The sequence below is a fragment of the Bradyrhizobium sp. 190 genome (genome assembly GCF_023073415.1).
Lineage (GTDB): Bacteria > Pseudomonadota > Alphaproteobacteria > Rhizobiales > Xanthobacteraceae > Bradyrhizobium.
In genome coordinates, this window is the sequence record NZ_JADPJL010000030.1 from 1 (window position 1) to 46,630 (window position 46,630).

Below are 46,630 nucleotides of genomic sequence, written 5' to 3' on the forward strand. Positions count from 1 at the left end.
CATCTTGCCAGGGGCAAGCTCTTCTGAAATTGGATGGATTACATCGCTGTGCGGGTGGTGCCGGGGTCAGAGACACTGGCTGGCTTCAGGGGGATGCGCTGGGCTCAACGCGGATACCCTCCCGCGGAGTGGGTTCGTCCAAAGCTGTTTATGCCGACTGCCGAACTATGCCGAAGGGTTTTGGGAAGAGCCCGTTGTCTGCGCGTAATTGCGGGTAGTCGAGCGGTCGTGGTTCCGGTTCCATTCGGCATAGTCTGGCGTCTTACAGCGCCTCAAGGAAGGTGAGCGGCGGTCACTCGGCTGGAAGCGGGTCGCATGTGGTGCTCGTAGACGCCAGATCTTTTAATCCAGCTGAAGAGACCGCAGACCAAGTTCAGGCATCGCCATGTGCCGTGGCCAGCGAGTTCGTCTTCACGAGAAGCGCCGCGTAGAGTTCGACGAGCTGTCCGTGGGGTCCACTCTTCAGGCGCCGAAATAGTGGCTGCCGCGCAAATACTCTTCTGCAATCATATGCTGGCCTCCGCAGTTGAAAGCGGAGGCACAAGACAAACTATGCCGAGCCAATTACACGCCGCTCACAGTGAATCTCGGGGAAAACAAGCTCGTTCAGCATAGTTCGGCAGTCGGCATAAACCTCGAAGATGAAGGACGTAGACCCTCAAGCCTGGCTCGCCGACGTCCTGGCGCGCATCGCCGCACATCCAGCCCAAAAGCTCGACGAACTGCTTCCGTGGAATTGGCGTGACCGAAACAAGCGAGCCGAAAAAGCTGCCTGAGTGACCGCTACGCGGTCTTCACCGGCTTCACCGGACGCTTGAGAGTGGCGAGGCACATGGATTAACTCCTGTCCAGTTTTTCGAGCGAAGATCAGGTCCCCGGAACGTACCCGGGGCAGGTCAGTACCACCCAAGTCACTCTTGTCGATCCCCAGCACTTTTGCCTGGGTTATTTGTAGATGGTCGTAATTGTGAACCTCGATGCGAGATCGTAGTGCTTGCTCATCTTAATCAGAGTTCGATGTTGATTTAAATGTGGGGCTTCGACCTCTCTATGCAGGTCACAGATGGATACGCATCGATGTCGCGAACCTGACAAAATGTTGCGACCATTCCAGCGGACATGTTGGCGCGCATGCGTGTTTCAGTCTCGCTATGCGGGCGAGCACGGTATTCGACGTGGCACGCCGATTGCTGGGATGATGAGCAAAGAACCTAGCGGCAAAAGCGGCTGTAGCAACTGCATCCTCATTTCGTGGATGACACCGCGATCGATGGAACGAAGAAAGAAAAGCAAAATGTCAAATCCGCATCAGATAGCATTCTATGGGAAGGGGCCTCGGCGAAACCGCCCCCTACCAAACAGGCTCGCCGCCCTTGTCGACCCTTGCGCAGGAAATCTTGATGGCCGGCTGCGACTCAAAGGCCCACCACACTCGCCTTATCCTGAACTCGAAGGCGCAGGATAAAGTTCTGCATCTCGCCGCGCGGTATGCCTAGACAGTTACACGTTGGCCGATCTTGATAATCGAGTCGGGCTACGCCGCGGAGGACGTCGTCTACATGCCGTCTTACGTCATTCGCTGCCCGCAGCGCCTGCCGGTCACCTTCCGCCCTTCCATCGCTTAGAGAGTGAAGTGCCACGATGTCCGAACAACCCTTGCCGACGCTGCCGATGTGGCGCGTCGATCACATCGAGCCCTCGCCCGAGATGTTGGCGCTACGCGCCAACGGTCCGATCCACCGCGTGCGCTTCCCGTCCGGGCACGAAGGCTGGTGGGTGACAGGCTACGACGAGGCCAAGGCGGCGCTGTCCGACGCGGCGTTCCGGCCCGCGGGAATGCCGCCGACGGCATTCACCCCGGATTCGGTGATTCTCGGTTCGCCGGGGTGGCTGGTCTCGCACGAGGGGGGCGAGCATGCCCGGTTACGCACGATCGTGGCGCCGGCCTTCAGCAACCGCAGGATGAAGCTGCTCGCGCAGCAGGTCGAGGCGATCGCCGCGCAGTTGTTCGAGACGCTGGCGGCCCAGCCCCAGCCCGCCGACCTGCGGCGCCACCTCTCCTTTCCGCTTCCGGCCATGGTCATCAGCGCGCTGCTGGGCGTGCTCTACGAAGATCACGCCTTTTTCGCCGGGCTGTCCGACGAGGTGATGACGCACCAGCATGAAAGCGGCCCGCGCAGCGCGTCGCGCCTGGCCTGGGAAGAACTGCGCGCCTACATTCGCGGCAAGATGCGGGACAAGCGCCAGGATCCGGGCGACAACCTGCTGACGGATCTGCTCGCGGCGGTCGACCAGGGCAAGGCGACCGAGGAAGAGGCGATCGGCCTGGCGGCGGGCATGCTGGTGGCGGGGCACGAGAGCACCGTCGCGCAGATCGAATTCGGCCTGCTGGCCATGTTCCGCCATCCGCAACAGCGCGAACGCCTGGTCGGCGATCCATCCCTGGTGGACAAGGCGGTGGAGGAAATCCTGCGCATGTACTCGCCGGGCGCGGGCTGGGACGGCATCATGCGCTATCCGAGGACCGACGTGACCATCGCGGGAGTGCATATTCCCGCGGAGAGCAAGGTGCTGGTCGGCCTGCCGGCGACGTCGTTCGATCCGCGCCATTTCGACGACCCGGAAATCTTCGACATCGGACGCGACGAAAATCCGCACCTGGCGTTCTCCTACGGGCCGCACTACTGCATCGGCGTGGCGCTGGCCAGGCTGGAACTCAAGGTGGTGTTCGGTTCGATCTTCCAGCGCTTTCCCGCGCTGCGCCTGGCCGTGGCGCCCGAAGAACTGAAGTTGCGCAAGGAGATCATCACTGGCGGGTTCGAGGAGTTCCCGGTGCTCTGGTGATGCTCGGACGCCGCCGGGAATCGCGATGTTCTCCGCAATTTGCCGGCGCGCCTGGCGCGCGCCGGTCAGATCAGCCAGCCAACAGGTAACCAAGATGGACGTGCAAGAAACCACGGCAGCATGCCGGGACGCCTTCGCCGAACTGGCGTCGCCAGCGTGCATCCACGACCCCTATCCGTTCATGCGGTGGTTGCGCGAGCACGATCCGGTGCATCGCGCGGCGTCGGGCCTCTTTCTGTTGAGCCGCCATGCCGACATCTACTGGGCGCTCAAGGCCACGGGCGATGCGTTTCGGGGACCGGCGCCGGGCGAACTGGCGCGCTATTTCCCGCGTGCGGCGACCAGCCTGTCACTCAATCTGCTGGCGTCCACGCTAGCGATGAAGGAACCACCGACGCATACGCGTCTGCGCCGGCTGATCTCGCGCGATTTCACCATGCGCCAGATCGACAACCTGCGGCCGAGCATCGCGCGCATCGTCGCAGCGCGCCTGGACGGCATGGCGCCCGCGCTGGAGCGCGGGGATCCGGTGGACCTGCATCGGGAATTCGCGCTGGCCTTGCCCATGCTGGTCTTCGCCGAACTGTTCGGCATGCCCCAGGACGACATGTTCGGGCTCGCCGCCGGCATCGGCGCCATTCTGGAAGGCCTGAGCCCGCACGCCAACGATCCCCAGCTCGCCGCGGCGGACGCGGCCAGCGCCAGGGTGCAGGCCTACTTCGGCGACCTCATTCAGCGCAAGCGCACCGATCCCCGCCACGACATCGTGTCGATGCTGGTCGGCGCACACGACGACGATGCCGACACGCTGTCGGATGCGGAGTTGATCAGCATGCTGTGGGGCATGCTGCTGGGCGGCTTCGCAACCACTGCTGCGACCATCGACCATGCGGTCGTGGCGATGCTGGCGTATCCCGAACAGCGGCACTGGCTGCAGGGAGACGCCGTGGGGGTGGAGGCATTCGTCGAAGAAGTCCTGCGCTGCGACGCGCCCGCCATGTTCAGCTCCATTCCGCGTATCGCCCAGCGCGACATCGAACTGGGCGGCGTGGTGATCCCGAAGAACGCGGACGTGCGCGTGCTGATCGCGGCCGGCAATCGCGACCCGGACGCCTTCGCCGATCCCGACCGCTTCGATCCCGCGCGGTTCTACGGCACCAGTCCTGGCATGTCGACCGACGGGAAGATCATGCTGAGCTTCGGCCACGGCATCCACTTCTGCCTCGGTGCGCAACTGGCCCGGGTGCAGTTGGCCGAGAGCCTGCCGCGGATCCAGGTGCGCTTCCCCACGCTGGCATTGGCCGAGCCGCCGACCCGGGAGCCCTCCGCGTTCCTTAGGACGTTCCGCGCGCTGCCGGTGCGGCTGCATGCGCAGGGGGGCTGAGATGCGCGTCGTGGTCGACCAGGATCTGTGCGGAACCACCGGGCAGTGCGTGCTGACGCTGCCGGGCACCTTTCGCCAGCGCGAACCGGACGGCGTGGCCGAAGTGTGCGTGGCGACGGTCCCGCAGGCGCTGCACGCCGCCGTGCGGCTCGCGGCAAGCCAGTGTCCAGTCGCCGCCATTCGGGTCATCGAAAGCGACGCTGGCGATGACGAGCGCGCCAGCGCCGACCCTGCGCCTTCTCCGCGGAGGCCGAGCAACGCAATCCAGGAGGACACGATGGCACGGTTTGAAGGCAAGGTGGCCGTGGTGACCGGCGCCGGCGCCGGCATCGGCAAGGCATGCGCCCTCGCCATCGCACGCGAGGGCGGCAGAGTGGTGGTGGCCGACATTGATGGCTCGGCGGCCATCGCCTGCACCGCGCAGATCGCGGCCGAAGCGGGCCACGCGCTGGCCCTGGCCATGGACATCGCCGATGCGCAGGCGGTGGCAGCGCTGTTCGAGACGGCGGAGCGGCACTTCGGTGGGGTCGACCTGCTGGTGAACAACGCGAGCGCCATGCATCTGACCCCGCGCGACCGCGCGCTCCTCGACCTGGACCTGGCGGTCTGGGATCAGACCATGGCGACCAATCTGCGCGGCACGCTGCTCTGCTGCCGGCAGGCCATCCCACGGATGATCGCCCGCGGCGGTGGCGCGATCGTCAACATGTCGTCGTGCCAGGGGCTCAGCGGTGACACCGCGCAGACGTCCTACGCCGCGTCGAAGGCGGCGATGAACATGCTGTCGGCCTCGCTCGCCACCCAGTACGGTCATGCGCAGATCCGCTGCAACGCCGTTGCGCCGGGTCTCGTCATGACCGAGCGTCTCCTCGCCAAGCTGGACGAGTGCATGCAACGGCATCTGCGCCGGCACCAGCTCCTGCCGCGCGTCGGCCGCCCCGAGGACGTGGCCGCGCTGGTGGCGTTCCTGCTCTCCGACGATGCTGCGTTCATCACCGGCCAGGTCGTGTGCATCGACGGCGGCATGCTGGCGCATGTGCCGACGTACGCCGACGGTGGCAACAGCCGCGCCGCGCGGCCTGCCGGCGACACCGCCGAAGCGGCCGCGGCGCCGCGCTGCTGATGGACATGCTGCTCAACCCGCTGGACCGTCGGCACCGGCTGCGGTACGACATCCCGGTCGTGCCCGGCGCTTTCCCCCTGGTCGGGCATCTTCCCGCCATCGTCTGCGACCTGCCGCGCCTGCTGCGGCGCGCGGAACGGACGCTGGGCAGCCACTTCTGGCTGGATTTCGGCCCTGCCGGACACCTGATGACCTGCGTGGATCCGGATGCGTTCGCACTGCTCCGGCACAAGGACGTGTCCTCGGCGCTGATCGAAGAGATCGCGCCCGAATTGCTTGGCGGAACGTTGGTTGCCCGGGACGGCGGCGCGCACCGGCAGGCGCGCGATGCGATCAAGGCGGCGTTCCTGCCCAAGGGGCTGACCCAGGCCGGCATCGGCGACCTGTTCGTGCCCGTCATCCGGGCGCGGGTGCAGGCGTGGCGCGACCGCGGCGAGGTAACCATCCTGCGCGAAACCGGCGACCTGATGCTCAAGCTCATCTTCAGCCTCCTGGGAATCCCCGCGCAGGACCTGCCGGGATGGCATCGCAAGTACCGGCAACTGCTGCAGTTGATCGTCGCGCCCCCGGTCGACCTGCCCGGACTGCCCTTGCGGCGCGGCCGCGCCGCCCGCGACTGGATCGACGCGCAGTTGCGCCAGTTCGTCCGCGACGCGCGCGCGCATGCCGCGCGCACCGGGTTGATCAACGACATGGTGAGCGCCTTCGATCGCAGCGACGATGCGCTCTCCGATGACGTCCTGGTCGCCAATATCCGCTTGCTGCTGCTTGCCGGTCACGACACCACTGCCTCGACGATGGCCTGGATGGTGATCGAGCTGGCGCGGCAGCCTGTGCTGTGGGACGCCCTGGTCGAGGAGGCGCAACGCGTGGGCGCGGTGCCGACCCGGCACGCGGACCTTGCGCAGTGTCCGGTCGCCGAGGCGCTGTTCCGCGAGACGCTGCGCGTGCATCCGGCGACCACGCTCCTGCCGCGTCGCGCGCTGCAGGAATTGCAACTCGGCCAACGGCGCATTCCCGCGGGCACCCATCTGTGCATTCCGCTGCTGCATTTCTCGACCTCGGCGCTGCTGCACGAGGCGCCTGATCAGTTCCGCCTGGCGCGGTGGCTGCAACGCACGGAGCCGATCCGGCCGGTGGACATGCTGCAGTTCGGTACCGGCCCACACGTCTGCATCGGCTACCACTTGGTATGGCTGGAACTGGTGCAGTTCTGCATCGCCTTGGCGCTGACCATGCACAAGGCCGGGGTGCGGCCGCGGTTGCTGAGCGGCGTCGAAAAAGGCCGGCGCTATTACCCGACCGCACATCCGTCCATGACAATCCGCATCGGATTCTCATGAGCTGGCTCGCGTGCCCCGTGTGGCGAGGCAGCGGCGCCGGTGACGCGCGGCATTGCTGCACTCGGCGCGCGCGCTCGGTGCGACGCCGGCAACACCGCGGCGGCTCGGCGCTCGCCGTGGCCGTGTCAGGCACAAGGACATGAACAACATGCAGACCGGTTCCACGCTACACGACGACCGAACTGGCGTTTCCGCGCTCGGCGGATTGGGCGCGCAGGCGCGCGGCGCATCCGGCAGGCTGCTGCCGGAGATCTGGATGCAGGACGGCGCAAAGCGGGTCGAACAGGCGCTGGCGCGTCTTCTCTGCGCCGAAGACGACGGTGAGACCGAGCTGATGGCGGCTATGCGCTACGCCACCTTGCACGGCGGGAAGCGCACCCGCGCCTTGCTCTGTCTGGCTGCCGGCGCACTGGCCGACACGCCGGCGCACATGCTCGACAACGTCGGCGCCGCCATCGAGATGATGCACGCCTGTACCCTGGTCCACGACGACCTGCCCGCGATGGACGACGACGTGCTTCGCCGCGGCCTTCCGACCGTGCACGTCAAGTTCGGCGAAGCCACTGCGATCCTGGTCGGCGATGCGCTGCAGGCGCACGCCTTCCTGACCCTGGCGAGCCTGGATATGCCGGGCGACAACCGTATCGCGCTCGTGCGCGAACTGGCGCAGGCGGTGTCCGCCGAGGGTGCCGCAGGCGGGCAGGCCATGGATCTGTCGCTGGTCGGAAAGCACGTCGAGCTGGACAGGATCGTGGCGATGCACCGGATGAAGAGCGGAGCGCTAGTGCGCGCATCCGTTCGCATGGGCGCGCTATGCGCCATCGCGGAGGATGCCGCGCACGCTGCGCTGTACTGTGCGCTCGATCGCTACACCGCCTGTTTCGGCCTGGCGTTGCAGGTGGTCGACGACATTATCGACGCGACAGCGGATACCGCGACGCTGGGCAAGACCCCCGGCAAGGACGCGGCGGCGCAGAAGCCGACCTGCGCGTCGATCATGGGGCTGCAGGCAGCGCGCCAGTTCGCGCTGGATTTGTTGCGCGACGCCGGGGAGGCCATCGCCCCGCTGGGGCCACGTGCGGAACGGTTGGCGCAGATGCTGCAGCGGGCCAACGCGTATCTGTTCAAGCACGCGCCATGCGCATGAGCGCGCCCGTCCGCATGGAGTCGCCCTGTGCCGCTGCGATCGGCCGGCGGCAGCGGTGCATGCTTACTGTGTCCGAGTCCGCGGCGCCGATCGCAGCGGTTGCCCAGCACGGCCGCGGCGCACACGGCGCGCTGCGCGCAAGCCTATGCGGCGGACCGGCGCCAGCATCGGGGCGCGTCGCCGCGCCGGAGCAGGGCGGCCGTCCGGCGCTGCCCATGCGCCGGGCCGCGACGGGCCTGCGGCGACGTGCGCGGCGTCTGCCCGATCCTGGTTCTCGTCAACCGTCTGCAGAAGGAACATCCCGCGTGAACGCGCTGTCCGAACAGATCCTTTCCGAATTGCGCCACCTGCTGAGCGAGATGAGCGACGGCGGCAGCGTCGGTCCCTCCATCTACGACACGGCGCGAGCTCTGCAGTTCCACGGCAACGTCACCGGTCGGCAGGACGCATACGCGTGGCTCATCGCGCAGCAACAGGCCGACGGCGGATGGGGAAGCGCCGACTTCCCGCTGTTCCGCCATGCGCCCACGTGGGCGGCGTTGCTGGCATTGCAGCGTGCCGATCCTCTTCCCGGCGCTGCCGATGCAGTCCAGGCTGCAACCCGGTTCCTCGAGCGCCAGCCCGATCCCTACGCGCATGCGGTGCCGGAAGACGCGCCGATCGGCGCGGAGCTGATCCTGCCGCAGTTGTGCGGCGAGGCCGCATCCTTGCTGGGCGGCGTGGCGTTTCCGCGCCACCCGGCGCTGTTGCCGTTGCGGCAAGCGTGCCTGGTCAAGCTGGGGGCGGCGGCGACGTTGCCGAGCGGCCATCCATTGCTGCACTCCTGGGAAGCCTGGGGGACGTCGCCGACCACCGCATGCCCGGATGACGACGGCAGCATCGGCATCAGTCCGGCGGCCACCGCCGCGTGTCGTGCGCACGCCGTGACACAGGGGAGCACGCCGCAGGTCGGGCGCGCCGACGCGTATCTGCAGGCGGCATCGCGAGCGACGCGCAGCGGCATCGAAGGTGTCGTTCCCAACGTCTGGCCGATCAATGTGTTCGAGCCATGCTGGTCGCTGTACACCCTGCATCTGGCCGGGCTGTTCGCGCATCCCGCGCTCGCCGAGGCGGTGCGCGTGATCGTCGCGCAGCTCGACGCCCGCCTGGGCGTGCGCGGTCTGGGCCCGGCCTTGCACTTCGCGGCCGATGCGGACGACACCGCCGTTGCGTTGTGCGTCCTGCGCCTTGCAGGCCGCGACCCGGCGGTCGATGCGTTGCGCCATTTCGAAATCGGCGAGCTGTTCGTCACCTTCCCCGGCGAGCGCAATGCCTCGGTGTCGACCAACATCCATGCCCTGCATGCGTTGCGACTGTTGGGAAAGCCCGCCGCCGGCACCAGCGCCTACGTCGAGGCCAATCGCAACCCGCACGGTCTATGGGACAACGAAAAATGGCACGTTTCGTGGCTGTATCCCACCGCGCATGCGGTCGCTGCGCTGGCGCAAGGCAAGCCCCAGTGGCGCGACGAGCGCGCGCTGGCGGCGCTGCTGCAGGCGCAGCGCGACGACGGCGGCTGGGGCGCCGGTCGCGCGTCCACATTCGAGGAAACCGCCTATGCGCTATTCGCGTTGTACGTGATGGACGGGAGCGAAGAGCCGACAGGGCGCCGGCGCATCGCGCAGGCGGTGGCGCGTGCGCTGGAGTGGATGCTCGCCCGCCATGCGGCGCGTGCATTGCCGCAGACGCCGCTGTGGATCGGCAAGGAACTGTATTGCCCCACCCGGGTCGTGCGCGTGGCCGAACTCGCCGGGTTGTGGCTGGCGCTTCATTGGGGGCGGCGCGTCCTGGCCGAGGGAGCAGGAGCGGCGCCATGATCCAGACCGAACGCGCGCTGCAGAAGGTGCTGGAGTGGGGGCGTTCCCTGACCGCGTTCGCCGACGAGCATGCCGTGGAAGCGGTCAGGGGCGGCCAGTACATCCTGCAGCGCATCCACCCGAGCCTACGCGACACCAGCGCCCGCACCGGCCGCGATCCGCAGGACGAAACGCTGATCGTGGCGTTCTATCGCGAACTGGCGCTGCTGTTCTGGCTCGACGATTGCAACGACCTTGGCCTGATCGCGCCGGAGCAGCTCGCCGCGGTGGAGCAGGCGCTGGGGCAGGGCGTGCCGTGCGCGCTCCCCGGATTCGAGGGCTGCGCTGTGCTGCGCGCTTCGCTGGCCGCGCTCGCCTACGATCGTCGCGACTATGCTCAGCTTCTCGACGATACCTGGTGCTACTGCGCGGCGCTGCGCGCCGGACACGCGCAGGCGGCAGGGGCGGAACGCTGGTCCTACGCCGAGTACCTGCACAACGGCATCGATTCGATCGCCTACACGAACGTGTTCTGTTGCCTGTCGTTGCTGTGGGGGCTGGACATGGCGACCTTGCGCGCGCGTCCGGCGTTTCGCCAGGTCCTGCGGCTCATCTCCGCGATAGGGCGCCTGCAGAACGATCTGCATGGACGCGACAAGGACAGGTCGGCCGGCGAGGCCGACAACGCGGCGATCCTGCTGCTGCAGCGCTATCCGGCTATGCCTGTGGTGGAGTTCCTCAACGACGAGCTGGCCGGCCATACGCGCATGCTGCACCGGGTGATGGCGGAAGAACGCTTTCCCGCGCCGTGGGGACCGTTGATCGAGGCCATGGCGGCCATCCGCGCGCAGTACTACCAGACCTCGACCAGCCGCTACCGCAGCGACGCTGCGGGGGGAGGCCAGCGTGCGCCGGCCTGAATGCGCGGGAGGCGGCGGCGTGCGCGCGCTGCCGTCGGTCCGATCCGACGCAACGCCGTCGCCCGATGCGACGGATGGAGCGAGCATGAGCGACACCGCCCTGAGCCGGCGCAAGGACGACCATCTGGACATCGTGCTGGATCGGCGAACGGCGCCGGCCACGGTCGCCGCCGGCTGGGAGTCCATCCGTTTCGAACACTGCGCATTGCCCGAGTTGGACCTGACGCAGATCGACCTGCGCGCCTCGCTGCTGGGCAAGACCATGCGCGCGCCGCTGCTGATCAGCTCCATGACCGGCGGCATGCCACGCGCCGAGGCCATCAACCGGCATCTGGGCGAGGCAGCGCAAGCCTTGGGGACCGCCGTGTGCGTCGGTTCGCAGCGCGTGAGCCTGCAATCCCGCAACTCCCAGGGGCTGACGCGCGCGCTGCGCCGCCTGGCCCCAGACATTCCCTTGCTGGCCAATATCGGCGCCGCGCAACTGCGCGAGGCCGACGGCCTGGACCTGGCGCGCCGGGCGGTGGATGCGGCTGGAGGCCGATGGACTCATCGTCCATCTCAATCCGCTGCAGGAAGCGGTACAGCCGGAGGGCGACCGCGACTGGCGCGGCGTCCTGGCGCAGATCGCTCGCGCCGCGCGTAGCGTGGGCGTGCCGATCGTGGCCAAGGAAGTGGGGTCGGGCCTGTCCGCCTCGGTGGCCTGTGCGCTCGTCGAGGCGGGCGTGGCGGTGATCGATGTCGCCGGCGCCGGCGGCACCAGTTGGGCCGCGGTGGAGGGCGAGCGCGCCCGCGATGCCGCCGACCGTGCAGTGGCGATGGCGTTCGCCGATTGGGGGATTCGACCCCGGCCAGCGTGCAGGCGGTACGTCGGGCGCTGCCAACGGTGAAGCTGATCGCGTCGAGCGGGATCCGCGACGGCGTCGACGTGGCCAAGGCCATCCGCCTGGGCGCGGACATCGCCGGGCAGGCGGCCGGCGTGCTGCGTGCGGCTACGGTGTCCACCGAGGCGGTTGTCGCGCATTTCGAGATCGTCATCCGCCAGTTGGCCGTCGCCTGCTTCTGCACCGGCTCGGCTGATCTAGCGGCGTTGCGTCAGGCGCGCTTGTTGCCCTCGGCGCATCTGCCCGCCGGTTGATGCCGGCGGCGGCGGGCGCCTAGTCTTACTGAGTCAGAAAGTCGCGGATGCGGGGGGATTCGCGCTGGTCGCGGATTTGTTAGGGTGCTGCTTCGTGATCAGGGAAGCGCCCCGCCATGCCCGACTGGACAGCCGAGAGTGAAGCCGCATTCGACGCCTATGTCGATGCTTTGATCGGGGTGATCGGCCACGCCGAACGAGCTGAGCCCCTGAAGGGGTCGGAACAAGGTGCGCCGGGAGACCGGCAAGGAGTAGATGGTGCAAGTCCATTGCAATGAAGGAGTAGCGATCCACATTGACCCCGAGTCATGCGCGGTCGGTCGTGAGGAGACCGGTAACTTCTCTGGGGTCAAACACGGGTTGTTAGGCTCGAGCAGTCCATCAGCATCGTTTTGAGACAAAGCGATGGCGGTGGAATGGACGGTTACGATCGAGGGCCGGAACGAATTTGGCGACACATGCCGGAAGGAGGTCCGCATAGACAAGAGCTGGGAGAGCCTGTTCGACGGCGACATCGGCTTGTCGATCGGCGATAGCAAGAAGATCATGGCAGCGCTGCAGAACGCGGTCGTGAATCATGAGGCGGAGACGTATGCCCTTCTTCGCCGGGTTTGCCCGGATTGCCATACGTTCCGACCGGTCAAGGACTACACGACACGCCGGATCCGAACCGTCTTCGGCACCGTTGAGGTTCGCAATCCCCGATGGATGCTGTGCCGGGAATGCCATCCAGGGATGGTCGGTGCCTTCGCGCCGCTGAAGGAAATTTGTCCCGATCGAGCGGGAGCTGATGGAACTGACGGCGCGGCTAGGAAGCATGCTGCCCTACCGCCGGGCGGCGAAGGTGCTGGCCGATTTCCTGCCCACTGAACCGACTGAGACGCATGCGACCGTGCGCAAGCGTACCATCAGGATCGACAAGCGGCTCGACGACCAGGTCATGCAGGAAACTTGGCGCGCGAGGTCCCAAACGGATGACCGATGCCAGCTTGAGATGCAGCTTCCCGGAGATCGGCGCAAAGAGTTCGCCATCAGTATTGATACGGCGCACGTTCGTAGCGCTGATCAACATTCGGCGCGAAATTTCGAGCTCGTCGTGGCCAGATGCGGCCGCGGGGGACGGGGAGAAAGGGGCGGTCGCTATTTCGTCACCGGCAGCACCGACCAGCAGGCAATCCGCGATCGTGCTCTTCACTCTCGCCAGGAAGTCGGATATCGCGGCTTTGGGGATGTGACGGTGATCTCGGACGGGGCCGAAATCCTAAAGCGGCTGCCCCGCGCCATGCCGAAACCAACGACCCACATCATCGACTGGTTTCATATTGCCATGAAGATCCAGCCCATGCAGCAGATCGCCGATCACATCGTACGATCCCGATCAGGCCCCTTTGAAGCGCTTCCAACCATCGACAGGGACATCAGAGCCGTGAAGTGGCGTCTGTGGCATGGGCGGGTCGGCCGCGCGATCCTAGGGTCCAGATTCAATTGAGCCAATATGCGACGAGAGCGGCGAGATGAACAGCGGCCAAGAAATTCCGGGCGAGCTTGTCGTATCGGGTGGCGATACGGCGGAAGTCTTTGAGCCTGCAAAAGCAGCGCTCGATGACATTTCGGCCTTTGTAGGCGCGTTTGTTGAAGCGATGGATGACGACGCGGTTAGATTTGTTGGGAATGGGCGGCGCGAGCGCCAGAACATCGGGCGCCGCCGCGATATCGGCATCCTGGCCTCGGGTCTCAGATGCAGGACGACTCTATGGCTTGCTTGTGCGCCAGGTAAGCTGGCGTTTTCCTGCCGGTGAGAGACCGGTCCGGGTAGGCCGTAGCGGGCGCCCGGTAGCGAGTGTTGCGTGGTCGCCGGCGACGGCGGGTGCGAAGCGTACACAGCGATTGTGTGGGGTGAGCTATTGAGCCGCGAAAGCCATAAAACCGCAGAGGCCGAGCCGGTAAGCAACGTCGAAGGCAACATGTGCGGTCCCGCGATGCGAGGGACTGACGCTCTGCCGTGGTCGAAGAACCCATCACGCACAAAAGGAAGACGTCGGAACCTGGGAGGTCTCACGTTCGGCCGATGGACAGGTCGTCCCCCAAGGCCCGCATCGGGAAGGTGAGGAGCCGTAGCCGATGACGCACGAACGTGAGAAGTCAGACCCCGCCGTAGTAGCTGTGAAGCCGGTGAACAACGCGGAGCGATCCGCCGCGGAGTCGGTTGAGCCAAGGGCAGGGGCCAAGGGGAATGCGAGCCAGCACAGCACGGGCCGGGCACAGAAACGGGTGACCGTGTCACAGGGGCTGGAGCGCATACGGCAAGTAGCAAGGCAAAGGACAAAGGAGAAGTTCACCACGCTGCTCCATCACATCAGCACAGATCACCTCGAACAGGCGTTCCTCGAACTCAAAGAGGACGCGGCAGCGGGAGTGGATGGGCTGAGGTGGCAGGACTATGCGGCAGATCTTGAGCGCAATCTCGAGGATCTGCATGCACGGGTCCATCGGGGAGCGTATCGGGCGCAACCAAGCCGACGGGTTTATATACCCAAGCCGGATGGCCGACAGCGCCCGTTGGCGGTTGCTGCGTTAGAGGACAAGATCGTCCAACGGGCGACGACCGCACTGCTGAACGCGATCTACGAGGAAGACTTCCTCGGGTTCAGTTACGGGTTCCGGCCGGGGCGCGGCACGCACGATGCGCTTGACGCGCTCTGTGTCGGAATCGACAGCAGGAAGGTGAACTTCATACTGGACGCCGACATCCGGTCGTTCTTCGACGAGGTGAGCAAAGACTGGCTCATCCGATTCGTGGAGCATCGGATCGGCGACAAGCGCATCATCCGCCTGATCCAGAAGTGGCTGAGGGCGGGCATCCTGGAAGACGGGATCGTGGCGGTCAGCGACAAGGGGACAGGACAGGGCGCGGTGATCTCACCGCTCCTGGCCAACGTCTACCTGCACTACGCCTTCGATCTTTGGGCCGAGCGCTGGCGAAAGCGCGAGGCCGCGGGCGACATGATCATCGTGCGCTACGCCGATGACATTATCGTCGGCTTCGAACACGAGGCCGACGCCCGGCGCTTTCTGGAGGCCATGCGCGAGCGGTTAGGAGAGTTCGCACTGTCGCTAAACCCGGACAAGACCCGCCTGATCGAGTTCGGCCGCCATGCGGCGGCGAACCGCGAGAGGCGCGGGTTGGGCAAGCCGGAGACCTTCAACTTCCTGGGCTTCAGCTTTATCTGCGGCAAGTCGCGTCGCGGCAAGTTCCTCCTCAAGAGGAAAACCCGGCGAGACCGCATGCGGGCGAAGCTGCAAGCCATCAAGCAGGAGCTGCGGCAGCGCAGGCACCAGCCGATCTCGGTCCAGGGGAAATGGCTGAGACAGGTCGTCAAGGGCTACTTCAACTATCATGCCGTGCCGACCAACAGTCAGGCGCTGGCTGCATTCCGCTTCTTCGTCACCGAACTCTGGCAACGATCGCTCAGGCGACGCAGCCAGAAAGACAGCACGACCTGGGAGCAGATCACGCAGTTGGCCAAAGATTGGCTCCCGAAACCGACTACCCTTCATCCATGGCCTGAAATACGCTTCGCCGTCACCCACCCAAGGTGGGAGCCGTATGCGGGAAAGCCGCACGTACGGTTCTGTGCGGGGGGCGCTCAGCAATGAGCGTCCCTACCGCGATCCATGTTGAAGGGGCTGACGTGCGCGTCGAAAATCGGGTTTGTCACACGGATAAAGATCCAGAGGACAGAGGACAAATTCGCGTGTAGTTCCAGTTCTTATCTCGAAGAGAAAAATCCGCTTGAATAGTTGTCGATGACCATTGATATGGTAATGGGAAGCAGTTGCGTCTTCGCCAAAAACAAGACGCTACAGGCAGATGTGCAAAGCGAAATCGGAGAACACGTGGCAAAAAGCACCAAGCGCAAAGAGTATAGTAAGGATGACGTCAAGCTGCTCAAAGCGCACTCAAAGGCCCGCACCCCTGTAGCTAGGGTTTCAAAGCTTATGAAGCGATCCGAGGGCTCTCTAAGACAGAAAGCACGTACCTTGGGGATTGGCTTGGGTCACCAGCGCTGAGATACGCGTCAATGTTCGGAAATCGACCGGCGTGATGATCGAGACGGCCAGGCGGCTTACGACCGCCGGGCCACCTGATCGTTTCAGGTCCCTGCGCCCGAGGGACAGCTCGCGCGATGAACGAGCTGACCGATTTCCCGATAGACCGGCTCACTTGGCCTAAACCTCGTCGAGTGTCATGGTTTCAATCAGGGGCTGATAAACCCGACTCGTTCGTCTCAAGTGCGGCTTACATCGGTGAATATAGATTTACCGAGCCCGGAAATACGGTCCGCGAGCGTGCCGGCGGATCATCATCTCGGCCGGTAGACGTCATTCGGCGCTGAGCCATCTCCCTCTGCCTCCACCCTTCTCGAGGCGCGGCGACTGGAATCTAGTTGCCCCGAAGAGGGAGCTTGGCACCATTTTTTCCGAGTCCGTGGGCGCCGGCATCGTCGGCCTACAGCATTAGCGGCCTGCGGCTGACGCAGATCGCTCTGATGATGCTGCCGGCCGGCAAGGCGGAAGGGAATAGCCGCGGTCCGGCCTACGGCGACAATATAAAGGTACTCCGGCAGGAGATGTGCGTCCAGCAGGCGCAGAAGCGTACAAGTATTTTGTATGTTCATGCGGAGCCGCGCCGGCATCCTCTTGTATGCGGGATTTGTTGTGAGGTGAGCAAAGCGGTACTGAACATTGTTCATCGTCATCATCGAGGCCGTCGATTTCGCCGCCGCGACTGCCGCGCGCGGACAGCGCGGCGGCCGCGGCAGACTCCATGGCGGCAATGAGAATTGAATTGCGGGCCGCACTCGCTAGCAGCAGGCCGCATTTGCGGTAAGATCGTCTCATCTGGTATCCGACAAACGATTGAATCTGACGTCCTTCGAATGCGGGAGCTGCTCCTTGCTGCACTTTCGATATGTTGCCTCAGGCAATTTTAAGCGTGTCGCCGCCGATTTCGCGGTTGCAAGGGCAGAGCTCATCAGTCTGTATCGCATCCAGAACGCGTAACGTGTCCGTCGGGCTGCGGCCGACATTGAGGCTTGTCGCATAGACATGCTGGATCGTGTTCTCAGGATCGACGATGAAGGTGTAGCGATGCGCGATGCCATCACGCGATCGCACTCCAAGGCCATCGACCAGTGCGCCCTTGGTGTCGGCAAACTGCCAGATCGATAGACGGTGCAGATCCTTGTGCTCACGCCGCCAGGCGAGCTTGCAGAACTCGTTATCGGTCAAGCCACCAAGCACGATTGCATCGCGATCGGCGAAATGCTTGGACAGGCGAGCAAACTCAGCGATTTCGGTCGGGCAGACGAATGTGAAATCCTTCGGGTAAAAGAAGATGACTTTCCATTTTCCGGGGAAACTCCTCTCAGTCAGCGTCTCGAAGGCGCTCTGCCCGTTCTCCTCTTGCAGGTGAAAGCCGGGCTTCACGCCTGTGATGTCGAAGGGCGGCAACTTACTTCCAATTCCAGGCATATTGTCCTCACAACATCGCGTCACACGGAAACAGCGTTCCGCGACTGGCAAAGCAAGCGATATGCCACCCGATCTGACGGCAAGTACCCATCATGCCGGTCGTGGAACATTCGCCTTTGATGATGGCGGTGTCCTCGAACCCCATCTGCACCGTGTGGTCTCCTCAATTGTCTCGGGCGTACGGCCCGGCATTCCCCGTTCCGCGCTCTTTCGCCCGACACTCGTAGTGGAATCCACGCGCCGGGCTTTGTCGGGTTTCTCTCAGAACCCTTGCCGCTGTCGGGTCCGCCACAGCATCCGGTCTCGGACGCTGCGCTATTAGTCGAGCCTAGTCAGATGCTTAACGCGCGTGCGAACGAATGGCACGCCAGTTGCTAACTGGATGCAGCAACAACGAGTAAGGGCTGAGGGCACGCCGACGCCGATGGCGAGCGATGGCCTCCTTCCCGAAACCCGTGTGCCCACGTTTCTGAGAGAGAAACAGCCTCGCGCGTTCGGCGCGAAAAATTGGCAATCGGTTGATGGAGAGCAACATGTCTTCGCTGAGACAAATCGCGTTTTATGGCAAGGGTGGCATCGGTAAATCGACAACGTCGCAAAATACGCTGGCGGCTCTTGCTGAGCTGGGCCAAAGGATTCTCATCGTCGGCTGCGATCCCAAAGCGGACTCGACTCGCCTCATCCTGCACGCCAAAGCGCAGGACACCATTCTGAGTCTGGCGGCAAATGCCGGCAGCGTTGAGGACCTCGAAATCGAGGACGTCATCAAGCTCGGCTACAAGGACATTCGATGCGTCGAGTCCGGCGGTCCAGAGCCGGGGGTCGGGTGCGCCGGAAGAGGCGTGATCACTTCGATCAACTTTCTGGAGGAGAATGGCGCCTATGAGGACATCGACTACGTCTCTTACGACGTGCTCGGCGACGTCGTCTGCGGCGGTTTCGCTATGCCTATCCGCGAGAATAAGGCACAGGAAATCTACATCGTGATGTCCGGCGAGATGATGGCGATGTATGCCGCCAACAACATCTCCAAGGGTATTCTGAAGTATGCGAATTCCGGCGGCGTGCGCCTCGGCGGCCTGATCTGCAACGAGCGGCAGACCGACAAGGAGCTGGAGCTTGCAGATGCTCTTGCCAAGAAGCTCGGCAGCCGGCTGATCTACTTCGTGCCGCGCGACAATGTCGTGCAGCACGCGGAGCTGCGCCGCATGACTGTGCTGGAATACGCGCCAGAGTCCAAGCAGGCGGATCACTATCGCAATCTCGCGACCAAGATCCACAATAATGCTGGACAAGGCGCCATCCCGACGCCAATCAGCATGGACGAGCTCGAGGATATGCTCATGGAGCACGGCATCATCAAGCCCGTCGACGAGAGCCTGGTCGGCAAGACTGCCGCCGAGCTCGCCGCTGTTTCGGCATAGTTCATGTTGTCGGCCTTCTCGACCGGGGAAGGCCGACGTCGTCCACTCAGAAGCTGGGGGACCTTCATGATTGGCACACAAAGCAAATTGGCCGATACGATGTCATCTCCTGTATCAGCAGCTCACATCGCCGAGCAGCGCGATGCAAGTGAGCTCTACGGGCTTCTGACCGGGCGCCATCCAACAGAAGTCGACATCAGCGACGATGACGATTTCGATCGCCATGTGCTCGCTTGCGTTCTCGCCGCATCCGCTATGGATGGCGGCCAACTTCCCGAACGGGCTGGCTTGACTAACCAGGAGCTCGATGCGCTCTTGGTGCAATACTTCCCATCCACCCCGGTCAGGAGTTGTACCTGGCGCGAACAGCCCGCGTTACCGGCTCCTGACGAGACGATTATGGTGCGCGACCTCCTGCTTGCGCAACGTTCCACCCATGGCGAGGTCGGCGGCTGGCTCGCGACGATGATCGCGCGGCGCGCCATGGAGCCTAATCACTTGTGGGAAGATCTCGGTCTGCGGAAGCGGGACGAATTGTCCCGCCTCCTAATGCGCCATTTCGGGCCGCTGGCGGCTCGCAACACCAAGAACATGCGCTGGAAGCGCTTCTTCTATCGCACGCTATGCGAAGATGACGGTCTGGTGATGTGTACCACGCCGGTCTGCACGGAATGCAATGATTTTGATCTTTGCTTCGGCGAGGAGAGCGGGGAGAGCCGGATGGCCGGACGCCGGCGGGATCATCTGCGTCGTGTCGATGACTCCGTCCAAGCCATCCCAAGTTCGCAAGACTGAGCTCATAATGGATGCCCCCTCCTCGGCGCGAGTCCCGGTGTATCGGACGAGCTTTCGGCCAGCTGTCACATGAGGAGAATGAGGATTTGAAAAGACACCGGGGTAAACAACTGCGCGCAGCCGACCTAAGCCGGATGCGGCGGCGCCTGATGATCGCGGCTTGATAATTGGCGGAGGCGACCGTCACATTTACCGCCGAGATGTTCTATGTTGACGCGCGATCGACGCCAACATCTGGCCTCTCGATCGCGCCCGCTGAACTTGTTTACGAACGCCGACCCTGGGGGTTGGACCGAACCCGATGGCTCAAAATTCTTCTTCGATAAGCATGCCTGAATGCACGCGCCTTCCCCGAAGTGCTGCAGCTTGAGGTGAGGTCCGAACCGTTGCCCGGCTAGCAAGCTTCCAAGCCCGGCTTCCTGCCTTCAGCTCGGTCGCAAGCGCACCGAACCTGGCGCTCCGCCGTTTCCACCCTGTCGGATTTGCGACACACCCGGCTAATCTGAAATTCGACGTCATTCACAGGTTCTTGGGAATTCGAGCGGGTTGGCACAGCAGTTGCTGAACAGCTTCTGGAATAAACATACGGAGCCGCTGATGGCGTTCGCTGCCGCAATCATCGGGCCCGACAAAGATCGGTCGAGGTCCATAGTCCTTAATGACACCACGTTGCGCGACGGCGAACAGACACCCGGCGTGGCCTTCACGACACCGGAAAACGTCTCGATCGCGCGTGCGCTGGCCGCGGCCGGAGTAGAGGCCGGCACGCCGGCGATGGGTCAGGAAGAGATTGCCGCGATCCGAGCGGTCGCCGAAGCGGGCCTTGCGGCCACGATCATCGGCTGGTGCCGGATGAAACCCGCGGACGTCGATGCGGCGATCGAGGCCGGTGTTTCGATGGTCAAGCTATCGATTCCGTCGTCCGACGTGCAGATTGCGGCGAAACTCGGTGGCGGCCGTTTGGCCGCGCTGGAGCGGGTGAAGCGCGTCGTGGCCTATGCTCGCGACAGGGGACTGGATGTCGCGGTGGGTGGCGAAGACTCCTCGCGTGCCGATGTCAACTTCCTGATCGACCTGATCGCAACCGCCAAGGCGGCCGGCGCGCGGCGCTTTCGTGTCGCAGATACGCTGAGCGTGCTCAATCCTGACGCGTCCTTCGCGCTCATGGCCGCACTGCGCGCCAGCACCGATCTCGAGTTCGAATTCCACGGCGATGACGATCTTGGGCTGGCGACGGCTAATACCGCTGGCGGCGATCAAGGCCGGTGCGACGCACGCCTCTGTGACGGTCATTGGACTTGGCGAGCGAGCCGGCAATGCGTCGCTGGAGGAAGTTGCCGTCGCACTCAGGCAGCTCTACGGCCGTGATACCGGCGTGCTGCTATCCGAACTGGAAAAAGTCGCGGCCGCCGCTGCAGCCGCAGCGTGCCCCACCATTCCGCTCAATAAGGCGATTGTCGGCGAGCATGTCTTGACCCATGAATCCGGCATCCACGTCGATGGGCTCTTAAAAGACCGGCCCACCTACCAAGCGCTGGACCCGGTGTTGCTCGGCCGCTCCCACCGCATTGTGACCGGCAAGCATTCAGGGCTTGCCGCTATCACTTCGCTCTTATCCGAGTTGCAGCTTTCGGTCAGCGCCGAGCAAACCGAAACCATTCTCGCGCGCGTTCGCAAGCATGCCATCGAGCACAAAGGCCCGGTTTCCCAGGAAACGGTGGTGGCGATCTGGCGCGACATTCACGAGAGATCGGTCAACCGAGGGCGATCGGGCGGTCAGCCATGCGCGTCGCGCGATCAGGTTGGAACATTCGAGCCAGGACGGTTTCTGGGCGGATCTAGATGGAGGTTGAGAATGACGACGGATGGGATCCTTTCGCAATTGAACAAGGCCTCCGCGGCAGAGGAGTTGTTTGCACTGCTCGGCGTCGAGTACGATGCGAAAATCATCGACGTGGCGCGGCTTCATATCCTGCGTCGCATGGGTCAATATCTCGCGGGCGAGGAGTTTACCGGTGCATCCGATCCTGACATCGCCTCGCGTTGCAAGGCCACGCTTGAGCGCGCCTATGCCGACTTCGTCACGTCCTCCCCGATCGAACAGCGAGTGTTCAAGGTCCTGAAGGATGCGGCCGCACCACAACCGAACAAGCATCCAGCATTGGTGCAGCTCGGTTCCTTGGAGTGAATTGAGTTTATATCTCGTGCTCTGGAGCGTGAAGGTTCAGAGAACCTGCCAACGACCCAGGGCGTCGAATTCAAACGGAAGTTGCAGTTAGGGCCTCGCGGTCCGCAGCTTGGACACTCGGCTCCTTAAGGGCCAATCACGGCTCAGCCCTGATATTTCCGTCGTTTCAAGCTGGTGCCCATGGTGCGCCTATCTCCTGCAATGGTACGCCGGCAGCGGGGTGCGCATATTTGGCGAGGAAAGCGCACCAAGATTCGGATGACTGTCCTCTGTCGCATTCCGGACACGGGTCCAGCACGGTTATCGAATGTTCCGATCCTCGTGAGAGGCTGCCAATCCGATTTCCTTCAGTAAGATTCGGTATTGGCGGTCAATTTTCATCGTCTGCGCAATTGGTACGACGATTGCTGACACATGGTCAGCTAGTCTGGAGAAGCGAATGCACATCTTGGTCCGCATCGAGTTTGTTTTTGACGCCGCGCAGTTCGCGCGCGCTGCCTGTCGGCATCATGATTCGTCGCGACGCCAAAGCGATGGTTGCATATTCCGGCCTGGCTGAGCTGAAAGCTGCGCTTGATCCGCGCCAAAGATTCGTCGACGAAATCACTCCGGTTGGCCGATCTATGGCCGAGTTTTCCCGGGGGGAGCCCTTGCTCTCCAGCGCCGGTCGCGCGGCGCCGTTGACGGCGGCTTCACCGCCGGCCCTCGTGCCCTCGCCAAGAGTTGCGCGCGTGTCGCTGCAATCGGCAAGATTGCGAGGGCATTCAGAGTAATGGATCGCGTTGTTCACCGGCAAGCTCGCTGCCGACAATGGCACCAGCCGAGCCTCTGGCAGGTCCTCGATCTGTTCCAACTCGGTTGCATCTCGAAGATGAGGGAGGACCAATCGATCGGCTCGCGTGACCGGCGCGGTTGGGTGCCTCACTAGTTCCATTGCCAAATGGTGCCCCCAGAATGCCAAACCCGGAAAGAACCCGAAGCTCGTGCTTCCGGCTCGTCGACAAAGGTCCAGCAATGGGTGTCTCGGCCCCGCGCTGCTGCCAGGCGGTGTTGAAAAAATGGCGGCGGGCACGCGGCCGAACTTTTAACTGAAGCAATCTTCACGCGCGAATTCAAAGCTGTAGGCGGAGCACGCTTCGCTGGCGAGCCGCTACTGAACACGGATGGGAGTACAGATGATGAGCACCGCACCCAAAAGCGCAGCTCCGGCAGCGGGTAGTGGTCGCGCGGCGACCAAGAGGGAGCTGCCCGAACGATTCAAGGCGTATAAGCACGTCTGGGTCTTCATCGAGCAGGAACGCGGGATAGTGCACCCCGTCTCCTGGGAGCTGATGGGTGCCGGCCGCCGGCTCGCCGACAAGCTCAACGTTGACCTCGCCGCGGTTGTCATCGGCCCGGTCGGGGAGACAACGCAGCAGGCGGTCGCCGAATCCTTCTGCTACGGCGCCGACCTCGCCTATATCGTCGCGGATGATCTGTTGGCCGATTATCGCAATGAATCCTACACCAAGGCCCTGTCAGAGCTGGTCAATACGTACAAGCCGGAAATCCTACTCCTAGGGGCAACTACACTGGGCCGCGATCTCGCCGGCTCAGTGGCCACCACACTGCTCACCGGCCTAAGTGCCGACTGCACCGAGCTCGATGTCGATGCCGACGGCTCGCTTGCAGCGACCCGGCCGACGTTTGGCGGCTCACTATTGTGCACGATCTACACACTGAACTATCGTCCACAGATGGCAACCGTCCGTCCGCGCGTGATGCCGATGCCCGAGCGCGTGACCGGCGCCGTCTGGCGCGTCATCTCGCATCCGCTCGGGCTTGTAGAAGAAGATATCGTCACAAAAGTGCTGTCGTTCCTGCCGGACCGCGATTCTACAAAGTCCAACCTTGCCTATGCCGACGTGGTCGTCGCCGGAGGGCTCGGTCTGGGATCGCCTGAGAACTTCCAACTGGTACAGCAGCTCGCGGACGTGCTTGGCGCCGAATATGGCTGCTCGCGGCCGCTGGTCCAGAAGGGCTGGGCTGGGTCACCTCGGACCGACAAATCGGCCAGACCGGGAGAACCATTCGGCCAAAGCTCTATATCGCGGCCGGTATTTCCGGCGCGATCCAGCATCGCGTTGGCGTGGAGGGGGGCGACCTCATCGTTGCCATCAACACCGACAAGAACGCTCCGATCTTCGACTTCGCCCATATCGGCATCGTCACCGATGCCATTCGACTGTTGCCCGCATTGACCTCCGCATTCCGCGCGCAGCTGTCGCCGCACTCGCACGACCGCATCGCTGGCTAGGGGAGCTTGTTATGATCGAGGAAAGATTCGACGCGATCGTCGTCGGTGCTGGCATGGGCGGGAATGCGGCAGCGCTTACCATGGCCGAGCGGGGCCTAAAAGTGCTGCAGCTGGAGCGCGGCGAGTATTCGGGGTCGAAGAACGTGCAAGGCGCCATCCTCTATGCCGATATGCTGGAGAAGCTGATCCCGGATTTCCGAGAAGATGCACCGCTTGAGCGGCATCTCGTCGAGCAACGCTTCTGGATCGTGGACGAGCGTTCGCACACGGGGATTCACTATCGCTCCGATGATTTCAACGAGGAGAAGCCGAACCGCTACACCATCATCCGCGCCCAGTTCGATAAATGGTTCTCGCAGAAGGTGCGTGAGGCCGGCGCCACGGTGCTGTGCGAGACCACGGTGACCGAGCTCCTCCAGGATTCCCATGGGAGGGTCGTCGGGGTGCGCACAGACCGAGATGGGGGTGAAATCCATGCAGATGTCGTCGTGCTGGCCGAGGGGGTGAACGGAGTGCTCGGGACGGGTGCGGGCTTAAGAGGGCGGCCGAAACCGGACAAGGTCGCACTCGCGGTCAAGGAGATGCATTTCCTGTCGCGCGAGACAATCGATGCTCGCTTCAATCTCAAAGGCGACGAGGGGCTCGTCATCGAAGCCGCCGGAACCATCTCCCGCGGCATGACCGGTATGGGCTTCATCTATTCCAACAAGGAATGCATCTCGCTCGGTATCGGCTGTCTTGTTGCCGACTTCCAGCGTACCGGCGAGACGCCTTACGGCCTGCTCGAGAGCTTCAAGCGTCACCCGTCCGTCGCGCCGTTAATCGAGGGTTCGGAAGTAAAGGAATATTCCGCGCATTTGATCCCCGAAGGTGGATACAAGGCGATCCCGCAGCTTTGTGGTGAGGGTTGGGTCGTTGTCGGAGACGCCGCCCAGCTCAACAACGCCATCCATCGCGAGGGGTCCAATCTGGCGATGACGTCGGGCCGTATCGCCGCGGAAGCGATCTGCCTTATCAAATCGCGAAATGATCCGATGACGGCCAAAAATCTTTCGCTTTACAAAAACTGCTGAATGATTCCTTCTTGATCAAGGACCTGAAGAAGTACAAGGATATGCCGGCACTGATGCATACCCACTCGCAGAACTTCTTTCTCACATATCCGCAGCTCTTCTCCAAGGCGATGCAGGATTATGTGCGCGTCGACGGCACACCAAAGCTCGAGAAAGAGAGGCTGATGCTGAGCTCGTTCATCAGGCGCGGTCGTGGAGTGGACTGTTCAGCGATGCCCCTGCGCATTGCCCGGGCCTGGCGGTGATCACAAACCAAAGAAAACGACGAACGACGGAGCCAGAAACAATGCCGAGCGAGCCATCCCGACGTGTCGAGGACAAACTATTCTACAACCGCTATCTCGTTGATTCCGGCCGCGCCCATATCAAGGTGCGGCCGCACACCACACCATCTTCGCGGCTCTTATCGATGCTGAAGGCCTGCCCTGCACGGTGCTACGAGCTCAGCGATAAAGGTCATGTTGAGGTGACAGTCGACGGGTGTATCGAGTGCGGCACCTGCCGGGTGATCTGCGAAGAAAGTGGTGATATCGAGTGGAGCTACCCACGTGGCGGTTACGGTGTGCTATTCAAATTTGGTTAAAGCTTCGGGGTAGGGGCTGATTGGCAGGCTGCGGCGTTCTCGCGATACAACGAGATCACGCGCGAAATTGACATTTCACCTGATTCAATCGAGTCCCAACCTTTCCATCTACCGGGCGGGCCCTTGCCAGGTTCCGCTATAATATGCCCGAAGATAGCCAAAGCGAGCGGATCCGAAACAGGGCGCAACGCATTGGCGGGATTAGGTCGTCCATCTCGGACCTGTCGACCGATGCTGGTTCTCTTCCCCAATATCTGGCCGGTTTCGTCCTTTGGAGTTCGCGGCGATCCGCCTGCCGCCACTGCCTCGCGACGCTGCCTATCACGGAACGCTGTAAGCAGGACTTCGCTTCGCCATAGCCGCCGACCCCCCGACGAACGTGCCATCGAGCGCCTTATAGACAGACAAGCACGAGCGGATCACGAGATTAGCGATTTGTGACTCCTTCGCGCGACCGCCGGTTGCGCGTTCGTCAGGCGGGCTGCGCGCATGCAGCACACAAGTTTGCACTTTCATTCGCCTGTATCGCCGGGATATATGATCGGCTGGAGAGCATGACGATGGTTCGATTACAAAAGAGCAGGGCAGCCGCTAACGCGCGGCGAGCAGAGGCACGCCGTGAGAGTTCGGTCGGCGACATCCAGGCCCGCATAGCCGAACTGAGAAGCTTGCCGCGCGAGAACCTCGCGGATGCGGTGTTCATGCTCTCGATGAATGCAAGACGGCAGGGCGAGTTGATACGACATGCGATCGAGAAGCGCGCCGAGGTCGACTTGGACTTTGATCCGCCGCCGAATGCTGATTTGGCGACCTATCTCGCGAATGATGTGGTCTCGACCTTACGCCACCACGTTGCTGACCTTCCGACCTTGCTGGACCTGTTGGTTGAGCGAGCGCCTGACGTCTGCTTCACCGTCGATCGGGAGGAGGCCGTTTCGCTGCTGGCCGCAATCATTCGCGAACAGCGGCTCGAAGGAGTCCTTGAAGGCCTCAGGCTCGCCGGGCTCCTGAACGAGCCAGCGAAGGATCGCCATGCCGGGATCGGTTCGGAAGCGGATTTGAGCGGAGCTGCCGAGGGCGCGTGAGTGTCCGGGGCACTTTGAGGGACACTCCTGCAGATGGAATGTCCACAGCGAATGGGGACGTCAGAAAATCTCGGCGCCTGCTTGCGAGGTCAAAACCGCGTCGAAATTTGCGGCGTAGTTCCTTTGTCATCCGTTTAGCGTTTATCGCTGACGCGGAGCCGCTATGCACGCCCGGTCGCAGTCCCCGGCCGCGTCAAGCTCGGCGACCTTCGCGTTAGCGAGGACGAGATCCGCAGTTCTGAGCTTTCATGTTCAGTTGCAGCGCGCGTTCGCGCGCTGGCGGATCATGGAACCGTTCGCTAACAGCCAAGCAAGGGAAATCACGGCAGGACACGTCGACCGAGCCGCGGCGATGTGGCAAAGCGGCGAAAGGCGGTCGCTCAACTCAGTGAGGCGCCCTGGTGAAATCGACCGTCCTTGTTTCGGTAGTCGCTGGCTGCGCCCTGGCGGACGGCGGGGAAGGCCTGGCAAGTATTCCGCGACCAAGTCGAGAATTGCAGACAAGCTGAGTGGCGGCCCGCTGCAATTGGGCAAAAGCGCCTTCTTGGGTGGCGCTGGATCGTCGACATGAACGCTCCGCCGCGCGTCTGCCATACACCCCCTATCCTTGCTCGATCGCCGGGGAAACGAACTCGCCTCGGCTATTCGCTGTGTTCGCGAGCCGCACCAGGATTTCGCCGAACCTCGCGTCCACGAGCACGGCGAAGACATAGCCGAAATCCGCAGCTGAGTGCGGCCGAACGGCGCGTCCCACGTCAATGCCGGCCAGGTCGGTCAGTAGGCCCGCTCAAACCCCACGAAGGCGCCTCACGCGCTGGGGCCAGCCGCACTTCAGTGAGCTGCTGCAATAATCTGAAAGCATCCGATCGCAACTTCCATCACGATCAGCACGACTATAACCCACTCAAGACGCAGCGAGCGCCGTGTGTCGATGATGTCCGTCAGTGCGTTAGCCGTTCCGGAGATGGCCGACAGCTTGCGCTCAAGCATCTCAAGAAGTTCCTTCAGTTCGTATTCGTCCTTCAGACGCGAATAGAGCCGCTCGAGTTCCGGCTTCTCCCAGAGTGCGTCGGGCTTTTTCGGCAATGGCGACGCGGCCCGCGACGCGCTGCTGGACCAGGAGCGCATTGCCGATCAGTTGGAGAATGCCCTTGCGGCCCCGCGGCGTCCGGCCGCGCTCGGCTAGTTCGCATGCAAAGGGTTCGATCACGTCGAACACCGCCGGCGACACGGCGCTCATCTCGCTCCAGCGCCGTGCTCTTGGCTAGCCTATCAGCGATCAGCAGCAGCCGATCGTCGCTAAACTTTCTGAGACAAATCCGCCCGCCCGCAGGATGACCTCGGCGCTCTGGTCGCTGCAGAGCTGCACCTGCGCGCTCTCCTCCTCATAGGAGCTGAGTTCACCGATGACCCGCGATATCAGGGTTCCGATCAGAGCAGCTTCTTCCGAGGGCGACAACCCGATGAGCACTACAACGCCATAGCGGAAGATCACGACAAGGCCGGCATGAATGCGGAAAGCGACCGGCGTCGAGGACACCAGCGTTCCGATTTCGAGAGCCGACGGGTTGATACGATCGCCCAGCATGACCGCGCGAATGCGCAGCATCGAGGCGGCCGCCATCTGTCCGGAGACGGCAGGCTTACCGGGCGTAAGTTGATCCATTTTCACTTTAGCATCCGGTTTGGCGCCACTGCGACGCGATAGCGTTCCCCCGGGACCGTCAAACACGTCCGGAACTTCGTCGCAGGTGGTGCAGCGGAATTTGCCGGGCGCGTCGCTGAGAGATGATGCTGCGATCCAGCAAATGCCGGCTCCACAGTTTGGGTGGGTCGTCGCATTTCCATGTTCGTGCATGCTTGGCCGCAAGGTCAATCGAACGACCCAGCAAGCTCTTGGAGGAATTCGACGACTCCCCGGCCGCCAAACATTTGGCTGCGCCGTAGGCGCCGTCGTCGAACAAGGTCGAGCAAGATTGATGCCGAACCGGTGTCTTCGCGCCAGCGGCGTCAGGATTTCCGCTTCAACGGACGAGCGAAAATGATTGTTTGAAACGGCACAGGCTGACCAAAGACTGGCAGCGATGTGTGTTCAATTTCCTCCAGAGCATGTCGGCTACAGAACACGGCGAATCTTGCGCGCCGCGGAACTTTTCAAAGCGCAATCAGAGCCTTAACCGCGGCACCGGCGCTGGCATAGCTGTTGCTATGAAATGTCGCAAAGACCGAGCGAAGGGTGAGTGCACACCCGGTCCGATCTGGCGAAAACAGGACGTGACCAGTGGACCGAGGGTGAGGAAGGTGAAGTGCCGTTTCCAACCGTCAGCCATACGACCGTGCCGGCAAATTCTTGAGCCAAGGCCCGAGTACAACGGCAGAAAGGACTTGAGCGTGCATATCGAACCGGGAATAGTAACAGGCGCCAAGCTCGTGTTGAGCTACGCGACAGGCATTGCGACGGGCTGCGTCGTCGCCGAGCTTGTGGTCGAGACCATACGCGAGCCGGGCGCTCTGTCATTTGCTATGCAAGCCATCGCCGCGATGCGCCTTGTGTTCACGTTCTTCGAAATCCTGCCGCACTTTGCGGTTGGTGTCTCCGAAGTGCACTTCGTCCTGGGCTCGACGCTGTTCCTGTTGTTCGGCGCGGCGCCGGCTGCCTTTGGTCTTGCGCTCGGCCTCTTGCTGCAAGGCGTCCTCTTCGTTCCGACCGACCTGCCGCAATATGGTATGAATGTCACGACGCTTCTAGTGCCGCTGTTTGCGATCCAGGCGCTCGCCAAGCGGCTCATCCATCCAAGGCCGCCTATCGCGATCTGCAGTACAGTAAGGCGCTTGCGCTCTCGACTGCGTATCAATCTTCTATCGTTGTCTGGGTCGCGTTTTGGGCGCTCTATGGCGCGGGCTTCGGCGCCGCCAACCTCGCTAACGTCGCATCGTTCGCAGTTTCCTATGCAGTCGTGGCCTTGGTCGAGCCGGTGGCTGATCTGGCCGTGCTGGCGCTCGCGAAACAAATTGGGCGGCGTGAGTGCGAGGGGATCTGTCGCCCACCGCTCCTAGAAGGCATGTTGCTGTTGATAGCAACGATGGCCGTCATGTCGCCCGTTTTGCTCAAGCGATGCGTACGCTTTCCCCGATAGCAGCCGGCTGCAGCGATCCCGGGCCACGCGCGCTCGCTGCTATCCGTGGCAGCGAGGGGGCCGAGCTTATGCTCATTCCGCACAAGGCGACCAGGAAATCATATCTCGCCGGCTTGCGGCCGGCCGTCTGCGCCGGCCCGGTCGCTAGTGAGCGGACGCGCACTCCCGAGTTCGACCTGCTGGTGCGTGATGCGGCCAAGGCGAACTGCCTCAACGACGTGAAGGAATGGTGGGATGCGGTCAGCGCACCAGCCTGGTCGCAGAGCATCGGGGGCGAGGTTGGACACGAGGGGCGTCTTGCGCTGCTGCTACACGGGGAGTCATCCGTCGAACGAGCTTACCCATGCAACATTAGCACCCTCCTAAGCACAGCCGCGATCGAGCGCCGTTCGGCGGTTTCCCAAGCTCTGCTGAACTCGGCCGGAATGTTCGCAGTTCGACAAAGAAGATCGCCATGTATGGATTGATCGTGGTGTTGACCATGCTTGCACTGTGCAGCATCGTGTTTGCCGGCGAATTGACGGGGCCGGCAAAGGTCATCAGCAGCGACACCCTAGAAATTCACGGGACACGCGTTCGGCTCTGGGGCATCGACGCGCCGGACAAGACTCAAATGTGCCGAGATATCAACGTTAATCCATATCGATGTGGCCTCAGGGCCGCGAGCGATCTTGAAAGCTTCATTGCAGAGCGCGAAGTCAGTTGCCTGTCAGTCCTGAAGGATGAGTGTGGACGGACGATAGCGACCTGTTCAGCTGATGGCATCGATCTCGGAGAATGGTTGGTGCGTAACGGTCTCGTGCTCGATTGGGCGCAATACTCCAGGAGACGATACCACGCTGCGCAACGCGCGGCCGATCGTGCCGGACTGGGCTTGTGGGCGGGCAGCTTTGCCGTACCTTGGCTATATCGAGCGTGCATTCGGTTAGGTGGTCGACCAGCCAGCTGTTCTGACGACGCGAATGCACACCCTTGACTCGTATTCCCCACACCAGAATATATACTAGAGTCGGTTCCGCACAAGGTGACAGTCACGAGCGAGCTGGCGTCGACCGGGAGTGAGCAAGCTTACCACTGCCGCCCAACCATGCTCAAAGGAGTAAGATGGTCTCAACCTCTCGTGAGCGCGAAAGTCGCAAGACAGTAAATCGCAAGCTCCGCAGCAACGCCATCGTTCTCGGCGTAATTCTTCGCAAACTCGCGGTCATGCCAAGGCGGCGCCTTTTGAGTTCGAGAGAGAGCCGCATTTACCTCAGAAGAATGGCGGGCTCTCCGGAGCCTAAACAAGACAAAGGCGTGGCACGGAACAACAATCAGATTCCGCCGCGTACAGGTTGAGCGGAAGAAAGAAGGCCAGTGGCGTTCAAGGCACCACTGGGCAAGGTAGGCAACACGAATGTGGCTTGGGATGCAGCCTACCTCCACTCCATTCGGCTCTAACTTTCAGGTTTTGATATGCCCAGAGCTCGCAGCTTGATTCCCAGAGGTCGCCAGATGCTGTCCCGCCAAACTCATACACTCGCACTCAAATCTGATGGACCAAGCAGATGTGAGCGCTTGCTCAACGCCGGATCCGAGGGGCCCATCGAAACGACGGTAGTCGAATTGCGCGCTTTGCCGCGGGAACGCCGCATAGGTCCCTTCCCGGACTTCGCTGCTGTTGGCGATATGGCCGCGATTGCCTTTTCAAGCCACGGCTGCTCCGACATAGGCCAGCATTTGACCGGGCGGGTAAGAAGCCTAACACCACACGTGCGGTTTCGGTGACAAAGACGTGTGGACCTGCCTTGCAGGCGCCTATCACAACAATGCCACAGAAGACAACGCAGCTGTTCGTTCGGTTGGAAACAGCATGGCTCGCTGATGACTGGCTGGAGATCCGCTGAATGAGCAACACCGCATGCGACGAGCGCAACTGCTGCGGCAGCCCGAACAAGAACGTCAGATCGCATATCACCTCCCGAACACGAAGTGCGCGCCTTCAAGAACGAAGCGTGAGCCACTGAACTCGCAGCGTCGCTCCCGTGCCCTCGTGGTGTGCAGACTCTGTGCTGACGGGCACGATGCAAGCTCCCGGCGTTTTTCGATCGCGATGTCGTCTACGGGACAATAGCGGTCGTTGTTCAAACAAGCCGCGGGTCTGAGGTCGAACACGAATCGAATGCCGTGCGCCGGCACCGCCAGTTCGATGATTTCAGTGAACGCTCCTGCGAAAGAGATTAGGTGATCGATTTCTTTGCAACCACACAATGAAGTTGCATCGGTAATTCGAGGCGCGGAGCTGAGCTCAGTCAGAGATCGCAAGCTCACCTGACTGCGATCTAAGAGTTGAACTGGTCGGCAGTCCCTGATGGTGCCGACGCGGGACGGTCGGAAGCAGTTCGGAGCAAACGAACACGATCTGCCAATCTGCATCTTCTCCCCTGCTGCTCCGGAGATCAGGCATCGTATAACTCCGGCAAGCGATCTTTCTTGGCCGTCGTCCGGAGATCAGCCGCATAGCTGGCTTTCATTGCTGTTCTATTCGCACGGCGATCTCGGCAGCGAATTGGTCGTGCCGTTCTGGGTGGTGCTATTGTGCCAGACGCGATGGCGGTGGGACCCTGATGGGCGACTGACGTATCGTCCGCACTAGGGCTTTCGCGTCACGACACTGAGGGCGGCCAGACGGTCTCGGCCCAGAGGCATTGCATCGGCATCTTGTTCTTGGCGACTTTCCTCGCCATTGTCGGCGCCGCGCCCCTCGGCGGTGCGCTGGAACGTGGCCAGCTCGATCGACTATGCCTGGAGAATCACGTGCCGGCCTCGGCGATCGTTGCGGCGCTGACCTGGTGGGGGTCAATGCTTTCGATGTTTTCGTTAGGACACGAGCTTCAGCCCGACAATGCCGGCGACGATCAGTCCGATGCTGGCAAGGCGAAACGCGGCGGCCGGTTCCCCGAAGAAGATGATGCCGAGCGCTGCGGTGCCGACCGCACCGATGCCGGTCCAGACCGCATAAGCAGTTCCAATGGGCAGCGTCTTTAGAGCAAGGCCGAGCAGGATCACGCTGCCGGCCATGGCCGCGAGCGTGAGCACGGACGGAGCGAGCTTGGTAAAGCCCTCGGTGTATTTGAGGCCGATTGCCCAGGCGACCTCCAGCAGGCCGGCGACCAACAAAATGCTCCAGGCCATGGCGACCCTCCGTTCATGGCAGGGTCGTCGCCGCGACTGATGTGGTGATGAGCTGGAAGGCCGTCCTTGCCAGGGCTCGCGATTCGCTTCGAGCATGGGTCAACTTCTCAAGATCAGCATTCCGACGTTATTGGTTCGGCGAATTCACACGATCGACAAAGCAGAAAGCCCTCCGTTCCGTTCATGCGATCGGCAATGTTGCAAAAAGCTGCCCCTTCAAGGAGATCCTTGTACCTGTCGCGGAGGAGGTTGCCCAAAACGTGTCGTCGCTCAAAATCCATGCAGCAGAAAGTAACGTCGCCATTTGGGAGAAGAACATTACGATATTGCCGTTCGTCAGGGCATGTCAGTGCTCCAACGATTGGCTGCCGCGCTCCAACCATCTTCTCGCCGCTGCCAGCCCTGCTGCGCGGCGGACGCGAGCGAACCAGCGCTTCGTCAGGAATTATGCCGACAAGTTCGGGATGCACCTCGCCCATGACTATGAAGAGCAACGATGAAATGTCGGCATCGACAAGTTGGCGCATCAAATCGACATAGTTGCGCCTGACGAGACCACTATCCATGTGCGTGCCGTCATCAAAAACATGCACCAGGAAAACGCGGAACTGCAGCGCACGCAAGCGTCTTAGATCCCGCCCGTTCATTCCGACCAGGGTTGTGAAAATTCGGATTCCATGGCCACACGCATAGGCATGCTCAACCATTTCGGTGCAAGCCGGATTGAGCCAAGGCTCCGAATACCCGGAAAAGCTGATCTCGACAGCTGCTGGTACGCGCGCCAGACATCGCTTGAAATCTTGGAGAGAAAGATGCTTCACGTCGGATATCGCTCTTTGCCGTTCGGCAAACTTGTCCTGCGGGCAATAAGAACATCCGACGACACAGTCCGTTGTCGTAGTTATCTCCAAGATCCTGCCGCCACTGATTGCGGAACGCAGCTCCTGTAGAGTCATCGATTCTATATTGTCCACTTCCGCGCTCCGCGTTTGAACAAAGACACCTTGAGGGGACCGTCGATTTGCATCTCATGCCGGTTCGCTCATGCATCATTCTCGATTCGTCGCCCATCAGCGCGACACGGCACGGTCGCAAGCGCGGTCGCGACAGATGAAGAAAGCGCCACGGCTCTCTCTCCTTAGCGCCCTAGTCCAGCAGGATTGGACGGCTGCCGAATGCACATGCGTCGATGGGATTGGTCTAACGTCTCGTTTATTCCAACAAGCATCACTCATGCCATTGGCGGTACTGTCCATAACTCGACACGTCCGCGATAAATGTCGTCCCAAATGCCCAACCGAAGCGCAACTCTACGCGATCGATAGCGTACAATATGACGCTACGTACGATTCAAGCTCTCTCGAAAATGAGATGAATGGCAGCTTTCTTATGAAATGTGACGGTGTAGCCGCCGCCCCGAGCGCCACGTCATCATGATCAACGTGGTCGGCATCGACCCGCGAAGTTCCGATTGTGAGTGCCCTTGGCCCCAGTCGAGAATGCAAAGTCCCTTCACCTTCATGCAGCAAATTGCGAGTTTCATCAGTTGAAAACGCTACCCAACATAGGAGTGAGCTGGCGCGATTTGCGCGACCCGGGCTACGCAGTCCACATCGTCTTCTTACTGTCGCTAAAGGAAAAAGATGGTTGCTATCGTCCGTGAATTGCCGGTTTCAGGTTACGCACTCGAAATCGATGGGCGACTCACGACTGAATTTGCGACGAGAGGCGGGGTCAAAACCGGCGCGCGCGAGCTGAAGAAGCGATTTCCCATGCTGCGAGTCGGAATCTATGACGCGCAAAGAGGACGTCGCGTGAGGCTGGGCGATCGATCGCAGCGACGCCACGTGCTGACTTCTTGCTGCTAAAATGGCCTTGAGATCTATATCCAGGCCAGCACGGCAAAGCAGGCCGGTGGCGGCATCGGCACAAAGTTGCCCACCAGAAAGCACCACAACGGACTGGGCCTATCTGCCGATGAGGTGCCGATACGGCCGGGAAGTCCTCTCTTCAGCAAGCTAACACAGATTGTGAGCTCCGGATGTCGCGAGCCACCCGTCGAGTTTTGCGATCGAGAGTTTTCACGAGCCGGGAACCACTCTTCCATTCATCATCGACACCTGCCTGGTATGTGTTTGGCCTCAGGCCGCGGTAATATCACGATTGCGATGACAATCTCATCATCGAGCCTGACCATAGGCTATTCACAAATTCCAGGAAAAGCAGAGTCCCTCGGGCTTCTCTTTCCAGCCTGTTGCACGGCGCATCTTCGCGGCATTGTTCAGCAATAGCGGCCCAGAACCTAAATCGCATGGGAGGAGGGGCTTTCTATATTAATGGTGCTCGGATGATCCACTAGACAACACGCTATCGCCACGACGGCGATCACTGTGGCGGCGCTTTTTTGGCTTGCGCTATTGGGTATGGGTTCTCATTCCTGGTGGAGCGAGTAGGAATCGAATCTGCAACCAGACCGTTATGAGCGGCAGACTACCAATCAGCTTCGCTGATTTTGCTGCGGTTTCGTCCGCGTTCGATCGCGTTTGTTGCGTTTCAGTGAGGTCATTTCTGGTGCGGATGGCAATTCGCGGTTCGGACGGTGGGCGCTCGCCGCCAGGCATTGCAATTCAATTCCCGCGGGCGCCGGCGGTTCGATTCCGATCGCACTAGTCGCGAACCAGCTGCTGGAATTCTCTTGCGCTTTCATTGCCGCGATCTGCCCCTGGCCGATACCGCCTAGTGCCATAACCATTTGAATTTGTAGAAATTTTTGTCTTCGATTGTTGCCGATACCAACAGAAATACCAACAAGCTGATGCGCCGTATAGCTGGCAAAAATAAAACAGCAGGCTCCTTGCAGCAGGGGACGCCCCATGCCGCTCCGGTCTCCACAATCGTCCCAACTGGAATCGAACCCGGCTCGGATCGAAATTGCTGCGGGATCGATCTAACCCAATATCGGGAGGTCTAGGGCGGGTCTTGTCATACGTACCCATCCATTAGCCCCGACGATGTCGAGCGAGACACTTACCTCATAATAGACGACTTCGGCGGTCAACTCGATGGCGCTTGGCACGAGACTGACGTCGAAAAGCGCTGATCGCGCGACGCTGATCCGCGATATGCTGAACCTCGTGCCAAAAGTCCGGCAACACACTAAACAAGCCGCTGCAGCTCTTGGGCAGCGATACTGGCCCCGGCGGCGACCACTGCGCGCACGGCTTCCGCTCGACCGCGTCGACCCTGCTCTCACCGACAATGGGATCCAGTTCACTTTCCCGCCGCGCTACGCGGATGGCCCGACGGCACGATACGTGACACATATGTTCGATATGCGCTGCCAAGAGAATGGCATCGAACATCGGCTGACCAAGATCAAGCATCCCTGGACCAATGGCCAGGTCGAGCGCATGAACCGCACGATCAAGGAAGCGGCGAAGGGACTGGACGCAGCGCTGCGCGCCACCCATGCCAGGCGCATTCACCTTGCTCCGCTCGATCTTGCCGCCGAACTGCCGCCGCTCGCATTCGGTCCGGCCAGGGTGTGCCGGATGTCCCCCGACACGCTGAGTTGGGAGGACCGGGTCTACGATGATGGCTATGGCGGGAAATACGAGGAAGAGCGTCCGGTCGAGCTGCACTTGGAGGAGGAGGCGAAGACCGAACTGACAGTGTGGGACCAGAGCCGGTGGGCGACCGTCGAGCAGGCGAAGGGATCGGTTTTGTTCGAGACGCCGATCGCCCACTTCCTCGTCCGCGCGTTCCTGGCCGAGGGCGTGGACGAATTCCTTGCGCACATCACGACGATCGAAGCAGCGCTCGGCTTGCGCGCGGACTATCAGAAGAACTTTCGCATCGCGCCTGACCGCCACAAAGGGATGCGCGCCACAAATAGAATGCGGGGACGGGTGGCCGGCCTGCTGGGCGATCGACGCTCCGCCGACCAATATGAGCAACTCTTCAACATGCGGAGCGCATTCCTGCACGGGCGCGCCATGACGGCCATTTCAACGAAAGAGCGGGTGATGGCGCGGTCATTGGCCCGAGAGGTCGTCGAGGCGCTGATCCTTGCGACGCTCGCGGGACCGATCGGCTCGCGGGAGGACTTCCTCGACGGTCTGCTCGATAAGGGCGCGCCCCTGATCTAGCAGCAACGGACGCGTCCGAGGGGATACCTCGGGCTTGAAAACTGTCAGAAAACCGCGTATATTTCTGACAGGAGAATGGCCATGCAACGGTTAACCGAACAGATTCTTGCGCATGCCGAAGGACTGCCGGAAGGCACGCCCTTGGCGGCTAAGGGCTTGCTTCACCTCGGTAATCGCGCCGCGGTGGATCAGGTCTTGTCGCGGCTGACCGAGCGGGGCCACCTGATCCGGGCCGGTCGGGGCATTTATCTCCGTCCCATCACGAGCCGGTTCGGTACGAGGGCTCCATCAGTCCAGCAGGCGGTCGAGGCGCTCGCCAACCAGCGCGGCGAAGTCATCGTCCCGAGCGGGGCGGCGGCGGCCAACACCCTTGGCCTGACGACCCAGGTGCCGGTTCGGTCGGTCTATCTGACCTCCGGCCGCAGCCGAACGATGAATCTCGGCAAGCAGGTTGTTGAACTTCGTCATGCTCCGCGCTGGCAACTCGCTCTGGCTCATAAGCCGGCTGGCGAGGCAGTGCGGGCGCTGGCCTGGCTCGGGCCGGAGAAGGCAGAAGCCGCATTGAAAATGCTGAAGCGGAAGCTCCCGCCGTCCACCTTCAGCGAACTGGTCGCGGCAGCGCCGCAGCTTCCGACCTGGCTGGCGCGCAGTGTGGGAAAGGCTGCGCATGGCTGACGCCTTTCTCCACCTTCCGGTCGCCGACCGCCGCGAGGCGCTAAGCGTCGCGGCCGATCAGTCGGGACAACCGGCGCACCTTTCCGCACACGATCGGCTCCGACCTCGCGGTTGTCGACACCCCTCGATATCCAATAGTAATAGCTTCCGGCCTTGCCGAAATTGGTCTGCATAAACTCGAGCGACCGGTTACGCATGTCGAGGCCGGTGTGGAGACCGAGGGAGTTCATCTTGGCGCTGGTCGCCGGCCCGATGCCGTGAAACTTGCCAACCGGCAAATTTTCGACGAACGCCGGGCCCATTTCCGGCGTGATGACGTACTGGCCGTTCGGCTTGCGGTAGTCGGAGGCGAGCTTCGCCAGAAACTTTCTGTAGAGATGCCGGCCGAAGCGTTGAGGTCGGTTACTTCCTTGACAGACCACAGCCCGTTTCACTCTATCTCGTCGTGCCGCCATCCGACGTCGTCCGCACAAAACCCCTGATGCGGCTCATCCTCAACCAGATCGGGCGGCGCCTGAACGAGAGCCTGGATCCCGACCGGCGCCGTCAAAAGCTCCTCCTGATGCTCGACGAGTTTGCAGCCCTTGGCCGCCTCGATTTTTTCGAGAGCCAGCTTGCGTTCATGGCGGGCTATGGCATTCGCAGTTTCCTGATCACTCAGAGCTTGAATCAATTAGAACGCGCCTATGGGCCGAACCACGCGATCCTCGACAATTGTCACATCCGGATCGCCTTCTCCACAAATGACGAGCGCACCGCTAAGCGCGTCTCGGATGCGCTGGGGACCGCGACCGAACTGCGCGCCATGAAAAACTATGCCGGGCATCGCTTAAGCCCCTGGCTTGGACACTTGATGGTGAGCCGCCAAGAGACGTCCCGTCCGCTACTGACGCCTGGCGAAATCATGCAGCTCTCATCGAAAGAGGCGATTGTGATGGTGTCGGGCCTTCACCCGCTGGGTGCCACCAAGGTTCGTTACTATGAGGACCCGCACTTCAGAAGCGAATCTTCAAGCCCGCTAGAACAGGAACAATTCTCTTGTCCTCGCGCCCGGATGAGGACTGGTCGGGGCACCCAACCCCTGCGCCCTCGATCGAACTGCTTGCGCCTAGGCAGCGAAAGCGTGGCGATCCGAATGGGGGGCTGCGGCGCGAGCCAGAATTGCCGCAGCACGAGGAGATCGAAATCAAGGCACCGCTCGCGGAATATGAGTTCGATGCTGGTCCCGATGAGCCCGACGCAGATGCGGTCCAGGCACAAGCGCTAAGCCGCGCAATGCAGGGATTAGCGCGCGCGACCAGCCTCGACCCTGACGATGGCATGGACCTCTGAGTGGGACAAATCGGTGAAAAAGATTCAGCTCAGTGTCTATCTTGATCCGCAGACATTCAGAACCCTTGATGTCTTCGCGGAGCGTCGTGGCCAGCCCAAGTCGCTGGTCGCAGAGGCCGCGATCGCGTCATTTCTTTCGCCTGACGATTCCGACCGACGCGAGGCGGCTATTGCCAAGCGGCTGGATCGGATCGCACGGCTGCTCGAGCGTCTCGAACGCAATGACAGCATCACGCTCGAGACGCTCGCCCTGTTCATTCGCTTCTGGTTAACATCGGTGCCGGCATTACCAGAACAATCCAGTCCAGCCGCTCGCGCCAAAGGCGCCGAACGTTATGATCGATTCGTTGAAGCGCTTGGCCGAAGGCTTTCCAGCGGATCAAGCGTTCTGAAAGAGGTGAGCTTCGATTCGAACGCCGCAATTCCAGAGTAATTCAACAACCGCCGGAGCGGGCGGACGATGCAGGACTACAAGGGAAATTTGCGAGGGTGCTCGCGCCGAGTACATTTCGGCCGCAAACAACGATAGGGCCAAATCGAACGGAGCGAGCTCGTTAGATCGGGACCGACGGCAGATATCTGAGGGGTAGCAGGCCGCATGACATGAATGCTGAAATCTGAAGCGAGTTGAGACGAGGTCCGGCCTCCATCCGAGCTGCCGCTCAATGGAGTAACGCTGCTTGCTTGAGCAAGCGGAAGCCTCTCCAGAGTTCTGGAAGGTCTTCTCAATGGTTGCCCTACCAGTTTTTGCGAGTTGCATCGCAGGTCCTCTGTGTTAGCAATCCACGTTGTACGGTCTTACTGTGCGAACATCCTGTCGAAAAATGCGAGAACGTGCACTGCCCTTCAGCAAACTGATGCGACGTTATCCGTTTACGTCAGATTGCAATCAGGCAACGCCTGAGAGACGGCGGACGCACACGGCCCTGAGTCCAACAGGCCCTGCCGATGTGCTCGAAGAGCCCTCGGTGAGAGTCATCCGTCGTCCTCTACACCAGTTCCAGTGCAACGCTCGACACTCACAATGAGCAGAAGAAGAGAATGAGAAACATCGTCAAGGCAGCCGCCGTACAGATCAGCCCCGTGTTGTACAGCCGAGAGGGGACAGTCGAGAAGATCACCAAAAAGATTCGCGAATTAGGCAAGAAGGGGGTGCGTTTCGCCACGTTTCCCGAGACCATCATTCCCTACTACCCGTATTTCTCGTTCGTGCAGCCGCCCTTCACGCTTGCCAAGGAGCATCAAAGGCTGCTTGAGCAATCCCTTATGGTTCCCTCTGCGGAGACGCATGCGATCGGCGATGCAGCCAAGGACGCCCAAATGGTCGTTTCCGTCGGCGCCAACGAGCGGGATGGAGGATCGATCTACAACACTCAGCTCCTGTTCGATGCGGACGGCACGCTGATCCAGCGTCGCCGCAAGATCACCCCTACCTATCATGAGCGGATGGTCTGGGGCCAAGGCGACGGTGCCGGCCTTCGCGCCGTAGACAGCGCCGTTGGCCGTATCGGCCAGCTTGCGTGCTGGGAACATTATCTCCCGCTGGCCAGATACGCCTTGATTGCCGATGGCGAGCAGATCCACTCCGCGATGTACCCCGGCTCGATCTTCGGCCCCCTTTTCTCCCAGCAAACGGAAGTGAGCACCCGACAGCATGCCCTTGAATCGGCCTGCTTCGTCGTCAGCGCAACCGCATGGCTCAACGCCGACCAACAAGCCCAAATTGCCAACGACACGGGCGCTGCTATCGCTCCGATTTCGGGCGGTTGCTTCACGGCTATCGTTGCCCCCGATGGTCAATTGATAGGCGAACCCCTGAAGGAAGGTGAAGGAGAGGTTATTGCCGATCTCGACTTCATCGAAATCGACGGGCGCAAGAGAGTGATGGATGCAAGCGGTCACTACAGTCGCCCTGAACTGATCAGCCTCCTGATCGACCGGACACCTTCTTCGCACGTCCATGAACGGATTGTTCCTCCCAGGAGCGTGGCGACTACCGGCCTTCACCGCGAGGACCGTGCTGCGGGTCCGCTTGAGAGTTAATGGTCCTCCCCGCCCGGGCCGGAGACTGGCGCATCCCGGCTTCGACCCGAACGGCCGGAGATACAGGTAATCGTCCGAGATTCACATGCGCAAAGAGAAAGAGCTAGTTTGCAGCAGGGCCATGCGGGCCGCTCGCATGATCCGGACCGATTCTCTATTGGAGAAATGCCCAGCTGCGGAGCCTCGCCAATGGCCTTCAACCTACAGCGCACCGCGTCACTGCAGCGGCAAGTTCGCTTCAGGTGTTCGAACTGTTGCGCTGACCGCCGCATCGCCCATCCTTGCAGCGCCCCGCCTCGAGATCTGGATGTTGCCTCGATGAGGATACGCTCATATCGGGAGGCCACATCGTCAGCTCGAGACGGCTCGTCACGGCAGGTCTTTCCGAGTGGCGCCCAACGGCGGGGAGATCAGGTCCAGGCGATCCTCGCCGGGGAAGCTGGCGACTGAAGGTGAACGCGCACTCAAGCTACGGTGATCTCCATGCAAGGGCATCCAGCATCCTGCGCAACACGAGCTCCGATTCGGGTTAGGAATTCCACGGAGGACGATAAAACCAGATTACTCGCCGAGAAGGTGCCCACGCTTGCGCTCAACGATCCGGACCCAGCCGCGCGGCTTGAGCACTGGGCCAAAGAATACGCAAAACTGTCCTCGGCCCAGCCTCCAGACGCGATGAAGATTCATAACTGCTGCCGCACGGTGCTCCGGGAGGCGCCCGCACGCTCTCAGTAAACAACCGCAGTTTCAGGGCGCAGTATCCAGGCCTATGCTGGCCGGATGGAGCAATCAGTACTTTTCAGGTGCCCGCGCACGGGCATGAACGTGCAGCACCTGCTGACAGGACTGGAGCAGATCGGTCCCGACACTCATCTGCCGGTCGTTTGTCCGGCATGCTCCTCGGTCCATTTCGTGAATGCCTCCACCGGCAAGCTGCTCGGCGACCGCAGTGCTTCCGAAGTGCGGTGAGGGCGGTCGACGGGTGACATCCGGCATGCTCATCCGGTTTGAGTGCGCATCCTTTCCCGGTGTAGTTCGTGAATCGTACCTAGAAAATCCAGCGCGTTGGAGGTGTGATGCTTGCTGCCGCTGCAGGCGTCGCAGTCGACCTCGCTGCCGGCGCTCTTCGTCAAGCCTCGCCAGCATCGGAGATGGCGCTCACGGCTGGCACGGTGCGGGGCAGCGGCAGCGTGCGTTGAACATTGCGGCTGGCCGGCGAAGGCTTGCCGAGCTTGGCATCGTATTTCTCGGCCAGCACCAGAAGCCGCTTTCGCGTGAACGGGTCGGCCTTATCGGCCAGATCGCGGGCCCGCTGTGCAAAGGTCCTGTCGAATTCGACATCCATGATGTGCTCCCACTCAACGCTACCAGGATTGCACTTAAGTACATCGACGGCTCCGACGTCAAGGCGGGCGAGCAGGGTGGGCCTTTCGCGGAATGTTCTGGGACGAGCCTGTAGCAGCCGATCTGGCGCAAGTAAGCTCGCCGTCGGCAGGGGCAATTCACATGGCAGTCCTCCATCGGATCCGGAAGCGATGCCCGGAGTGCGGGGGGACCGATGAATCTCCTGGATCGCGAGGACGGGCACAACGAGCGCTACGTCTGCAGCCATAGCAAGGGGGACCCGCTGCGCGATCCAGCCGCCTGCCAGTGCGGCCGACAGTTCCCCTGAGGCCTCTCGACAAGTGAGTGGTCGCACCGGGGCCAGCAGATACGTTTCAAGGGCCGTGAGCCGGGCTCGACGCGCGGCACGCGAACGGTTGTTAATCCTATCGCACGCTGGTGATGCATGCCGGAAATCGGTGAGGCGCAGGTGTATTCGGTCGCGCGCGCATGAGCTGGTGCGCTTCTTATGAGGCGCATCACCCCACAGGAATAACGCCGGTGCGTCCGCAGGGGTCGTTCGCGACGTCGCGGCGCGAGGGCGCCATCTAGATTGCGCCTGCGCCTCTTTTCAGGATCGGTAACTTTGTCGATTTCAAGTAAGGGTGCACGCACCGTCCGCGAAATCGCTCGTCTGTCGGCGACCTGACTGTCTAGAGGGACAAGAGGCTACGAGACGTCTGGCGCTGGTCTTTAGGAGTCCGCCGTTTCTTTCTTTCGGTACGCCAGACTACGACCAGAATGTCCCCGCGGTTGAAGCGGCATGCGGTCTCGGCCCTTTTGTCGTGCGTCATCGCAGGGCGATTCATCCGTTTCGACCGAACATCCAGACCACGCGCGTGCAAGCGCGGGCGGTGTGCAGACGCAGAGAGAAGGAAGCTGGAGTATGCAGATTAGCGGCGAGCGCCGGGAAGAACCGAGCTCAAGTCGGAATGAAGCCGTTTACGAGGCCATCGAGCGAACGAATGAGCAGGTGCTCAGTCTGCGAACCGACATCGCGATGATCGCGGAAATAGTGGCTCTCCATGCGCGATACCACCTCACGATTACGCCGCCGATGCCGCCATCCAAGCAGGACGAGGCGTTCGTGCTCGGGCTCGAGCGCTTCAAGGCTTTTGCCGAGCAGGTCGATCGTCGCGTACGGTTTGGCCTGCCCTTGCTGCCGGAGACAATTGGTCGCTCGGGAAATTCCAGCCGATCCGGGTCTGAAATGGGCGGCGGAGCGTCACGCCCGTTCCACGAGCGCCAGTTGAAGAAGAACCCCACTGTGTGGCCGTCGTAGGTGAAAACTCAGAAGCGTGTGCTGTCGCCGAGGAGGGCGGCAGCAATATCAACTTTCGACAGGTGCCAAACGCCTTTTGCTAAAGCCAGTGGCCGCGCTCCGAGAAACACGCGCAGCGATGCCGCTGGGCAGATATCAGGCGAGAAGCCGGTCAACCGGCGCTGGAGCTGGCGGATCATCTCTTGCGTGTTCCTTCCCTTTGCCGCGGGATATTATGGTGTGGCTGCAACGCGAGCACATGACCTGGATATTCCCCGTCTACGGATCATTGATAGCGCTGCTGAGCGTAGTGGTCTATCGCATCGCCAAGAAGCGCGGCCGCGTCTACATCGGCAACTGAACCCAGTCTGTCTGCCTACTCCGCGCGCCGCGCCAAGGCGAGCAGAGGAATTTTGTTGGAGCCAAACCTTGTCGAGAAGCGAATATCTATCCGAGCGCGCGAGTATGCTGGCGCATATTCCGCAGACCCGAGGCGCTACAACTCAGGGCGGCCGCACTGGGCGCGCATTGGGGACGGAGAATGGGCGTTCGCAGCTATCGCTGATCCAGAGCGGTTCCCAATCGCCGACGCGCATGCCGCGCTGCGCCGGATGCTGCCGCGCTCCCTACACTGGGCAGCGTTCTAGGGCTTCGGCTTCTATCACCGTGCCGCACTCGGAAGCATCCTCCTCAGAGATGAAGCCGCACGGGAAGTTGCACTCCCGGCGGCAAGGTCGAAGAGGCCAGTGCGGTTGGGGCTGCCGAGAGCAGCAGCGACTCGCTCTAGGCGACAAGCCTGCTCTACTGAGCCTTGGCCCAGCTGGGCGACTCTCAGGTGGAGGCGGTCGCCAACGCTTACGTGCGGCGGCTGCTCGAATCCATGTGCGTCCGGATGATTTGGTCACCGCATCATCCACGCTCGACCCTCCCACCGGTAAGGTGCGCAGAACGCACACACATACTCAAAGGCTACATCGACGGCAGCATATGGGACGTGTGCAGGTATGGGCTATGCTGTACACCGCCCATGCCGCCATGGTTCGCCCGACGGAGCCCTTGTGGCCGGGTGCTGGTGGCGTGGTCTACAGGGTTACCTCAGAAACGGGATGCCGCGATGCGTCTGCGGCCCCCGCAATGAGTCGATCCAGCCGGTGTCGCCCGCGCGCTTGCCGAGCCGCTCGTCGAGCTCCCGGCGCCTGGCATTGAAATATGGCTTCAGATCCACGGGCGTGAAGTGCGGCGATGAGGGTGTTTTCATTCGATGGACTCCAGTTCTGGGAAGTCGTCGCCGAGTCCTATTGATCGCAAATTCAGTCGTGAGTCGCCCATCGATTTCGAGTGCGTAACCTGAATTTGCAATACATTTCGTCGTCTGCTTTTGTCGGTACCAACAGAAATACCAGCAAGATGACGCGCGGTATTCGCCGGCAAAAATAAATGCCGGCAACGGCATGGCCCATCCCGTTCCGGTCTCACCAATCGCCCTAACTGGAATCAAACCCTCCTTTGACTCGAGTTCCTGGCGGCCCGACCTAACATGCTATCGCGAGGTCAAGGGCCGGTATTGGCGACCCGATCCATTGAGCCCACCATGCCGAGTGAGACAACTACCTCGTATTGGCTTCGTGGGGTCGACAGGGTTGCGCTTCGCACAAGACCGGCGCCGAACCGCTGATCGCGCGGCGCTGTCCGCGATCTACTGGACGTCCAATGCCGATGGCCGACGGTCTACTAATGTCCAACAACATACTGAGAGGGCTGCGGCGATGCTGGCGCCAGCAGCGACCACTGCGCGCACGGCTTCCGCTCGACCGCGTCAACCTTGCTCAACGAGAAGGGCGTGTTTACCAACGATGTGGAAGCTCAACTCGCCACGACGTGGAGAAAGTCCCTCGCGACGCCGGACCAGTTTGGCAAGGGTGACAAAAACAAGATCCCAGGTAGCTATAACAGTGCGGCCTATTATGCCGAATGCGTGTGTTTGTGCAGCCTTGTCTGATCGTCTTGTCAGCCTGCGCGAAGGTGCGTCCGCCGTCTCGCTGCGCAGATCGGCGGCCTAGCTTGCTCTTGTTTCGACCCTCGGCAGCGAAGCGCGATATTCATCCACGCTGTCGAGATCGATCATGGTCTTGCCCCCATCTTGTAGGCCCGGTCCTCTCGTGGGCGATCAGCTCATAAGCCTTAGTCTTTCCGAATTTGCCATAGCGGCAACCGTCCTTGAACTCGACGAGCCGGCGCCGGTTGTTGTTATCATTGTCAACCATGGGTCCCTGCATGCGCTTCGATGATCTCCCCCCCAATCGGATCAAAACCCCGCTGAGTGAGATGCGCATATCCATGGCGCGACGCTGTCGATGCGGGCTCGCCAGAAGGCCTGCCGTTGTGGCCGCTGACGAGGTTCCTGCTGACCCGTTTCGGCGCCATCTGCGCGTACCCCAATTGCCCGAGATGCATCGATCTAAATGGACTACGATACCAAACAAAGAGTCCCCTTATGCCGCCGCCAAGTCCAGAGTGCTGTAGCGTGCAAATCGGACGGACGCGGAAGCGCAGCTCGCGGACGCTTGTCTTGTCACCTAGTGGCTCTGCACAGTGAATTTGATAGATTGCGTCGGCGGTCAGATTAGCTCTGGCAGGTGTTTCGGATCAACGAGGACCTCGATGCTGCGGCGTCCTTGGCTGCCTTGTGATGAGGCCGGCTCGTTCCAGCGTCAGCACCATCTGGTGAACCGAGGGCGGGCTGACACGGAAATATTCCTGCATGTCG

31 protein-coding genes and 14 pseudogenes are annotated in these 46,630 nt (G+C 61.8%); 34 read left to right on the top strand and 11 right to left on the bottom strand.

Annotated elements, in window-relative coordinates; genetic code table 11:
• Window positions 1–632: 632 nt before the first annotated feature.
• The 13 genes and pseudogenes from IVB22_RS19185 to IVB22_RS19240 form a co-directional block, all read left to right on the top strand.
• Window positions 633–776: pseudogene (locus IVB22_RS19185) on the top strand (transposase domain-containing protein); the annotation flags it as partial.
• Between the two features lie 518 nt (window positions 777–1,294).
• A pseudogene (nifH, locus tag IVB22_RS19190) lies at window positions 1,295–1,487 on the top strand (nitrogenase reductase); the annotation flags it as partial.
• A gap of 154 nt (window positions 1,488–1,641) precedes the next feature.
• Window positions 1,642–2,844 carry a cytochrome P450 gene (locus tag IVB22_RS19195; RefSeq protein WP_247518863.1) on the top strand — a complete coding sequence of 401 codons (1,203 nt, stop codon included), beginning with the start codon at window positions 1,642–1,644 and terminating at the stop codon, window positions 2,842–2,844.
• Window positions 2,845–2,938: 94 nt separating this feature from the next.
• A complete protein-coding gene (locus IVB22_RS19200) occupies window positions 2,939–4,228 on the top strand; it encodes a cytochrome P450 (protein ID WP_247511932.1) in 1,290 nt (429 codons plus the stop codon).
• A 1-nt stretch (window position 4,229) separates the two neighbouring features.
• Window positions 4,230–4,355, top strand: a pseudogene (locus tag IVB22_RS41630) (ferredoxin); the annotation flags it as partial.
• A 150-nt stretch (window positions 4,356–4,505) separates the two neighbouring features.
• Window positions 4,506–5,351: an SDR family oxidoreductase gene (locus IVB22_RS19205; RefSeq protein ID WP_308200426.1), complete on the top strand. Its 846-nt coding sequence runs from the start codon at window positions 4,506–4,508 to the stop codon at window positions 5,349–5,351.
• A complete protein-coding gene (locus IVB22_RS19210) occupies window positions 5,351–6,694 on the top strand; it encodes a cytochrome P450 (RefSeq protein ID WP_247518864.1) in 1,344 nt (447 codons plus the stop codon). The genes IVB22_RS19205 and IVB22_RS19210 overlap by 1 nt, the downstream gene beginning before the upstream one ends.
• Before the next feature lie 148 nt (window positions 6,695–6,842).
• Window positions 6,843–7,841 carry a polyprenyl synthetase family protein gene (locus IVB22_RS19215; RefSeq protein WP_247511933.1) on the top strand — a complete coding sequence of 333 codons (999 nt, stop codon included), beginning with the start codon at window positions 6,843–6,845 and terminating at the stop codon, window positions 7,839–7,841.
• 305 nt (window positions 7,842–8,146) lie between these two features.
• Complete coding sequence (locus IVB22_RS19220; protein WP_247518865.1) at window positions 8,147–9,697, top strand: hypothetical protein; 1,551 nt, start codon at window positions 8,147–8,149, stop codon at window positions 9,695–9,697.
• On the top strand, window positions 9,694–10,596 hold the full coding sequence (locus IVB22_RS19225) for a hypothetical protein (RefSeq protein WP_247518866.1): 903 nt from the start codon (window positions 9,694–9,696) through the stop codon (window positions 10,594–10,596). The genes IVB22_RS19220 and IVB22_RS19225 overlap by 4 nt, the downstream gene beginning before the upstream one ends.
• Before the next feature lie 85 nt (window positions 10,597–10,681).
• Window positions 10,682–11,731: pseudogene (gene fni, locus IVB22_RS19230) on the top strand (type 2 isopentenyl-diphosphate Delta-isomerase).
• Window positions 11,732–12,136: 405 nt separating this feature from the next.
• A complete protein-coding gene (locus IVB22_RS19235; protein WP_247518867.1) occupies window positions 12,137–12,601 on the top strand; it encodes a hypothetical protein in 465 nt (154 codons plus the stop codon).
• Window positions 12,522–13,220 carry a hypothetical protein gene (locus IVB22_RS19240; protein ID WP_247518868.1) on the top strand — a complete coding sequence of 233 codons (699 nt, stop codon included), beginning with the start codon at window positions 12,522–12,524 and terminating at the stop codon, window positions 13,218–13,220. Before IVB22_RS19235 ends, IVB22_RS19240 begins: the two co-directional genes overlap by 80 nt.
• Here IVB22_RS19240 and IVB22_RS41960 read toward each other — a convergent pair.
• Window positions 13,213–13,481 (bottom strand): annotated as a pseudogene (locus IVB22_RS41960) (transposase); the annotation flags it as partial. The gene IVB22_RS19240 and the pseudogene IVB22_RS41960 overlap by 8 nt on opposite strands.
• A gap of 371 nt (window positions 13,482–13,852) precedes the next feature.
• Here IVB22_RS41960 and ltrA point away from each other — a divergent pair.
• On the top strand, window positions 13,853–15,388 hold the full coding sequence (gene ltrA / locus IVB22_RS19250) for a group II intron reverse transcriptase/maturase (RefSeq protein ID WP_247518869.1): 1,536 nt from the start codon (window positions 13,853–13,855) through the stop codon (window positions 15,386–15,388).
• Window positions 15,389–15,538: 150 nt separating this feature from the next.
• The gene (locus IVB22_RS19255) at window positions 15,539–15,802 is read left to right on the top strand and encodes a hypothetical protein (protein ID WP_247341862.1); all 264 of its coding nucleotides are present in this window, start codon (window positions 15,539–15,541) and stop codon (window positions 15,800–15,802) included.
• A 909-nt stretch (window positions 15,803–16,711) separates the two neighbouring features.
• Here the strand turns inward: IVB22_RS19255 and IVB22_RS19260 are convergent.
• On the bottom strand, window positions 16,712–17,266 hold the full coding sequence (locus tag IVB22_RS19260) for a peroxiredoxin (RefSeq protein ID WP_247518882.1): 555 nt from the start codon (window positions 17,264–17,266) through the stop codon (window positions 16,712–16,714).
• 533 nt (window positions 17,267–17,799) lie between these two features.
• On the opposite strand from IVB22_RS19260, the gene nifH (IVB22_RS19265) reads away from it, so the two are divergent.
• The 4 genes and pseudogenes from nifH (IVB22_RS19265) to nifW all read left to right on the top strand — a co-directional run bounded on the left by nifH (IVB22_RS19265) (window position 17,800) and on the right by nifW (window position 21,673).
• Window positions 17,800–18,690: a nitrogenase iron protein gene (gene nifH, locus IVB22_RS19265; protein WP_026233535.1), complete on the top strand. Its 891-nt coding sequence runs from the start codon at window positions 17,800–17,802 to the stop codon at window positions 18,688–18,690.
• 66 nt (window positions 18,691–18,756) lie between these two features.
• Window positions 18,757–19,485, top strand: coding sequence for a nitrogen fixation protein NifQ (locus IVB22_RS19270; protein ID WP_374207565.1), 729 nt, complete (start codon window positions 18,757–18,759; stop codon window positions 19,483–19,485).
• Window positions 19,486–20,082: 597 nt separating this feature from the next.
• Window positions 20,083–21,226: pseudogene (gene nifV, locus IVB22_RS19275) on the top strand (homocitrate synthase); the annotation flags it as partial.
• A 114-nt stretch (window positions 21,227–21,340) separates the two neighbouring features.
• A complete protein-coding gene (nifW, locus tag IVB22_RS19280; protein WP_247518884.1) occupies window positions 21,341–21,673 on the top strand; it encodes a nitrogenase stabilizing/protective protein NifW in 333 nt (110 codons plus the stop codon).
• Window positions 21,674–22,091: 418 nt separating this feature from the next.
• On the opposite strand, the gene IVB22_RS19285 is transcribed toward nifW, so the two are convergent.
• Complete coding sequence (locus tag IVB22_RS19285; RefSeq protein ID WP_247518870.1) at window positions 22,092–22,526, bottom strand: hypothetical protein; 435 nt, start codon at window positions 22,524–22,526, stop codon at window positions 22,092–22,094.
• A gap of 325 nt (window positions 22,527–22,851) precedes the next feature.
• Between IVB22_RS19285 and IVB22_RS19290 the strand changes: the two are divergent.
• The 4 genes and pseudogenes from IVB22_RS19290 (at window position 22,852) to IVB22_RS19305 (ending at window position 26,710) form a co-directional block, all read left to right on the top strand.
• Window positions 22,852–23,969, top strand: a pseudogene (locus IVB22_RS19290) (electron transfer flavoprotein subunit alpha/FixB family protein).
• An 11-nt stretch (window positions 23,970–23,980) separates the two neighbouring features.
• A pseudogene (locus IVB22_RS19295) lies at window positions 23,981–25,287 on the top strand (FAD-binding protein).
• Between the two features lie 41 nt (window positions 25,288–25,328).
• Entirely contained in the window at window positions 25,329–25,625 is a 297-nt protein-coding gene (locus tag IVB22_RS19300) for a ferredoxin family protein (RefSeq protein ID WP_247279062.1), read from the top strand.
• 461 nt (window positions 25,626–26,086) lie between these two features.
• The gene (locus tag IVB22_RS19305) at window positions 26,087–26,710 is read left to right on the top strand and encodes a hypothetical protein (protein ID WP_247518871.1); all 624 of its coding nucleotides are present in this window, start codon (window positions 26,087–26,089) and stop codon (window positions 26,708–26,710) included.
• Window positions 26,711–27,541: 831 nt separating this feature from the next.
• Here the strand turns inward: IVB22_RS19305 and IVB22_RS19310 are convergent.
• Window positions 27,542–28,382 (bottom strand): annotated as a pseudogene (locus tag IVB22_RS19310) (RMD1 family protein).
• Window positions 28,383–29,101: 719 nt separating this feature from the next.
• Here IVB22_RS19310 and IVB22_RS19315 point away from each other — a divergent pair.
• The 3 genes and pseudogenes from IVB22_RS19315 to IVB22_RS41965 form a co-directional block, all read left to right on the top strand.
• A pseudogene (locus IVB22_RS19315) lies at window positions 29,102–29,847 on the top strand (energy-coupling factor ABC transporter permease).
• A gap of 454 nt (window positions 29,848–30,301) precedes the next feature.
• Window positions 30,302–30,823, top strand: a complete 522-nt coding sequence (locus IVB22_RS19320) for a thermonuclease family protein (protein WP_247511899.1) — start codon at window positions 30,302–30,304, stop codon at window positions 30,821–30,823.
• Window positions 30,824–32,578: 1,755 nt separating this feature from the next.
• Window positions 32,579–32,682 (top strand): annotated as a pseudogene (locus IVB22_RS41965) (inorganic phosphate transporter); the annotation flags it as partial.
• A gap of 24 nt (window positions 32,683–32,706) precedes the next feature.
• On the opposite strand, the gene sugE reads toward IVB22_RS41965, so the two are convergent.
• From sugE to IVB22_RS19335, 3 genes are all read right to left on the bottom strand, one after another.
• Entirely contained in the window at window positions 32,707–33,021 is a 315-nt protein-coding gene (gene sugE, locus IVB22_RS19325; RefSeq protein WP_247511900.1) for a quaternary ammonium compound efflux SMR transporter SugE, read from the bottom strand.
• 113 nt (window positions 33,022–33,134) lie between these two features.
• Window positions 33,135–33,995, bottom strand: coding sequence for a radical SAM/SPASM domain-containing protein (locus tag IVB22_RS19330; RefSeq protein WP_247518872.1), 861 nt, complete (start codon window positions 33,993–33,995; stop codon window positions 33,135–33,137).
• A gap of 1,523 nt (window positions 33,996–35,518) precedes the next feature.
• Window positions 35,519–35,896 (bottom strand): hypothetical protein, encoded by a 378-nt coding sequence (locus tag IVB22_RS19335; protein ID WP_247518873.1) that lies wholly within the window; start codon window positions 35,894–35,896, stop codon window positions 35,519–35,521.
• A 358-nt stretch (window positions 35,897–36,254) separates the two neighbouring features.
• Between IVB22_RS19335 and IVB22_RS41970 the strand changes: the two are divergent.
• Window positions 36,255–36,455 (top strand): annotated as a pseudogene (locus IVB22_RS41970) (IS481 family transposase); the annotation flags it as partial.
• Between the two features lie 795 nt (window positions 36,456–37,250).
• Window positions 37,251–37,844 (top strand): DUF6088 family protein, encoded by a 594-nt coding sequence (locus tag IVB22_RS19345; protein WP_247518874.1) that lies wholly within the window; start codon window positions 37,251–37,253, stop codon window positions 37,842–37,844.
• Between the two features lie 80 nt (window positions 37,845–37,924).
• On the opposite strand, the pseudogene IVB22_RS19350 reads toward IVB22_RS19345, so the two are convergent.
• Window positions 37,925–38,259 (bottom strand): annotated as a pseudogene (locus IVB22_RS19350) (DNA polymerase IV); the annotation flags it as partial.
• A 6-nt stretch (window positions 38,260–38,265) separates the two neighbouring features.
• Between IVB22_RS19350 and IVB22_RS19355 the strand changes: the two are divergent.
• From IVB22_RS19355 to IVB22_RS19370, 4 genes and pseudogenes are all read left to right on the top strand, one after another.
• Window positions 38,266–39,176, top strand: a pseudogene (locus IVB22_RS19355) (type IV secretory system conjugative DNA transfer family protein); the annotation flags it as partial.
• 13 nt (window positions 39,177–39,189) lie between these two features.
• Window positions 39,190–39,609, top strand: a complete 420-nt coding sequence (locus IVB22_RS19360; protein WP_247518875.1) for a CopG family transcriptional regulator — start codon at window positions 39,190–39,192, stop codon at window positions 39,607–39,609.
• Between the two features lie 608 nt (window positions 39,610–40,217).
• The gene (locus tag IVB22_RS19365) at window positions 40,218–41,219 is read left to right on the top strand and encodes a nitrilase-related carbon-nitrogen hydrolase (RefSeq protein ID WP_247518876.1); all 1,002 of its coding nucleotides are present in this window, start codon (window positions 40,218–40,220) and stop codon (window positions 41,217–41,219) included.
• A gap of 819 nt (window positions 41,220–42,038) precedes the next feature.
• Window positions 42,039–42,188, top strand: coding sequence for a hypothetical protein (locus tag IVB22_RS19370; protein ID WP_247518877.1), 150 nt, complete (start codon window positions 42,039–42,041; stop codon window positions 42,186–42,188).
• A 160-nt stretch (window positions 42,189–42,348) separates the two neighbouring features.
• On the opposite strand, the gene IVB22_RS19375 is transcribed toward IVB22_RS19370, so the two are convergent.
• Complete coding sequence (locus IVB22_RS19375; protein WP_247518878.1) at window positions 42,349–42,564, bottom strand: hypothetical protein; 216 nt, start codon at window positions 42,562–42,564, stop codon at window positions 42,349–42,351.
• Between the two features lie 924 nt (window positions 42,565–43,488).
• Here IVB22_RS19375 and IVB22_RS19380 point away from each other — a divergent pair.
• A complete protein-coding gene (locus IVB22_RS19380) occupies window positions 43,489–43,884 on the top strand; it encodes a hypothetical protein (protein WP_247518879.1) in 396 nt (131 codons plus the stop codon).
• An 8-nt stretch (window positions 43,885–43,892) separates the two neighbouring features.
• Here IVB22_RS19380 and IVB22_RS19385 read toward each other — a convergent pair whose 3' ends face one another.
• Window positions 43,893–44,063: a hypothetical protein gene (locus IVB22_RS19385; RefSeq protein ID WP_247518880.1), complete on the bottom strand. Its 171-nt coding sequence runs from the start codon at window positions 44,061–44,063 to the stop codon at window positions 43,893–43,895.
• Between the two features lie 38 nt (window positions 44,064–44,101).
• Between IVB22_RS19385 and IVB22_RS41405 the strand changes: the two genes are divergently transcribed.
• Window positions 44,102–44,224, top strand: coding sequence for a hypothetical protein (locus IVB22_RS41405; protein ID WP_256467435.1), 123 nt, complete (start codon window positions 44,102–44,104; stop codon window positions 44,222–44,224).
• Between the two features lie 729 nt (window positions 44,225–44,953).
• Here the strand turns inward: IVB22_RS41405 and IVB22_RS19390 are convergent.
• Window positions 44,954–45,121, bottom strand: a complete 168-nt coding sequence (locus IVB22_RS19390) for a hypothetical protein (protein ID WP_247518881.1) — start codon at window positions 45,119–45,121, stop codon at window positions 44,954–44,956.
• Window positions 45,122–46,630: the final 1,509 nt, after the last annotated feature.

Bases quoted from the DNA above. Each gene is read 5' to 3' on its own strand.
- IVB22_RS19195 (WP_247518863.1), top strand. From the start codon at position 1,642: ATGTCCGAACAACCCTTGCCGACGCTGCCGATGTGGCGCGTCGATCAC.
- IVB22_RS19200 (WP_247511932.1), top strand. From the start codon at position 2,939: ATGGACGTGCAAGAAACCACGGCAGCATGCCGGGACGCCTTCGCCGAA.
- IVB22_RS19205 (WP_308200426.1), top strand. From the start codon at position 4,506: ATGGCACGGTTTGAAGGCAAGGTGGCCGTGGTGACCGGCGCCGGCGCC.
- IVB22_RS19210 (WP_247518864.1), top strand. From the start codon at position 5,351: ATGGACATGCTGCTCAACCCGCTGGACCGTCGGCACCGGCTGCGGTAC.
- IVB22_RS19215 (WP_247511933.1), top strand. From the start codon at position 6,843: ATGCAGACCGGTTCCACGCTACACGACGACCGAACTGGCGTTTCCGCG.
- IVB22_RS19225 (WP_247518866.1), top strand. From the start codon at position 9,694: ATGATCCAGACCGAACGCGCGCTGCAGAAGGTGCTGGAGTGGGGGCGT.
- IVB22_RS19235 (WP_247518867.1), top strand. From the start codon at position 12,137: ATGGCGGTGGAATGGACGGTTACGATCGAGGGCCGGAACGAATTTGGC.
- IVB22_RS19240 (WP_247518868.1), top strand. From the start codon at position 12,522: ATGGAACTGACGGCGCGGCTAGGAAGCATGCTGCCCTACCGCCGGGCG.
- ltrA (WP_247518869.1), top strand. From the start codon at position 13,853: ATGACGCACGAACGTGAGAAGTCAGACCCCGCCGTAGTAGCTGTGAAG.
- IVB22_RS19255 (WP_247341862.1), top strand. From the start codon at position 15,539: ATGACCATTGATATGGTAATGGGAAGCAGTTGCGTCTTCGCCAAAAAC.
- IVB22_RS19260 (WP_247518882.1), bottom strand. From the start codon at position 17,266: ATGCCTGGAATTGGAAGTAAGTTGCCGCCCTTCGACATCACAGGCGTG.
- nifH (WP_026233535.1), top strand. From the start codon at position 17,800: ATGTCTTCGCTGAGACAAATCGCGTTTTATGGCAAGGGTGGCATCGGT.
- IVB22_RS19270 (WP_374207565.1), top strand. From the start codon at position 18,757: ATGATTGGCACACAAAGCAAATTGGCCGATACGATGTCATCTCCTGTA.
- nifW (WP_247518884.1), top strand. From the start codon at position 21,341: ATGACGACGGATGGGATCCTTTCGCAATTGAACAAGGCCTCCGCGGCA.
- IVB22_RS19300 (WP_247279062.1), top strand. From the start codon at position 25,329: ATGCCGAGCGAGCCATCCCGACGTGTCGAGGACAAACTATTCTACAAC.
- IVB22_RS19320 (WP_247511899.1), top strand. From the start codon at position 30,302: ATGTATGGATTGATCGTGGTGTTGACCATGCTTGCACTGTGCAGCATC.
- sugE (WP_247511900.1), bottom strand. From the start codon at position 33,021: ATGGCCTGGAGCATTTTGTTGGTCGCCGGCCTGCTGGAGGTCGCCTGG.
- IVB22_RS19335 (WP_247518873.1), bottom strand. From the start codon at position 35,896: ATGGGGCGTCCCCTGCTGCAAGGAGCCTGCTGTTTTATTTTTGCCAGC.
- IVB22_RS19345 (WP_247518874.1), top strand. From the start codon at position 37,251: ATGCAACGGTTAACCGAACAGATTCTTGCGCATGCCGAAGGACTGCCG.
- IVB22_RS19365 (WP_247518876.1), top strand. From the start codon at position 40,218: ATGAGAAACATCGTCAAGGCAGCCGCCGTACAGATCAGCCCCGTGTTG.
- IVB22_RS19370 (WP_247518877.1), top strand. From the start codon at position 42,039: ATGAACGTGCAGCACCTGCTGACAGGACTGGAGCAGATCGGTCCCGAC.
- IVB22_RS19375 (WP_247518878.1), bottom strand. From the start codon at position 42,564: ATGGATGTCGAATTCGACAGGACCTTTGCACAGCGGGCCCGCGATCTG.
- IVB22_RS19380 (WP_247518879.1), top strand. From the start codon at position 43,489: ATGCAGATTAGCGGCGAGCGCCGGGAAGAACCGAGCTCAAGTCGGAAT.
- IVB22_RS19385 (WP_247518880.1), bottom strand. From the start codon at position 44,063: ATGATCCGCCAGCTCCAGCGCCGGTTGACCGGCTTCTCGCCTGATATC.
- IVB22_RS19390 (WP_247518881.1), bottom strand. From the start codon at position 45,121: ATGAAAACACCCTCATCGCCGCACTTCACGCCCGTGGATCTGAAGCCA.